At 59.5% G+C, this 56482-nt stretch carries 55 protein-coding genes, 1 tRNA gene and 1 pseudogene (2 of these 57 cut by a window edge); 17 read left to right on the forward strand and 40 right to left on the reverse strand.

Annotated features, from left to right (window positions below):
* The 7 genes from K3767_RS00835 to K3767_RS00865 form a co-directional block, all read left to right on the forward strand.
* A protein-coding gene (locus tag K3767_RS00835) for an ExeA family protein (protein ID WP_221171669.1) crosses the window boundary here: on the forward strand, positions 1-905 show its 3' portion. Its footprint begins 31 nt before the window's first position; the window shows 905 of its 936 coding nt (coding positions 32-936); the start codon falls outside the window, past its left edge; its stop codon occupies positions 903-905.
* Positions 883-2184, forward strand: a complete 1302-nt coding sequence (locus tag K3767_RS00840; protein WP_221171670.1) for a YbjN domain-containing protein — start codon at positions 883-885, stop codon at positions 2182-2184. Before K3767_RS00835 ends, K3767_RS00840 begins: the two co-directional genes overlap by 23 nt.
* Entirely contained in the window at positions 2181-2600 is a 420-nt protein-coding gene (locus K3767_RS00845) for a hypothetical protein (RefSeq protein WP_221171671.1), read from the forward strand. Before K3767_RS00840 ends, K3767_RS00845 begins: the two co-directional genes overlap by 4 nt.
* A gap of 3 nt (positions 2601-2603) precedes the next feature.
* A complete protein-coding gene (locus K3767_RS00850; protein WP_221171672.1) occupies positions 2604-3050 on the forward strand; it encodes a hypothetical protein in 447 nt (148 codons plus the stop codon).
* Positions 3031-4554 carry a hypothetical protein gene (locus tag K3767_RS00855; RefSeq protein ID WP_221171673.1) on the forward strand — a complete coding sequence of 508 codons (1524 nt, stop codon included), beginning with the start codon at positions 3031-3033 and terminating at the stop codon, positions 4552-4554. Before K3767_RS00850 ends, K3767_RS00855 begins: the two co-directional genes overlap by 20 nt.
* A gap of 344 nt (positions 4555-4898) precedes the next feature.
* Complete coding sequence (locus K3767_RS00860; protein WP_221171674.1) at positions 4899-5399, forward strand: hypothetical protein; 501 nt, start codon at positions 4899-4901, stop codon at positions 5397-5399.
* Positions 5396-6400 carry an NAD(P)H-dependent glycerol-3-phosphate dehydrogenase gene (locus K3767_RS00865; protein WP_221171675.1) on the forward strand — a complete coding sequence of 335 codons (1005 nt, stop codon included), beginning with the start codon at positions 5396-5398 and terminating at the stop codon, positions 6398-6400. The genes K3767_RS00860 and K3767_RS00865 overlap by 4 nt, the downstream gene beginning before the upstream one ends.
* Here K3767_RS00865 and K3767_RS00870 read toward each other — a convergent pair.
* The 4 genes from K3767_RS00870 to K3767_RS00885 are packed head-to-tail and all read right to left on the reverse strand — an operon-like array spanning position 6345 to position 8920.
* Positions 6345-6722 (reverse strand): polymer-forming cytoskeletal protein, encoded by a 378-nt coding sequence (locus K3767_RS00870; RefSeq protein WP_221171676.1) that lies wholly within the window; start codon positions 6720-6722, stop codon positions 6345-6347. The genes K3767_RS00865 and K3767_RS00870 overlap by 56 nt on opposite strands.
* Positions 6719-7627: a peptidoglycan DD-metalloendopeptidase family protein gene (locus K3767_RS00875; protein ID WP_221171677.1), complete on the reverse strand. Its 909-nt coding sequence runs from the start codon at positions 7625-7627 to the stop codon at positions 6719-6721. Before K3767_RS00875 ends, K3767_RS00870 begins: the two co-directional genes overlap by 4 nt.
* A complete protein-coding gene (amrA, locus tag K3767_RS00880; protein WP_221171678.1) occupies positions 7624-8187 on the reverse strand; it encodes an AmmeMemoRadiSam system protein A in 564 nt (187 codons plus the stop codon). Before amrA ends, K3767_RS00875 begins: the two co-directional genes overlap by 4 nt.
* A complete protein-coding gene (locus K3767_RS00885) occupies positions 8177-8920 on the reverse strand; it encodes a DsbC family protein (RefSeq protein WP_221171679.1) in 744 nt (247 codons plus the stop codon). The genes amrA and K3767_RS00885 overlap by 11 nt, the downstream gene beginning before the upstream one ends.
* Before the next feature lie 160 nt (positions 8921-9080).
* Here K3767_RS00885 and K3767_RS00890 point away from each other — a divergent pair, with 160 nt between their 5' ends.
* Genes K3767_RS00890 through rlmN form a run of 3 tightly spaced genes read left to right on the forward strand, consistent with a single transcriptional unit; the run spans position 9081 to position 12855 of the window.
* Positions 9081-10238, forward strand: coding sequence for an alanine--glyoxylate aminotransferase family protein (locus K3767_RS00890; RefSeq protein WP_221171680.1), 1158 nt, complete (start codon positions 9081-9083; stop codon positions 10236-10238).
* Positions 10235-11815 carry a phosphoglycerate dehydrogenase gene (gene serA, locus K3767_RS00895; RefSeq protein WP_221171681.1) on the forward strand — a complete coding sequence of 527 codons (1581 nt, stop codon included), beginning with the start codon at positions 10235-10237 and terminating at the stop codon, positions 11813-11815. Before K3767_RS00890 ends, serA begins: the two co-directional genes overlap by 4 nt.
* Positions 11812-12855 carry a 23S rRNA (adenine(2503)-C(2))-methyltransferase RlmN gene (gene rlmN, locus K3767_RS00900; protein WP_221171682.1) on the forward strand — a complete coding sequence of 348 codons (1044 nt, stop codon included), beginning with the start codon at positions 11812-11814 and terminating at the stop codon, positions 12853-12855. Before serA ends, rlmN begins: the two co-directional genes overlap by 4 nt.
* 7 nt (positions 12856-12862) lie before the next feature.
* Here the strand turns inward: rlmN and dnaB are convergent, their stop codons facing one another.
* The 9 genes from dnaB to purB form a co-directional block, all read right to left on the reverse strand.
* A complete protein-coding gene (gene dnaB, locus K3767_RS00905) occupies positions 12863-14218 on the reverse strand; it encodes a replicative DNA helicase (RefSeq protein WP_221171683.1) in 1356 nt (451 codons plus the stop codon).
* 1 nt (position 14219) lies between these two features.
* Positions 14220-14669, reverse strand: coding sequence for a 50S ribosomal protein L9 (gene rplI / locus K3767_RS00910; RefSeq protein ID WP_221171684.1), 450 nt, complete (start codon positions 14667-14669; stop codon positions 14220-14222).
* Between the two features lie 2 nt (positions 14670-14671).
* Positions 14672-14947 (reverse strand): 30S ribosomal protein S18, encoded by a 276-nt coding sequence (gene rpsR / locus K3767_RS00915; protein WP_221171685.1) that lies wholly within the window; start codon positions 14945-14947, stop codon positions 14672-14674.
* 21 nt (positions 14948-14968) lie between these two features.
* Complete coding sequence (gene rpsF / locus K3767_RS00920; protein WP_221171686.1) at positions 14969-15319, reverse strand: 30S ribosomal protein S6; 351 nt, start codon at positions 15317-15319, stop codon at positions 14969-14971.
* 69 nt (positions 15320-15388) lie between these two features.
* Positions 15389-15463: transfer RNA gene (locus K3767_RS00925), tRNA-Val, on the reverse strand.
* Between the two features lie 133 nt (positions 15464-15596).
* Positions 15597-16529 (reverse strand): hypothetical protein, encoded by a 933-nt coding sequence (locus K3767_RS00930; protein WP_221171687.1) that lies wholly within the window; start codon positions 16527-16529, stop codon positions 15597-15599.
* A gap of 53 nt (positions 16530-16582) precedes the next feature.
* Positions 16583-17173 (reverse strand): Yip1 family protein, encoded by a 591-nt coding sequence (locus K3767_RS00935; protein WP_221171688.1) that lies wholly within the window; start codon positions 17171-17173, stop codon positions 16583-16585.
* A 45-nt stretch (positions 17174-17218) separates the two neighbouring features.
* Positions 17219-17626, reverse strand: a complete 408-nt coding sequence (locus tag K3767_RS00940; protein ID WP_304941217.1) for a (deoxy)nucleoside triphosphate pyrophosphohydrolase — start codon at positions 17624-17626, stop codon at positions 17219-17221.
* A complete protein-coding gene (purB, locus tag K3767_RS00945) occupies positions 17613-18944 on the reverse strand; it encodes an adenylosuccinate lyase (protein ID WP_221171690.1) in 1332 nt (443 codons plus the stop codon). The genes K3767_RS00940 and purB overlap by 14 nt, the downstream gene beginning before the upstream one ends.
* A 203-nt stretch (positions 18945-19147) precedes the next feature.
* Here purB and K3767_RS00950 point away from each other — a divergent pair, with 203 nt between their 5' ends.
* Complete coding sequence (locus K3767_RS00950) at positions 19148-21313, forward strand: bifunctional (p)ppGpp synthetase/guanosine-3',5'-bis(diphosphate) 3'-pyrophosphohydrolase (RefSeq protein WP_221171691.1); 2166 nt, start codon at positions 19148-19150, stop codon at positions 21311-21313.
* Here K3767_RS00950 and rpmB read toward each other — a convergent pair.
* From rpmB to lysS, 5 genes are read right to left on the reverse strand one after another with little or no spacing between them, the layout of a single operon-like run.
* The gene (rpmB, locus tag K3767_RS00955; protein ID WP_221171692.1) at positions 21310-21507 is read right to left on the reverse strand and encodes a 50S ribosomal protein L28; all 198 of its coding nucleotides are present in this window, start codon (positions 21505-21507) and stop codon (positions 21310-21312) included. The genes K3767_RS00950 and rpmB overlap by 4 nt on opposite strands.
* 15 nt (positions 21508-21522) lie before the next feature.
* Positions 21523-24195, reverse strand: a complete 2673-nt coding sequence (gene bamA, locus K3767_RS00960; protein ID WP_221171693.1) for an outer membrane protein assembly factor BamA — start codon at positions 24193-24195, stop codon at positions 21523-21525.
* Positions 24192-24881 carry an ABC transporter ATP-binding protein gene (locus K3767_RS00965; RefSeq protein WP_221171694.1) on the reverse strand — a complete coding sequence of 230 codons (690 nt, stop codon included), beginning with the start codon at positions 24879-24881 and terminating at the stop codon, positions 24192-24194. Before K3767_RS00965 ends, bamA begins: the two co-directional genes overlap by 4 nt.
* Positions 24874-26100 carry an FtsX-like permease family protein gene (locus K3767_RS00970; RefSeq protein ID WP_221171695.1) on the reverse strand — a complete coding sequence of 409 codons (1227 nt, stop codon included), beginning with the start codon at positions 26098-26100 and terminating at the stop codon, positions 24874-24876. Before K3767_RS00970 ends, K3767_RS00965 begins: the two co-directional genes overlap by 8 nt.
* Positions 26100-27590: a lysine--tRNA ligase gene (lysS, locus tag K3767_RS00975; RefSeq protein WP_221171696.1), complete on the reverse strand. Its 1491-nt coding sequence runs from the start codon at positions 27588-27590 to the stop codon at positions 26100-26102. The genes K3767_RS00970 and lysS overlap by 1 nt, the downstream gene beginning before the upstream one ends.
* 173 nt (positions 27591-27763) lie before the next feature.
* On the opposite strand from lysS, the gene K3767_RS00980 reads away from it, so the two are divergent.
* Positions 27764-29284, forward strand: coding sequence for an ATP-binding protein (locus K3767_RS00980; RefSeq protein WP_221171697.1), 1521 nt, complete (start codon positions 27764-27766; stop codon positions 29282-29284).
* On the forward strand, positions 29277-29963 hold the full coding sequence (locus K3767_RS00985) for a response regulator transcription factor (RefSeq protein ID WP_221171698.1): 687 nt from the start codon (positions 29277-29279) through the stop codon (positions 29961-29963). The genes K3767_RS00980 and K3767_RS00985 overlap by 8 nt, the downstream gene beginning before the upstream one ends.
* Here K3767_RS00985 and K3767_RS00990 read toward each other — a convergent pair.
* The 17 genes and pseudogenes from K3767_RS00990 to K3767_RS01070 all read right to left on the reverse strand — a co-directional run bounded on the left by K3767_RS00990 (position 29926) and on the right by K3767_RS01070 (position 48014).
* On the reverse strand, positions 29926-30801 hold the full coding sequence (locus tag K3767_RS00990; protein ID WP_221171699.1) for a 4Fe-4S binding protein: 876 nt from the start codon (positions 30799-30801) through the stop codon (positions 29926-29928). The two genes, K3767_RS00985 and K3767_RS00990, sit on opposite strands and share 38 nt — an antisense overlap.
* On the reverse strand, positions 30798-31361 hold the full coding sequence (locus tag K3767_RS00995; RefSeq protein ID WP_221171700.1) for a 4Fe-4S dicluster domain-containing protein: 564 nt from the start codon (positions 31359-31361) through the stop codon (positions 30798-30800). The genes K3767_RS00990 and K3767_RS00995 overlap by 4 nt, the downstream gene beginning before the upstream one ends.
* Entirely contained in the window at positions 31358-31648 is a 291-nt protein-coding gene (locus tag K3767_RS01000; protein WP_221171701.1) for a chaperone NapD, read from the reverse strand. Before K3767_RS01000 ends, K3767_RS00995 begins: the two co-directional genes overlap by 4 nt.
* An 82-nt stretch (positions 31649-31730) precedes the next feature.
* Positions 31731-34151 (reverse strand): molybdopterin-dependent oxidoreductase, encoded by a 2421-nt coding sequence (locus tag K3767_RS01005; RefSeq protein ID WP_221171702.1) that lies wholly within the window; start codon positions 34149-34151, stop codon positions 31731-31733.
* Positions 34152-34169: 18 nt separating this feature from the next.
* On the reverse strand, positions 34170-34544 hold the full coding sequence (locus K3767_RS01010; protein ID WP_221171703.1) for a multiheme C-type cytochrome: 375 nt from the start codon (positions 34542-34544) through the stop codon (positions 34170-34172).
* 65 nt (positions 34545-34609) lie between these two features.
* The gene (locus K3767_RS01015) at positions 34610-36181 is read right to left on the reverse strand and encodes an alginate export family protein (protein ID WP_221171704.1); all 1572 of its coding nucleotides are present in this window, start codon (positions 36179-36181) and stop codon (positions 34610-34612) included.
* Between the two features lie 12 nt (positions 36182-36193).
* Positions 36194-36781, reverse strand: coding sequence for a hypothetical protein (locus K3767_RS01020; RefSeq protein ID WP_221171705.1), 588 nt, complete (start codon positions 36779-36781; stop codon positions 36194-36196).
* A 54-nt stretch (positions 36782-36835) separates the two neighbouring features.
* The gene (locus K3767_RS01025) at positions 36836-38467 is read right to left on the reverse strand and encodes a multiheme c-type cytochrome (protein WP_221171706.1); all 1632 of its coding nucleotides are present in this window, start codon (positions 38465-38467) and stop codon (positions 36836-36838) included.
* 25 nt (positions 38468-38492) lie between these two features.
* Positions 38493-39659, reverse strand: a complete 1167-nt coding sequence (gene nrfD, locus K3767_RS01030; protein ID WP_221171707.1) for an NrfD/PsrC family molybdoenzyme membrane anchor subunit — start codon at positions 39657-39659, stop codon at positions 38493-38495.
* Entirely contained in the window at positions 39659-40426 is a 768-nt protein-coding gene (locus K3767_RS01035; RefSeq protein WP_221171708.1) for a 4Fe-4S dicluster domain-containing protein, read from the reverse strand. Before K3767_RS01035 ends, nrfD begins: the two co-directional genes overlap by 1 nt.
* Complete coding sequence (locus K3767_RS01040) at positions 40419-40994, reverse strand: cytochrome c3 family protein (protein ID WP_221171709.1); 576 nt, start codon at positions 40992-40994, stop codon at positions 40419-40421. Before K3767_RS01040 ends, K3767_RS01035 begins: the two co-directional genes overlap by 8 nt.
* A gap of 103 nt (positions 40995-41097) precedes the next feature.
* The gene (locus K3767_RS01045; protein ID WP_221171710.1) at positions 41098-41793 is read right to left on the reverse strand and encodes an anaerobic ribonucleoside-triphosphate reductase activating protein; all 696 of its coding nucleotides are present in this window, start codon (positions 41791-41793) and stop codon (positions 41098-41100) included.
* Positions 41794-41934: pseudogene (gene nrdD / locus K3767_RS01050) on the reverse strand (anaerobic ribonucleoside-triphosphate reductase); the annotation flags it as partial.
* Positions 41935-41944: 10 nt separating this feature from the next.
* Positions 41945-44077 (reverse strand): ribonucleoside triphosphate reductase, encoded by a 2133-nt coding sequence (locus tag K3767_RS01055; RefSeq protein ID WP_221171712.1) that lies wholly within the window; start codon positions 44075-44077, stop codon positions 41945-41947.
* 169 nt (positions 44078-44246) lie between these two features.
* Positions 44247-45074, reverse strand: a complete 828-nt coding sequence (locus K3767_RS01060; RefSeq protein ID WP_221171713.1) for a 4Fe-4S dicluster domain-containing protein — start codon at positions 45072-45074, stop codon at positions 44247-44249.
* A gap of 23 nt (positions 45075-45097) precedes the next feature.
* On the reverse strand, positions 45098-47479 hold the full coding sequence (locus K3767_RS01065; protein ID WP_221171714.1) for a molybdopterin-dependent oxidoreductase: 2382 nt from the start codon (positions 47477-47479) through the stop codon (positions 45098-45100).
* A complete protein-coding gene (locus K3767_RS01070) occupies positions 47457-48014 on the reverse strand; it encodes a molecular chaperone (protein ID WP_221171715.1) in 558 nt (185 codons plus the stop codon). Before K3767_RS01070 ends, K3767_RS01065 begins: the two co-directional genes overlap by 23 nt.
* A 364-nt stretch (positions 48015-48378) precedes the next feature.
* Between K3767_RS01070 and K3767_RS01075 the strand changes: the two genes are divergently transcribed.
* From K3767_RS01075 to K3767_RS01085, 3 genes are read left to right on the forward strand one after another with little or no spacing between them, the layout of a single operon-like run.
* A complete protein-coding gene (locus K3767_RS01075) occupies positions 48379-49140 on the forward strand; it encodes an ABC transporter ATP-binding protein (RefSeq protein WP_221171716.1) in 762 nt (253 codons plus the stop codon).
* Complete coding sequence (locus tag K3767_RS01080; RefSeq protein ID WP_221172370.1) at positions 49140-49889, forward strand: ABC transporter ATP-binding protein; 750 nt, start codon at positions 49140-49142, stop codon at positions 49887-49889. Before K3767_RS01075 ends, K3767_RS01080 begins: the two co-directional genes overlap by 1 nt.
* Positions 49886-51109: a phenylacetate--CoA ligase family protein gene (locus tag K3767_RS01085; protein WP_221171717.1), complete on the forward strand. Its 1224-nt coding sequence runs from the start codon at positions 49886-49888 to the stop codon at positions 51107-51109. Before K3767_RS01080 ends, K3767_RS01085 begins: the two co-directional genes overlap by 4 nt.
* Here the strand turns inward: K3767_RS01085 and K3767_RS01090 are convergent.
* Positions 51106-52452, reverse strand: a complete 1347-nt coding sequence (locus tag K3767_RS01090) for a M23 family metallopeptidase (protein ID WP_221171718.1) — start codon at positions 52450-52452, stop codon at positions 51106-51108. The two genes, K3767_RS01085 and K3767_RS01090, sit on opposite strands and share 4 nt — an antisense overlap.
* Before the next feature lie 47 nt (positions 52453-52499).
* Between K3767_RS01090 and K3767_RS01095 the strand changes: the two genes are divergently transcribed.
* Positions 52500-53078 carry a hypothetical protein gene (locus K3767_RS01095; protein ID WP_221171719.1) on the forward strand — a complete coding sequence of 193 codons (579 nt, stop codon included), beginning with the start codon at positions 52500-52502 and terminating at the stop codon, positions 53076-53078.
* On the opposite strand, the gene selB is transcribed toward K3767_RS01095, so the two are convergent.
* The 4 genes in view from selB to K3767_RS01115 are tightly spaced (at most 9 nt apart) and all read right to left on the reverse strand, a layout consistent with a single transcriptional unit that may run on beyond the window.
* A complete protein-coding gene (selB, locus tag K3767_RS01100; RefSeq protein WP_221171720.1) occupies positions 53075-55000 on the reverse strand; it encodes a selenocysteine-specific translation elongation factor in 1926 nt (641 codons plus the stop codon). The genes K3767_RS01095 and selB overlap by 4 nt on opposite strands.
* On the reverse strand, positions 54997-55794 hold the full coding sequence (gene murI, locus K3767_RS01105) for a glutamate racemase (protein ID WP_221171721.1): 798 nt from the start codon (positions 55792-55794) through the stop codon (positions 54997-54999). Before murI ends, selB begins: the two co-directional genes overlap by 4 nt.
* Positions 55791-56345, reverse strand: a complete 555-nt coding sequence (locus K3767_RS01110; RefSeq protein ID WP_221171722.1) for an archaemetzincin — start codon at positions 56343-56345, stop codon at positions 55791-55793. The genes murI and K3767_RS01110 overlap by 4 nt, the downstream gene beginning before the upstream one ends.
* A gap of 9 nt (positions 56346-56354) precedes the next feature.
* On the reverse strand, positions 56355-56482 hold the end of the coding sequence (locus K3767_RS01115; RefSeq protein ID WP_221171723.1) for an adenosylcobinamide-GDP ribazoletransferase. Its footprint extends 595 nt past the window's final position; only the last 128 of its 723 coding nucleotides appear in the window; its start codon lies beyond the right edge, outside the window; it ends in the stop codon at positions 56355-56357.

Here is a 56482-nt window from a genome sequence, read left to right on the forward strand (position 1 = left end):
CCGATTATCTGGGCTTTTTCGGCCTGAGGGACCATCCCTTCCGTATTACGCCGGATACGGACTACTTTTATCCCTCGCGAGCCCACAAGGCCGCCCTCGAGGCCCTCAAGTACGGCATTTTGCGGCGGGAGGGATTCCTGGTGCTCACCGGCGAGCCGGGCACGGGCAAGACGCTTCTCATCCGGATGCTCTTTCGGGAGCTTCCCGAAGAGGTGGTTACGGCCATGGTGCTGACGCCGGCCCTGGGGCCGGAGGCCCTCTTCGAGGCCGTTCTGGAGGATCTGGAGATCCGGGCCTCGGGATCCAAAGAGGCCATGCTCAAGACCTTCAGGGATTACCTCTTTGAGCTTTCCCGGCGGGGGCGCACCCTTTTGCTGGTGATCGACGAGGCGCAGAATCTCCCCCCGGAAAGCCTGGAGGAGTTGCGGCTCCTTTCCAACTTTGAGACCGAGAAGGGTAAGCTCCTCCAGATTCTCCTTTCCGGACAGCCCGCCCTGGAGGAGAAGCTCCGCTCCCCGGAGCTGGCCCAGCTGGCCCAGAGGATTACGGTGTGGGAGAGGCTGTCTCCCTTTTCCCGGGAGGAGGTAGCGGACTATGTGCGTTTTCGGCTGGCCCGGGCCGGAGGGGCCGGGATAGTCTTTTCCCGGGGGGCCGAGGGGGAACTCACCCGTTTGAGCGGGGGGATCCCCAGAGTCATAAACAAGATCATGGATCGGGCTCTGCTCGTGGCCTTCGCCCGGGGTACCCATCGCCTGAGTCCGGGGCTTCTGCGGGAGGCGGCGGAGGCAGCGGCCCTGCCCTCCACCGCGATTCGAACCGGCGGGAAAAGGATCCGGTGGATGGCCGGATTGGTCTTATTGGTGCTTCTTCTGGGGCTGGCCTATGTCTACCTTGTGGGTCGTTAAACCCAAAGGGGAGGGCTTCGTAGGGCTTCGGGCCTCCGGTGGTCGCCGGGGCTGGACCTTTTCGGAGGTGCGGGAGCTCGAGCCCGGAGAACTCCGGAATCGTCCCGTTCTGGCCCTGGATACCCGGCCCCAGGTTTACTTTTCCCGTGAGACCCTGACCAAGGGCCCTCGCGAGATCCTGGCCATTCAGGCCGAGGACAAGGTCCGGGAGTCCGGCTTTTTTACCGGGACCTTCAGAGTGGTCTTTCACAAACTTTCGGAAGGGCCGGTCAACATTGAGGTCGGGCTTCTGGCCCTGGATCCCTCCGGAGCGGAGGGGCTGCTCAGGCGGCTCGGAGAGGTTCAGGCTCGCCTCAAGGGGATCTATCACGAGGTCCTGGGGCTGGCCTACCTGGTGGCCCGGGAGGACGGAGAACCGATCCTGACCGCCCGGTTGAACGAGGAGGGGCTCTGGCTGGTGGTCTCCGAAAGGGGACACCCCACCTACATGCGCTTTCAGGCCGTGGACGAGTTCCTGGGGGTGGAGGGACTCCCGGTGGAAGAAAACATCCTGGCGGTACTCGATTATTACGAGAGGTTTTTCGGGAAACCCATCCGCCGGCTCTTCCCCTGCGGTCCGCTAAGGGATCGCCTCCGTGAGGCCGGACACCTGGAGGTGTGGACCCCTTCCCTCGAAGGCTTTAAGGCCCGCGAGGAGGACATCCTTACCCATCCGGAGCTCTTCGGAGCCCCTTTCGTCCCCGGGGACTACAACCTCCTTCCCCCCTATCACCGAAGCTTCCTCCGGGGCCTGGAGTGGGTGCGTTACGCCGGAGCGGCCCTTTTCGCGATAACCATACTGAATTACGGTCTCTTTTTTCACCTTTATCGCAAGAATCGTCACCTGGATCGAGAGCTGAGGGGGCTCTCCCGGCAGTTACAGCGGAATATCGCCCGGCTGGAAAAAGACTATCCCCCGGATCAGGTGGAAAAACTCCGGATGTACCTCGAGTTGAAGAAAAAGTTCGAGGCTCAGCCCCGCATGGACGAATTTCTCTGGTGGCTGGCCCAGAAGTTGCCCGAGGGGGTGCGGGTCAAAGAAATACGGGTGCGCAGGGAGGCTCAGGGATACCGGCTGAGGCTTTCCTTCGCGTTTGAGGGGAGGCTCCGCCCGGCTCGACGGGCCTTTTACTCCTTTTTCGAGGCCTTCAAAGAGAGAGCCCGGGTGGAGAAGAGTCGTTTCGACTACGACGAACTGAACCAAAAGGCCTCCTTTTTCCTGGAGGTGCGTCTCCGATGAGGGAGCTTCTGCGCGTCTATCGCCGGGAGTGGCTGGGGCTGGTGGCTCTGCTCGCCGTCTTCACCCTGAGTTTCTACCTGGTGATGCGAGCCTACTCCCACTATCGGAAAGACCTTCACCTTGTCCGTCAGACCCGGAGCAGTCTGGCCCAGACCCGGGACCTTTTGACCCGCCTGGAAACCTACGGTAGATATCCATTCTGGCGCCGCCTCACCCCCCCGCAGGAAATCCAGATTCTGGAAAAGGTGGGACTCCGCCCCCTCGATGAGGCCATCCTTAAACTTTCCGAGCTTTACACCGAACGGGGCTTTTTCTTCCTGGAGGAATTTCGGCTTAACACCTGCGTGGAGACGGGAGGGCGACGCCGTGGTTGCGTGCCCCACCTCCTGGTAAGAGGAAAAAAGGCGGTTTTTTGAACCATGGGAAGGTACATAGGATATCTGGTCTGGTGGGGACCGGTGCTCGTGGCGCTTACGATCTGCGCCCTTATTTACTGGCACCTTCGCCCCGATCTTTCCCGCCTGAGGGTCCCGCGTCCTCCGGAGGTTTACCGGAATCTGCCCCGGGTCTCTCCGGAAGTCGTAAAGTATGTCCCGGTTAGCCCGGTGCCGATCAGGGGTTTTGAGGAACCCCCGCCTTCTGCCCCCGCATCCCCCCGTGCGCTCGTCTCTCCCAGGTCTTACTACGAACTGAAAGCCGTGTTACGGGTGGGAAGACGGGCGATCTGCAAGTTTGAGGATAGTCTCTTCACGGTGGGCGATTCTCTGGGGCCCTTTAAAATAGTAAAAATCGGAGAAAATTATGTGGTACTCAGGGGCAAGAGGAAAACGATCAGGGTTTTTGTGGGTGAAAAGCTGGCTTTTTAGCCTGTGTATCCTCCTTCTGTGGGGATGCGCAGCCCACACCCCTCCTCCCTCACCGGAGCCCTCCCCGAATCCGGTTCCAGGGGGCTCCCCCGCTTCCCCCAAAAAGGAAACTCCCGATGCGGCGGTTCCGGTCATCAAACCTGTTTTCAAAAAGATCTCACCTCTGGAGACGCACCGGCTGAGTCTCTCTCTCCACCGGGAGGACGCTCTGGAGGTATTTTATCTTCTGGCCCGGGAGGCCGGGTTGAACCTGGTGATTTCCAAGGAGGTTAACCAGTACCTTCCCCCGGAGGCCCGGCTGATTACCGCGGAGTTTCACGACTACACCATAAAAGAAATTCTGGACACCCTGTGTCGGATCCTGGACCTTCACTACGAGATAAAGGAAGGAGTGATTTATGTAGAGGCCTTTCAGGAGCGAATATTTGATCTTTCCTTCCTTCAGACCCTTCGGGGGGCCAAATTCAACATCGGGGGGGATGTCCTGGGAGGGGTGGGAGGATATTCCACCGGAGGCGGCGGTACCGCCGGTGGCACCGCCGGCACCAGCGGCACCACCGAGTTCGTCTCTCCCCTCCAGGGACGATACGAGGTCACCGGAGAGACGGCCCGGGAATCCACGGACATATACAAACAGCTCGAGGCCTCCCTCAAGGCCCTTCTCTCCAAGGAGGGCACCTTCACCCTCAATCGACTCACCGGGAACCTCTATGTGCGCGATCATCCTTCCCGGGTGCGCCGGGTGGCGGAATTCGTGGAACGGCTCAAGAAACGCTACAGCCGCCAGGTACTCATCGAAGCCAAGATCGTGGAGGTGGACCTCTCCCGGGGACACGACCTAGGTATCGACTGGGTGACCCTGCGCGACACCCGCCTGCCCACGGTCTCCAGCGCCAGTCTCGACCTTCGCTCCGGCATGCCCACCCTCACCTTTTCCTACCAGCACAAGCCCTCCTTCGAGGGCGTTCTCAAACTCCTAGAAAGGTACGGGAGGGTGCACATCCTTTCCAATCCCCGAATAAGGGTACTCCACGGCCAGCCCGCCCTGATCAGCGTGGGCCGCTCCGTGGGATATGTGCGGGAGATAACCCGGGAAGTCATCTCCTCGGAAAACATCTCGCAGACCCAGACCACCGTGGACACCAGCGCCATCTTCGACGGGCTTTTGCTGGGGGTCACCCCGCACATCACCGACTCCGGAGAAATCATCCTCCACATCGTTCCCATCAAGAGCGACCTGGTGGAGTTGCGCCGGGAGGAATTTGGCCAGAACACCGCCGTTACCCTTCCCCAGGTGAACCTGCGGGAGATGAGTACCGTTATCCGGGTTACCGATCACGACCTCATTGTCATCGGCGGACTGATCCTCAACAAGAAAAACACCGAGACCCGGAGCGTGTGGGGACTGGGTCGTCTTCCCGGCGTAGGGGCCCTTTTCCGGCATTCGGTAAGATCCTCGGACAAGGTGGAACTGGTAATCCTTCTCCGGGTATCTCTGGTCTAACGGTAATGAGCAAACTTTACGACATCCTCAAGGAAATAGAGAGGAAACCCGCGGACAAATCCCCTTCGGAAGGGGCCTCCACCGGGGGCCGGAACCGACTCCCGGGACGACCGCTGTGGCTTGCGGGATTGGTATTCCTCTTTTTCCTGGCGTCAGGGGGAAGTTTTTGGGTGTTTGAAAGGACGATCCTGCACAGGACTCAACCCCCGCGGAGGATCTCTTCGGGGATGAGGCCTCCTCCTTCTCCAAGGATCGGGGCTCCGACCAAAACCAAAGCGGTCACGAAAGTCGGCCCCGGGGAAAAGAAGTCGACCGCTCCTTCAGGGCTCCCGGAGAGGGTGGTTTTGCTCCGCACGGAAAAGTCCGAGCCGAAGGGAGGGAGAGCCTCACCGCCCCGCAAGAGTTCGCCGCGCCCCGAAACCCGGGCAGAGGTTCGCAAAAACCCGGCGGTACCCCCGCCCCTGGCCCCGGAGGAGAGGCTGCGAGGGCTTCTGGTGCGAGCCGAAGTCCTGCGGGCGGAGGGACGCTGTGAGGAGGCCCTTCCCCTTTATCAGGAGTATCTCCGGGCCCGGCGGGATCCGGGAGTGCTCAACAATTACGGGGCCTGCCTGTGGCTTGAGGGAAGGCTTTCCGAGGCCGATCGGGTCTTCCGGCAGGCCCTGAAACTCAAAAACGATCCCCTTATAAGACTCAACCTGGTACTTCTAGCCCTGGAAAGAGGGGACCTGGAGAACGCCTGTCGGCAATTCCGTTTCCTGACCGGGAATCTTTCGGATCCCTCGGCGCGAAGCCTCTACGAAGCCGCCCGAATACGCCTTAAGGGAAGGTGCGTCCGGAACCGATGAAGATCACCGTGGTGGGGGCCGGAAGCTGGGGCACGGCGCTCGGGAAGATCTGGGCCGAGGCGGGCCACCGGGTCACCCTTCTTGCACGCCGTAGTGCGGTGGCCGAAAACATAAATGTCCGGAGGGAAAATCCCGATTACCTTCCCGGGATCAAGCTTCCCCCGGGGTTGCGGGCGACAACCGACCCCGGAAAGGCCCTGAAAGGGGCCGACCTCGTGGTCTGGGCGGTCCCCTGCCAGAGGTTGCGGGAGGTGGTCTCCACCCTGCGAAATCACCTTCCGCCCGGAGGCCCTTTCCTTTCGGTAATCAAGGGGCTTGAGGTAGCCGGTCTCAGAACTCCCCTTGAAGTACTGCGGGAGGTCCTCGAAAGAGGCCTTTTCATGGTGCTTTCCGGACCCAGCTTCGCCCTGGAGGTGGCCCGGGGACTTCCCACGGCGGTGGTTCTGGCCGGAGAGGACGAGGGCACGGTTTCCCGCTGGCAGGAGGCCCTGGCCACGGAGAGATTCCGTATCTATCGCAGCCGGGATGTGCGGGGGGTGGAACTCTGCGGAGCCCTGAAGAATGTAGTGGCCATTGCCGCGGGGATCAGCGACGGACTCGGGCTGGGGCTGAACGCCCGGGCAGCCCTCATAACCAGGGGGCTTGCCGAGATCATGAGGCTGGGGATCAGGCTGGGCGCCGATCCCCTCACTTTCTCGGGACTCTCCGGCCTGGGGGATCTGGTGCTCACCTGCACCGGAAACCTCTCCCGAAACTACACCGTGGGCTATCGTCTGGCCAGAGGCGAAAGCCTTCAGACCGTTCTGCATTCCCTGGGGCAGGTGGCCGAGGGGGTGGAGACGGTGAAGGCGGTACGCAAACTGGCTCATGAACTTTCCATCGAAATGCCCATCACCGAGGCGGTATATCGCATCCTTTACGCCGGCGAGCCCCCCGAAGTCGCCCTCAAGGGGCTTCTGGAACGCCCCCTGAAACCGGAATTTGCCCCTCTTCGACCTTAATTGTGCCCTCTATGCGGGCCCCCTCCTCCACGGTAAGTCTCTCCGTAAATATCTCCCCCCGAACGAAACCCGAGCTTCTGAGGTCGAGATGGCGGACCCGAATGATCCCCTCCAGTTTCCCGAAACAGACCACTTCCTCGGCCTGAATCTCTCCCTTAAGCACCCCGGTGTCCCCCACCACGATGCTTTCACCCCGTATCCTGCCGCTCAACTCTCCCTCGAATCGTATCCTCCCGGAGAAGACGAGCTCACCTTCCAGCTTTAATCCCGCCCCGATGTAAGCACTTATTTCCGGAGGCTGTTTCTTGCGGGACAATCTCATTTAGAGACTTTTTCTCCACGGGAAAGCCTTATTCGAATGTAACGGTAGGGGTTGAGGTACCTTCCGTAGCGCCGGACCTCGTAGTGAAGGTGCGGGCCGGTGCTACGCCCCGTATTGCCGAGATAGCCTATGATCTGCCCCCGTTTGACTTTCTGTCCGGCGCGCACGGTTATCTTTTGAAGATGACCGTAAAGGGTGCTGTACCCGTAACCGTGACGGATAACCACCACCTTGCCGTATCCGCTGTGCCGCCCCGCGTAAACGACCTTTCCGTCCGCGGTGCTTCTCACGGGGGTGCCGGGATAGCTCACCAGATCGATCCCGGTGTGAAAGGCGGGTTTTCCGGTAAAGGGATCCCGGCGCCGACCGAAACCCGAAGATATATACCCCGGACAGGGACGACCTATGGGAACACGGGAAAGAACACCGAGATAGGCATCCACCGTGGTGATCAAATCCTGATAATTTTCCGAAAGCGGCACATAGATTCCTCCCTCGCCTTCGGGGAGTTTTCCCGGCCGCAGGGGACCACCGCGATAGTTCTTGCGTGCTTCAGGCAAATAGCGCTTGAGCCCCAGATCCGAAACCAGCTTCTCGATCACTTTCGAACGGGCCTTGAGCTCCCCCACCGCACCGGCCAGAAGCTCCTGCTTCTCCTTCTTGAGGGCCGCTATCTTCGTCTCCAGAATCCGGTTTTCCTTTTCCAGATCCCTGATCTTCGTCTCGAGGGCCAGCCGCTTCTCTCGGAGTTTTCGGATCTCGGGAACCGAAAAGAGGCCCACCAGACCGAGCACGAACCACAAAAGCCCCATTATCCCCATCAGCCTCAGGAGGGATACCGGGATGCTGATCCTTCGCGTTTGCTTTTCGTCGGAAAGGATAATCAGATGGAGATAGCGCTTCATGTCGTTCCTTCCCGGAAGTCCTTTTCGCTGAAGATCTCCGCGGTGAAGAGGTAAAGTTCGGTTTCCGGATCCTGCCAGCACCGGGGAGGAAGCCCGGCCTTGAGACACACATGATCCAGGAAGGTTTCCCGATCCCATCCGTGTTCCACGGCTACCTGAGGAAGAAGCACACCCCGGTACACTCCCTTAACCACATACACCCCGTGACGCCCCACCTCCACCTCCTCGGGCCGACCCCGCCGGAGAGGCGATAGAACGGAGATTTCTATTTCCACTTCGGGGAGCTCTTCCGCGGAAAGAGGGGGGAAGCGAGGATCGTTAAAGGCCGCGGCCAGGGCCATTTCCCGTACCACCTCGTAGAGGGGGGCCCTGGCCTCGAAGGTTCCGATGCATCCGCGGAGTTGCCCGTGCCTGTGCAGGGTCACGAAAGCCCCCCGGGGCTCCTTTAGCCCCTCAAAAGGTGGAACCCGGGGTTCCGCCTTACGGCCACTCAGGGCCGCGGCTATAGTATCCCGGGCCAGCTGCAAGAGATAGAGTCTCTCCCGAGGCTCAAGAGGCATTGCCCAGCAGTTCCAGGAGTTTCTCCCTGGAAAGCACCCCCGAGTGAGTGGCTCCGGAAGGCAGCACATAGGTGGGGGTCCCCCTTATGCCCAGAGCCTTCACGAATCGAGCCCCCTCCTCCACCTTCTTCTTTCCTTCCGCACACATCTTGTTTCCGTTGTAAGGAACCAGCAGGGCCTCGAAACCTTTACCCTCGCAGATCATGGAGATGGCCTTCTGTTTAGCCCTGGGATGCAGGCGTTCCAGAGGGAAAAACACCACATTTACCCGGACCTTATTCTCCCGAATGAGCTCCCACAGGATCCTTTCGGCCCTCTGACAGAAAGGACAGTCCGGATCGATAATAAAGAAAATTTCCGGCCCCTTCCCCGCGGAAAAGGCCACATATCGTCTGAGCTTGCGCATCTCCTCCGGGGAAAGCTTTATCCGGTTGAGTTCCGCCAGTTTTTCCCCGGTGAGATCCCGGACCTTTTCACCCAGTTCCACGATCCGTCCGGCAATGAGGTAGCGTCCGCTTTCGTCGAGGTAGGTGATCCCCTTTCGTCCTCCCCCGGCGGGCTGGATGATCACCTCGCAGAGTCCCTTTATGGGAGCAGGCGCCACCGAAAGCACCCTCAACGATTGCCTGGAAATCTTCCGCAGAATCTTTTCCGCCTCCTTGGAAGAGGGACAGGCCTGAACCCCTGCCCCCACAAGGAAAAAGGCCAGCCACACGAAGATAACCTTTTTCATGCTCTCCTCCCGTATGGATTCGGTTCGCTCAGAGGATACCATACACGGCTTGGAAAAGGAAGCGCACCAAAGAAACCTCCCCGCAAGAAGAGCCGGTCAGGGTGGTCATCCGGCGGAAGTGGGGTAAATTAGGCCCGATAAAAACCGAGGAGGCGGGCGAATGTTCAAAAAATGGCACTTATTCACTCCGGGTCCGGTTCCGGTTTCCTCGCGGGTGCTTCTGGCCGGTGCGGGGGAGATTCCGCACCATCGTCTTCCCGAATTTTCCCGTATCCTTGCCGAGGTGCGGGAGGACCTGCGTTATCTCTTTCAGACCGAGCGACCGGTCTTCTTCTTCGCGTCCTCCGGGACCGGGGCCATGGAAGCCGCGGTGGCCAACCTCTTTTCTCCGGGGGAAAGGGTCCTGGTGGTGCGCGGGGGAAAGTTCGGGGAACGCTGGGGAGAGATCGCCGAGGCCTACGGTCTCCGTCCCGCCTACCTGGATGTTCCCTGGGGTACGGCGGTCCGCCCGGAGGAGGTGGAGGAGGCTTTGATCAGGGATCCGGAGATCAGGGCCGTCCTGGTACAGGCCCACGAGACCTCCACGGGGGTTAAACACCCGGTGAGGGAACTGGCGGAGCTGAGCCGATCCCGGGAGGTCCTCCTGGTGGTGGATGCCATTTCCGCCCTCGGGGTGTACCCTTTACCCATGGATGAATGGGGACTGGATGTGGTGGTGGCCGGCTCCCAGAAGAGTCTTGCCCTTCCCCCCGGGCTTTCCTTTATCGCCCTTTCCGAGCGGGCCTGGGAACGGGTGGAAAGATCCGGCTCCCCGCGCTACTACTTCGACCTGCGCAGGGAGTGGAAGGCCTACCGGAAGGAGACCACCGCCTACACTCCGGCGGTATCTCTCCTCCTCTGTCTGCGCGAGTCGCTCAAAACGATTCGGGAGCTGGGGCTCGAAAGGCTCTTCGCCCACTATGCGCTGATTTCCCGGGCCTGTCGGGAAGGGGTTCGGGCCATGGGGCTCGAGGTCTTTTCCGATCCTCCCTGCGAGGCCCTTACCGTGGTGAAACTACCGGAGGATCTCGACGGCGGACGGCTCACCAAACTCCTGCGGCAGCGCTACGGGGTGGTGCTGGCCGGGGGACAGGGCCGGCTTAAGGGAAAGGTGGTGCGCATCACCCACATGGGCTACCAGAGCCCCCTCGAGGTGGTGCTGGCCCTTTCGGCCCTTGCGGTGGGGCTTTCGGAGCTGGGCCATCCCGTTAAAATGGAAGCCGGGGTCTTGCGAGCCCTGGAGATCATCAGGGAAGAAGGAAAGGAGGTTTACGCATGAAGGTCCTGGTAACGGATCCGCTTTTGCCGGAGGGGCTGGAGATCCTGAGGAAGGCCGGCCTGACCGTGGAGGAAAGGATCGGGCTTTCGCCGGAGGAACTGAGGGAGGCCATTCGCGAGGCGGAGGCCATCATCATCCGGAGCGGCACGAAGCTTACCGCGGACATCATCGAGGCCGCCGAAAGGCTCCGGGTCATCGCCCGGGCCGGAACCGGCCTCGACAATGTGGACCTCGAGGCGGCCAGTCGCCGGGGCATCGTGGTCATGAACTGCCCCGGGGGAAACACCAACTCCGCGGCGGAACACACCCTGGCCCTGATGTTTGCCCTGGCCCGCAACATCCCCCAGGCCATGGCTTCGCTTAAGGCCGGGCGCTGGGAGCGCAAGAAGTTCATGGGGCGCGAACTCATGGGCAAGACCCTGGGTATCGTGGGTCTGGGGAGGATCGGTTCGGTGGTGGCCGAGCGGGCCCAGGGGCTCAAAATGAAGGTCGTCGCCTACGATCCCTTCGTGACCCCGGAACGGGCCTCGGAAATGGGCGTGGAGCTGGTCTCCCTGGACGAACTATACGCCCGGGCGGACATCATCACCGTGCATGTGCCCCTCATGAAGGAGACCTACCACCTCATCAACGCGGAAAGTTTCGCCAAGATGAAAGACGGGGTGCTCTTCATAAACTGCGCCCGGGGAGGCATCGTGGACGAAATGGCCCTTTACGAGGCCATGAAGAGCGGGAAGGTGGCCGGGGCGGCCCTGGATGTCTTCGAGAAGGAGCCCCCGGATCCGGACCATCCCCTTCTTAAGATGGAAAACTTCGTGTGCACGCCCCACCTGGGGGCCTCCACCCTTGAAGCGCAGAAGAATGTGGCCGTGGCCGTGGCCACCCAGGTGGTGGATTTCCTGGTGCACGGGGTGGTCCGCAACGCGGTGAACATGCCCTCGGTCTCCGCCGAAGCCCTCAAGGTCCTTCAGCCCTACCTGGTACTGGCCGAGAAACTGGGAAGTCTCCAGGCCCAGCTTGCCGAGGGCCCGGTGGAGGAGGTTCACATCGAATACCAGGGGGAGGTGTCGAGACTCGACACCGCGCCCCTTACCCTCTCCCTGATGAAGGGACTCCTTTCCCGCGCCCTGAGGGAGGATGTTAATTATGTGAACGCCCTTTTCCGGGCCAAGGAACGGGGCATAAAGGTCAAGGAATCCAGAACCGAGACCGCCGAGGACTTCCTGAACCTCATCGGGGTGAGGGTCCGGTTTCGGGGCGGGGAAAACTATGTGGCCGGGACCCTCTTCGGCAAGAAGGAACCACGCATCGTAAGGATAAACGACTTCCGGCTGGACGCCCTTCCCGAAGGCCCCATGCTCTACATCCACAACGAGGATCGCCCCGGAGTGATCGGTCTCATCGGGGTTACTCTGGGCGAGGCCGACCTCAACATCTCCCGGATGTATGTGGGGCAGGAACCGGAGAAGCGGCGCAATGTGATCCTGCTTTCCCTGGATCGGCTACCCGAGGAAAAGGTCCTCTCCGCCCTGCGCAATCTCCCGCATGTGTTTTCGGTGAAACCGCTGGAGCTATGAAGGTGAACCTGCGGGATCTGACTCCGGAGGAACTGGAACACTTCATGACGGACCGGGGCGAGCCGGCCTACCGGGGGCGTCAGATCTTTCGGTGGCTGGCCCGACCGGAGGTGGAAGACTTTTCTCAGATGACCGATTTGCCCAGGGACCTCCGGGAAAGGCTTTCCCGGGAGGCTTCCCTGGAACTCCCCGAGACGGTGGAGCGGAAACTTTCCACGGACGGGACGGTTAAGCTGGCCCTCAGGCTCCGGGACGGGGAGGTGATCGAGTGCGTGCTCATCCCGGAGCGGGACCACTACACCCTGTGCGTGTCCACTCAGGTGGGTTGCGCCATGGGGTGTCGTTTCTGTCTCACCGGACGCATGGGGTTTCGGCGCAACCTTTCCCCCGGCGAGATCGTCTCCCAGGTGATTCTGGCCCGTCGCTTCATGGCCGAGGCCGGTCTTGAGGATCGCCCTCTCCGCAACCTGGTCTTCATGGGAATGGGGGAGCCGCTAGCCAACTACCGCCACCTGGTCAAGGCCCTTAAGATCCTCACCCATCCCAAGGGATTCCACTTCGCCCGCAAGCGCACTACGGTTTCCACGGTGGGGCTGGTCCCTCAGATCCGGGCTCTGGCCGAGGAATTTCCGGTGGCGCTAGCCATCTCCCTCCACGCCCCGGACAACTCCCTTCGCGAAAAACTCATCCCCGCCACCCGGCGCTATCCCCTGGAAGAGATCCTCGCCGCCTGTCGGGACTATCCCCTCCGGCGGGGGGCCAGGATCACCGTGGAATATGTGTTGCTGGCCGGAGTGAACGATCACCCCTGGCAGGCCCGGCGCCTGGTGGAGATTCTGCGGGGGATTCCCTCCAAGGTGAATCTGATCCCCTTCAACCCCCATCCGGAGCTACCCTTCCGACGCCCATCGGAGGAGCGCATCCGGCGTTTTCAGGAAATCATCCTCTCAGAAGGGCTGGTAGCCACGGTGCGCAAGAGCAAGGGGCTGGACATCGGCGCCGCCTGCGGACAGCTCAGGTCCGAATTGTCCCTTTCCTGAGGCGTCTTTACTCCTCCACCTCCGAGAGGTTGGCGAAGGTGGAATAGGGGGCCTGGAAGGCCAGTTTGACCACCCCGGTGGGGCCGTTTCTCTGCTTGCCGATGATAAGCTCCGCCACCCCCTTGTGGGGAGTATCCCGGTGATAAACCTCGTCCCGGTAAATGAAGACGATGAGGTCGGCGTCCTGCTCGATGGCCCCGGATTCCCGGAGGTCGGAAAGCTGGGGGCGTTTGTCCGGCCTCTCCTCCACCCGGCGGTTGAGCTGGGAGAGGGCCACCACCGGCACATTGAATTCCTTGGCCATGGCCTTGAGCGAAGAGGATATCTCGGAGATTTCCTGTTCCCGGCGCTCGCGCCGTTCCCGGCTCTGGAGGAGCTGGAGGTAGTCGATGATGATGAGTCCCAGGCCGTGTTCGCTCATGAGGCGCCGGGCCTTGGCCCGAAGATCCAGGATGGAAAGGGCCGGGGTGTCGTCCACATAGATGGGAGCCCGGGAAAGCTTGTTGGCGGCAAAGGTCAGCCTCTGCCATTCCGATTCCGAGAGACGCCCGGTACGCAGGCTCTGGAGGTTGACCCGGGCCTCGGCGCAGAGCATCCGGGCGGCCAGCTGCTCCCGGCTCATTTCCAGCGAAAATATCCCCACCGGAACACCCGCCTCCGCCGCGGCGTAACAGGCGATGTTAAGCGCAAAGGAGGTCTTCCCCATGCTCGGGCGCCCGGCCACAATGATGAGATCCCCGGGCTGGAGTCCCGCGGTCATGTGGTCGAATTCCGTAAACCCGGTGGGCACGCCGGTGATGAGTTCCGGACGCTGATGAAGCTTCTCCAGGTTGCGGATGGCCTCCTTTATGAGTTCCTTTATGTTGCGAAAACCGCCCCTTTCCGAATAGGACCGCAACTCGAAGACCGCCTTTTCCGCGGCCTCCAGGATGTCCTCCACCGGCTCGGCGGCCTCGTAGGCCCGGGCCGCGATGTCGGTGGCGGCCTGAATCAGACGGCGCAATAGGGCCTTTTCCCGAACGATCTGGGCGTAGTGCACCGCGTGAGCGGAGGTGGGAAGAAGCCCGGCCAGCTCGGCGAGATAGGCGGCCCCTCCCACCTCCTCAAGGGTGCCCCGGGAAAGCAACTCGTCGTGAACGGTGATGAGATCTATGGGTTCGTGACGCTCGAAGAGGGCCAGCATGGCCCGGTAAATCTCGGCGTGGGCGGACCGGTAAAAGTCCTCGGGGGAGAGGACCTCCACCACCTTGAGGATGACCGAGGGATCCAGGAAGATGCTCCCCAGAACCCCCCTTTCCGCCTCGAGGTTTTGAGGCGGGAGGCGATCCAGAAGAAGGGCCGGGGCCTCCCTGCGACGAGCCAAGCTACTCTTCCAGCGGCACCACTTTTATTCTGACCCTGGCGGTCACCTCCGGCGAAAGCCGGACGGGTACCTCGTATTCCCCCAGGGTCTTTATGGGAGAGTCGAGAAGGACCTGGCGCCGGGAAATCTCGATCCCCTCCTCGGCCAGTGCGTTTACGATGTCCTGGGCGGAAACGGAACCGTAGAGACGGTCCTCCTCGATGACCCTCTGGGCGATGGTAAGAGTCAGCGCCTCCAGCTTTTCGGCAAGGCTCATGTGTTTGCGGCGCTCCCTTTCCGCCTTGGCCAGGATGATCCGCCGCTCCTTCTCCATGGCCGCAAGGTTCTTGCGATTGGCCGGAATGGCCAGCCCTTTGGGAATGAGGTAGTTCCGGGCGTATCCGTCCTTTACCCGAACCACATCCCCGGGGCCCCCCAGCTTGGGCACATGGGTGCGCAGGATGACCTCCATGGTTAGCCTCCCATGCGGATGATCTCTTCGGGCTCGAGCTCGGCCACAAAGGGAAGCAGGGCCATGATCCGGGCGCGTTTTATGGCCGTGGTGAGCCGGCGCTGATGATAGGCGCAGGTCCCGGTCTGACGCCGGTGAATGATCTTGCCCCGCTCGGTGAGGAAGGGCTTCAAAACCTCGGGATCCTTGTAGTCGATCTTGAGATTGGGATCCGCGCAGAACTTGCACACCTTCTTGCGCGGGAAAAAGCGTCTTCTAACCGTGGGGTTCTCGGCCATGGATCCTCCTCCTTTCCGGATTTAGGCCGCCTCGGCCGCGGCCTCCTCTTCGGGCCGATAGCGATCCTCCAGCTTGACCACGATAAACCGGATGACCCTCTCGTCCACCCGGAAGAAGTACTCCAGCTTCGCCGGAAGCTCGGCGTTTCCGTAAAACTCCACCAGGATGTAATATCCCTGCCTTTTCTTCTCGATGGGATAGGCCAGCTTGCGCATCCCCCACTCGTCCACCTTAAGAACATCTCCATCGTTTTCCCGAACGATCTGAGAGAGCCTGTCCAGAACCTCCTGGCGTTCCTCCACCCGGTCGGGATGGATGATAAAGAGGGTCTCGTACTTACGGATGCGCTTCGGACGACGATATTCCAGCATCTCTTACCTCCCCTCGGTCTTTACGGCCCCCGGCCCGGGCCGGGAGCAAGGAGTTCAAATAAAAAAACCTGGTGGGCGGTGCTGGATTCGAACCAGCGACTTCCACCGTGTGAGGATGACGCTCTACCACTGAGCTAACCGCCCACCGGCTACAAATATAGCCCGCTTTTCCCGAAGCGCAAGCCCCTCTCCTTCCACCGTTAGACCCAAACTCCCGCGTTCCTGCGTAGTCGTGCCCCCGTGAGGAAATGATCCCGACCACCTCGCGCCGCTGCGCCTACGCTTTCACCACCTCAGGATTGAGGGGTTCCAGGTATTCCCCACCCATGCGAACGAGCAATATCCTTCTTTTGTTAGCCAAATTGACCAGGTCAGGAGGTATCCTAAAAGCAGCCAGAAGGGGAACGATCCTCTTGGAAGCAAATTCGGGTTTGAACCAGAGAAGATCCGCCACAAGGGACCTCAGTTGCTCAAAATCTTCACTTCTGGCCTGACTTTTCACCTCGGCCACAAAAAGCACCTCCCTCCGGACCTCGTCTTCGGCTATAACCAGAGCGTCGTACTGTCGGCGCCGGCCATCCTTCTCGTATTCCACATCCAGCATGCGCTCTTTTACCCTGTAGCCCAACCTTTCGATCAAATAGGGGATCCCGGGAGCGAAAATGTCCTCGGTAAGAGTGCCCAGTCTCTGGGCCATCTCCCCCCACTTCCTGCGCATCCATTCCCGATCCCTCTCCGCCTTTTCCTCAAGTTCTCTCAACCATTTCCGATCCTCCTCCCTCCCCTCCGCAAGTCTCCTCACCATCTCCCTGTCCTTCTCCGCCTCCTCCGCAAGCCTTATCAAAAATTTACGATCCTCTCTCACCTCCTCCGCCAGCTTCTTCAAAAACTCCCGGTCCCTCAAAAACTCCTCCGCCAACCTCCTCAAAAACTCCCGATCCTCTTGCCTACCCTCCGCCAAACTCCTCAATACCTCCCGGTCCCTCAAAAACTCCTCCGCCAACCTCCTCAAAAACTCCCGATCCTCCTGCCTACCCTCCGCCAGCAATTTTACGGAATCCTTCAGGTTGACCACGCTCAGGAGAATGGATGAGGCCAGGTCCTTGAGCAATTCGATCTCTCTTTCCAGGCTCCCCAGCCGGGGATCCACCTCTTTCAACCTTTTAAGGATCTCCTGCAGGTCAACCTCCGTACGATCCAGGGGTTCCATAGGATACTCCTCAAACAGAAACCCTTTTTATTTTTAAAAACTTTAGCACGATTCTAGTAGTGTCTCATGCCCATGGACATCATGTGGAAGGGGGCGGTGACGAGGCCGATAAAAAAGAACAGCAGAAAGGTGGCGGCCAGCACCACCAGGGTAAAGAGACCGGCCTTCTCCCGCGGGATCTTCTTAAGGGTCGGGGCCCCCGCGTAGAAGAGGTAGATTCCGTAGAGCCCGAAAAGGGCCCCCAGAACCCCCAGCGGGGGTATGATCCCCAGAAGTCCGCCCACCCACCCCGGCGTGGCGGAATAAACCACCAGCTTGTGCGAGGCCAGGAGATCCCGCTCCCCGTCGAAACGCTGGGCCAGATAGTCCACCAGGTAGGCCATGACCATGAGACTCAGGAAGGTCACGACGATCTCGAACACCGCTCCGGCCAGTGCGGCCCCGCCGGAGTAGGTCCCGTGAAGGTGAGGCATACCCCAGCCGAAGAGCATCCGCCCCACCACCCCGGCCAGGGTGGAGGCCACGGTGAGCACCAGAACATACCGAAGATACAGCTCTCCCACCGTGGTCTCCTCCCGGGCAATCGTCTCCCACTCCTGCCCCGGAGCCAGAATAAGGTTTTTGACCCTATTGATCAGATCCATGAATTCACCCCCCTCCTGTGGATGAGCCTTTACCCGTCCTTTATATCACGGATGGCTAATTACCGAAAGAACGGCTTCCCACAGCCTGCGGTCAGCCGGGCACAGAGGCAGTCCGGATATTTTTTCCGGGAGAAACCAGCCCAGCTCCTGGTTTTCCAGGGCCCGGGGTGTGCCGAGGGGGCGGGCTTCGTAGAGGACGAGCTCGATGGAAATTTCCGGATAATCGTGCCGGAGGCGCCCCACCTCCGCCAGCACCTGTACCTCCAGCGCGAGCTCCTCCCGCAGCTCCCGGCGCAGGGCCTCTTCCGGACTTTCCCCGGGGCGCACCTTGCCCCCGGGAAACTCCCACAGACCGGCCCGGGCCTTCCCGGGGGGACGGCGGGCCAGCAGAACGCGGCCGGCCTCGTCCCGAAGGAGACCGGCCACCACCAGAAGCGGTCTATCCCTCCTCACCGAACACCCTCTCAAAGAGGGTATCCACATGACGGAGATAGCGCCTGAGGTCGAAGAGGTCCTCGATCTCCTCCCGGGAGAGGTGTTTCAGGATTTCCCCGTCCGAGAGGACCTGGTCCCGGAAATTCCGGTTCGGGTCCTGCCACACCTCCATGGCGTTGCGCTGGACCAGACGGTAGGCCTCCTGCCGGGGAAGTCCCTTTTCGGTGAGGGCGAGAAGCAGGGGCTGCGAGTAGATCAATCCCCGTAGCAGCTCCAGGTTTCGCCTCATTCGTTCGGGGTAGACCACCAGGCGGGAAAGGAGCCCCTCAAGGCGCCGGAGCATGAAGTCCGCGGCGGTGGTGGCGTCGGGCACGATGACCCGTTCCACCGAGGAGTGGCTTATGTCCCTTTCGTGCCAGAGGACCATGTTTTCGAGGGCCGGGGTGAGGTAACCCCGCACCAGTCGGGCCAGCCCGCAGAGGTTTTCCGAAAGGATGGGATTACGCTTGTGGGGCATGGCCGAGGAGCCCTTCTGACCCTTGGCGAAGTATTCCTCGGCCTCCAGCACCTCGGTGCGCTGGAGGTGACGGATCTCGGTGGCGATCTTTTCCACGGTTCCGGCCAGGATGGCCAGCGCCGCCATGTATTCCGCGTAACGATCCCGCTGAATGATCTGGTTGGAGATGGGGGCGGGTTTCAGGCCGAGTCTTTCGCACACATAGGCCTCCACCTGGGGTTCCACATGGGCGAAGGTCCCCACGGCTCCGGAGATCTTGCCGTAGGAGATGGTCTCGAGAGCCGCCGAAAGGCGCCTCAGGTTGCGCCGCATTTCCTCGTACCACAGGGCCAGTTTGAGCCCGAAAGTGATGGGTTCGGCGTGGATGCCGTGGGTGCGGCCGATCATCACCGTGTCTTTGTGTTCGAAGGCCCGCCGTCTCAGGACCTCGAGCACCCCCTTCACATCCTCGATGATGATCTCCATAGCCCTTTTCATGAGCCAGGCCATGGCCGTGTCCAGCATGTCCGAAGAGGTCATACCCAGGTGAAGCCACCGCCCCTCGGGCCCGATGATCCTTTCCATGTAGGTGAGAAAGGCGATGACATCGTGGCGGGTTTCCCGTTCGATCTCCTCCACCCGGGACACATCCTCCGGGCCGAATCCCTTCTCCAGGAAGGGAGCGGTCTTCTCCTTGATGACCCTGAGGGCCTCCTCGGGCACGCGTCCCAGCCGGGCCCAGGCCTCGCAGGCCAGAACCTCCACCAGGAGCCAGGCCCGCAACTTCTCCTCCGGGCTCCAGAGTCGGGCCATTTCCGGACGGGTGTAACGGGGAATCATGCCGAACCTCCTGATCACTTTGTTCGCTCCCCAAAAATAAACGGAAACCCCTGTTCTTACTACCCCCTTCCGAAGGGCCCTCAAAGGCTAAGGGATTTTGAAGAGATGATCCCCCGGTGAATCACCTGGGAGGCCCGAAAGATTATTATCCGGGGGGCGCGAACCCGGTTTCTATCTCCGCAAAGGAGGTTTAAATTAAAGATATGAACCCGGTGCGGCGGGACATCGTCCGCCTGAGTGATATCCTGGATCAGATCCAGAGCTACCTTCCCGGGGCCAACACCTACCTGGTGGAAAAGGCCTATGTGTTCGCGGCCAAGGCCCACGCCGGCCAGATCCGCAAGTCCGGCGAGCCCTATCTTTCCCATCCCCTGGCCGTGGCCTACATCCTGGCCCAGATGAAACTCGATCTTCCCACCATCGCCGCCGGAATGCTTCACGACACCGTGGAGGATTCCTCTCTCACCCTGGATGACCTACGCAAACATTTCGGTGAGGAGGTGGCCCTGATCGTTGACGGGGTGACCAAGCTTTCGGCCCTCCCCACCTCGAGCCGTCTGCACCAGCAGGCCGAAAACTTCCGCAAGATGTTACTGGCCATGGCCAAGGACCTGCGGGTCATCCTGGTCAAGCTCGCCGACCGTCTCCACAACATGCGCACCCTTCAGTATCAGCCCGAACCCAAGCGACGGCGCATCGCCCGCGAAACCCTGGACATCTACGCCCCTCTGGCCAGCCGTCTGGGCATAGACTGGATCAAACAGGAACTGGAAGACCTTTCCTTCCGGTATCTCTATCCCGAGGAGTACGCCCGGCTCAGGGCCGAGGTGGAAAAACGGGTGGAGGAAGCCCAGGAATATGTGGAGGAGGTCAAGGAACTCATACGAAAGACGCTTTCGAAACACGGAATTTCCGCCCGCGTCCTGGGGCGCACCAAGCATCTCTGGAGCGTGTACCGGAAGCTCGAACGCTACGGACTCACCGTGGATCAGCTGGATCAGATTTACGACCTCATCGGTTTCCGGGTAATCGTGAAAACGGTTAAGGAATGTTACGAGGTGCTGGGTATCATCCACGCCCTCTGGCCTCCCATCCCCGGACGGTTCAAGGACTACATAAGTCTTCCGAAACCCAATCTCTATCAGAGTCTGCACACCACCGTTATGGGGCCGAAGGGTAAACGCATCGAGATACAGATCCGCACCGAGGAGATGGACCGCATCGCCAACGAGGGAATTGCGGCCCACTGGCTCTACAAGGAAGGGGCCATCCTTTCCCCCTCGGAAAGCAAAAAGTTCGAATGGCTGGAACGCCTGGTGGAGCTTCAGAAGGAACTCAAAAACCCCCGGGAGTTTCTGGAGTCCCTGCGCATGGACCTCTTTCCCGAGGAGGTTTATGTGTTCACTCCTCAGGGGGACATCAAGGTTCTTCCCCGGGGGGCCACGCCGGTGGACTTTGCCTACGCCATTCACACCGAGGTGGGGCATCACTGTGCCCGGGCCTGGGTGAACGGGCGTCTGGTCCCGCTCGACTACCGACTCGAGACCGGAGATGTGGTGAAGATCGACACCTCTCCTCAGCACCGCCCCAGCCGGGACTGGCTCAAGTTCGTCAAGACCAGCCGGGCGAGGAGCCGCATCCGTCAGTGGCTGCGCCAGGAGGAGAGGGAACGCGTTGTGGCCGCCGGCCGGGAGATCCTGGCCCGGGAATTCCGCAAACATCGCCGCAATGTCACCGAGTTTCTGGAATCGCAACGGGCCCTGGAGATAGCTCAAAAGTTCAACCTGAAAAGCGTGGAGGATCTCCTGGCCGCGGTGGGCTACGGAAAGATCACTCCCGCCCAGGTGGTGCGGAGGGCCCTGGGCGAGGAGAAACCCGCCCGGACGGTCTGCGAGAGGGTGCCGGAGACCGGGGAAGTGCAGTGCCCCGGGGAGGTTCTCCTGATGGACGGCACCCGGGATGTCCTTTTTCACCTGAGTCGTTGCTGCAATCCGGTGCCCGGGGACGAGGTGGTGGGATACATTACCCGGGGCCGGGGGATATCCGTGCACCGGGTCAACTGCCCCAATGTGGCCATCCTGGACGACGAACGCAAGATCGAGGTGCGCTGGGAAAAATCCGACGGGAGCGTCCATCCGGTCCGGCTCTCGGTGATCACCCAGGACCGCAAGGGAATGCTCGCCGCGGTCTCAAGTGCCATTTCCACCGCTGAGGCGAACATCCTCAAGGCCGAGGTTCAGACCACCCCGGACCGTCGCGCCGTCTTCGACATCGTGGTGGAGGTCACGGACCGCCGACACCTGGATAAGATAATGGCCAATGTGCGGTCCGTGGACGGGGTGCTAAAGGTGGAAAGGCGACTGACCTAACGAACGGCCTTCTGGATCTTGCCGGCCTTGATGCAGCGGGTGCACACCCGCATGCGTTTTACCTGCCCGTTGGGAAGCCGCACCCGCACCCGCTGAAGATTGGGATACCACCAGCGCCCCGAGCGTTTGGCCGAATGGCTGATCTTGTGTCCGGTGTGAGGGCGTTTCCCGCAGATCTGACAGATCCGGGCCATCCTTTGCCTCCTTACCTAAAAGTTTCCTCCCAGCTGGAAGTTCCAGTTGCTGCTGTCCTCGCCGGGCTTCTTATCTATATTCCATCCGAACTCGATGCGCAAGGGCCCCATGGGAGAGAGCCACCGTATCCCGAATCCCACGCTCTTGCGAAGCTCCGAGCTGTCGAAACCGTGGGCCTTGTCCCAGACGGTCCCGGTATCAAAGAAAAGGACTCCCTTGAGGTTGATGCTTTTGATAAGGGTAAAGATGGTCTCGGCCTGGAGAAAGGCCATGCGGGTGCCCCCGATGCGCTCGCCGGTCTCGGGATCGATGGGACTCACATCTCCATAGCGATAACCCCGAATGGAATTGAGCCCCCCCAGGAAAAACCTCTCGTAAACCGGAACTTTCTTCCCGGAACCTTCGGTAATGTATCCGGCTCCCACATGGAGGTGGGCCACAAACTCCCGGGGCAGTCTGGGGATGGGGAAGTAGACATGGCCCTGATAGATGGTCTTGAGATACTCACTGTCGCCTCCCAGGAACTGACCGGCCAGCTCAAAGTCCAGCTTCTGAAGGGTGCCCCGGGTGGGCACGAACCAGCGATTGCGCGTGTCGTAGGCCATGCCGAACTCGATGGCGCTGGTTATCTCGATGTTTTTGGATTCCTGGATGATCCTGGAAACATAGGGGTTGAGGTCGGTAAGATTGGTATCATCGTAACGATACCCTCCGTAAACCCGGAGGTCCGGGGTGAGGGGATAGCCCACGCGAACGCTCCCCCCCGAGGATTCCCGGGTGAAGTCCTCGTATTCCCGGCTCCAGTTGTAGAGACTGAATCCCAGGGAGAACTTGGAGTCCCGGAAGTAAGGCTCCAGAAAACTCAGGGCGTAACGGTTGGAACGCGTTCCCAGGATGCCCTGGAAGGAAAGGGTCTGCCCCTTGCCCAGGAAATTGCGCTGGGAGATCTGGCCCATGAAGATGAGCTTGTCCACGGAGCTGTATCCCGCTCCTATACTGAAGGTGCCGGTGGGTTGTTCCTTGACCTTAACGGTGATGTCCATGAGGTTTTCCTGCACGCCCTTCTCTTTCTCGAAGCTCACATCTTCGAAGTACCCCAGGCGCCGGAGACGGGCCTCGCTTTTCCGGAGGCGTCCGGCGCTGAAAGGTCTTTGCTCCACCACCAGAAGCTCCCGCCGGATGACTTTGTCCCGGGTCTTGGTATTGCCCACGATCTCGATGCGGTTCACATAGACCAGAGGACCCCGGTCCACCCTGAAGGTCACATCCACGGTGTGGGTATCGGGATGACGTTTCAGCTCGGGTTTGACCTGGGCGTAGGCGTAGCCCTTGTCGGCGAAGAGATCGGCAATGTGCATCTGGTCCCGCCGCAGGGCCTCCCGGCTGAAGTACTTCTCCCTGGGAAGGGTGAGCTCGCGAAAAATCTTATCCCGGGGAAAGAGATCCTGAACCACCTCCACCCTGCCCACCCGGTAACGGGGGCCCTCTTCGATGGGGATGGTGATGTACACCCAGCCCTTTTCCTCACGGATCTTGGGCTCCCCCACCCGGGCCTCTATGTATCCGTGGTTCTGGTAGAAGGTCTCGATCTTTTCGAGATCCCGGTAAAGGAAGGCCAGGCTGTAAACGCCGGGTTCGGCCGCAGGCTCCGGTGAGACGAACCCCTTGACCGTGCGGGCCACCTTTTTCACCCAGGAGAAGGAGGTCTTCTCACTTACGGAAAGAAGTTTCTTCAATCTCCTGTCCGAAAAGGCTCTGTTCCCCACGAATTCAATCTTTTTAATGTAAAGCTTGCGCCCCTCCTTGATCCGGAAGATCACCCTGACCCGCCGACCGGCCAGCGTCTTTATCTCCGGAACCACCCGGGTATGATAGTATCCCCGCGATTGGTAGAGGGCCTTTATGGTCTCGGCGGCCTTGTCCACCTCCTTGAGGTTAAGGATGGAAAGCGGTTTGATCTCGATAACCTTCTTGAGATCCGCATCTTTGATGGCCTTGTTTCCCTTAAAGACGATCTTCTGAATAACGGGTTTCTCAAGCACCTCGTAGGTAAGAATCAGACCACCCTGTCCCTTTTCCACCTCCGCCCGAACATCCTCGAAGTATCCCAGTTTGTAAATGGCCTTAATGTCCCTGCGGACCTTGAGGGGATCGAGGTACTCTCCGGCCTTCACGGAGACCTTGGCCAGGATCACCTCATCGTCCACCCGGAGGTTGCCCTTCACCCTTACCTGAACGACCTTCTGCTTTTCCAGGATCCCTGCGGAAAGGGCCTCGGCGGCCTGATTTTCCAGCTCGGGCCAGTCCGAGAGGACCCCGGAAATGTAAGTATGCCTTGGAGTCTCCCAGTCCCGCCGCAGAAAGGAGAAGTCCAGACTCACCCGGCCTCCCAGTTCCGTGATCGAACCCCAGGCCGCGGCGAAAAACCCCTCCTCCTCAAGGAGACGGCGCAGCCTTTCTCCGGCCGGAGGTGGACCCTCCCGAATCTCCACCCGAAATCCCTCCTCCCGGAGTCTTTCCGCAACGGCTTCCACCAGGCGCTTTACCAGAAGGGGTCTTTTTTCGGGACCGTAATACACGGGGCGATAAAGCACCAGCGGGAGATGAATCTTTAGCTGGGCCCGGGTGGTCCCGGCAAGTAGAGCCCAGAATATTACGACGGCCAATCCCAGGGCGCGCTTTCTCAAGAGGAAACCTCCCGCAGTCTTCCGTTTTCCAGCCGCAGAACCCGGTCCATTCTTTCGGCGAGTTCGAGATTGTGGGTCACCACCACCAGGGTAGTATCATACTTCCGGTTCAATTGCAAAAGGAGATCCGCGACCTCCCGGGCATTTTCGGCATCGAGGTTACCGGTGGGCTCGTCGGCGAAAAGGATCCGTGGTCGAAGGAGGAGGGCCCGGGCCAGGGCCGCCCGCTGACGCTCCCCCCCGGAAAGCTGGGTAAGGCGGTGATGGATGCGTCCGGAGAGCCCCAGTCGATCCAGCCATTCCTCGGCCCTCCGGCGGACCTCCCTCCGGGGAACCCCGGCCAGAAGGCCCGGCAACATCACATTTTCCAGAGTGTCGAACTCCGGTAGCAGGTAGTGGAACTGAAAGACGAAACCCAGGTAGCGGTTGCGGTAGGCCGAGAGGGCCTCATCGGAAAGTCCGGAGAGGTCTTCTCCGAAATGAAGCACCCGTCCCTTCGTGGGGCGATCGAGTCCTCCGAGGATGTGAAGGAGGGTGGTTTTTCCCACCCCGGACGGCCCCACGATGGCCACCGCTTCCCCGGATCGCACGACGAGATCCACGCCCTTCAGGATCTCCAGTTCTCCCTCGGCGGAGGGGAAGATCTTGCGGATTCCCTCGGCCCGGAGGGCTTCCTCCCTAGCCATGGCGCAGCACCTCCGCCGGGGGGAGCTTGGCGGCCTGCCGGGCCGGGAAAAGGGCCGCAAGAAGGGTCAGCACCAGGGCCGAGATCACGATAATACTCACATCCAGCGCCTCCACCCGCACCGGAAGATAATCCACCGGATAGACATCGCTGGGAAGTTTTATGACCGGATAACGGGCCAGCACCGCGCAGAGGAGAAGACCCAGGGTGAGCCCGATCCCCGTGCCGAGGGCCCCCAGAAGCGTTCCCGAAAGAAGAAACACCCGCATGATGGTGCGCTCCGTGGCCCCCAGGACCTTGAGAAGGGCGATGTCCGGTCGTTTTTCGGAAACCAGCATCACCAGGGCGGCTACGATGTTAAAGGCCGCTACCACCACGATGAGGGTAAGTACCACGAACATTCCGGTTTTTTCAAGCTTAAGGGCCGAAAAAAGACTCCGGTTAAGGGTCTGCCAGTCCACCACATAATAGGGATACCCCAAGGTGGTGGCGAGATGTCGGGCCAGCCGGTGGGCCTCAAAAGGATCTCGAAGCTTGACCTCGATTCCGGTCACCGCGGCTCCGAGTCCACCGATCCTCCGGGCCACCGAAAGGGAGGTGAGGGCCAGGGATAAATCGTAGTCGTAAAGCCCGGTCTCAAAGATACCCACCACCTCCAGGGTGCTGAAGCGGGGCATGAGCCCGAGGGGGGTAACCCGCCCCCGGGGGAGAAGAAAGCGCACCCGATCCCCCACCGAAACCCCCAGTCTCTCCGCGAGACGCCTTCCCAGAAGCACTCCGGAATCCCTGCCCGGAGGGAGGCTTCCGGAAACCAGTCTCAGGACCCGCATGCGTCGAAGGGCCTCCGGGGGGATTCCCTTGAGGATAACCCCGGCCTGCCCGGTGGAAGAGATCATGAGCCCCTGCTCCGAAACGAAAGGATAGACATCCTCGATCCGGATTCCGGTCTTCCGGCTCTCGGTGCGAAGGCGCCTCTCCACGCCGGCGAACTCCACAAAAGGGCCCTCCAGGCGTTCCACCACCAGATGGGGATTGGCGGAGAGGATCTTGTCCCGGAGGATGTCCTGGAAGCCGGTCATGACCGCGATGACCACGATGAGGGCCGCCACGCCGATGGCGATTCCGGCCACCGAAATGTTGGCGATCACCCCGGTTAACCGGTTGCGTTTGCGGGAAAACACATACCTCCGGGCCACGAACCATTCAAAGGCAAGCCCCATCACTCCTCCGGACGCAGGTGAGGAAAGAGGATGACCTCCCGGATGGAGGGGGAATCGGTAAAGAGCATCACCACTCGATCCACCCCGATGCCCTCCCCGGCCGCCGGGGGCATGCCGTACTCCAGGGCCCGGATGAAATCCTCGTCTATTTCGGGGTGGATCTCCGGATCGTCGGCCAGCCGTTTACGAATCTGTTCCTCGAACCGGGCCCGCTGATCCCGGGGATCGTTCAGCTCGGAAAAGGCATTGGCCACCTCGCGTCCGGCCACGATGAGTTCGAAGCGGTCGGTGATGGAGGGGTCGCGATCGTTGCGCCGGGCCAGCGGCGAGAGTTCCACCGGAAATTCGGTCACGAAGGTGGGCTGAATGAGTTTGGGTTCCACCAGGGCGTCGAAGAGTTTGGCCCAGAGCTTCTGGAGCACCGGTTCCCGGGGGTCCACCTTGATCCCCCGTTCGGCGGCGAACTCGAGCACCTTTTCCCTCGAGGCCAGCACCTCCTCCGGCACACCGCCTATTTTGACCAGGGCCTCCCGATAGGGAATTCTCGGCCAGGGTGGGGTGAAGTCTATCTCCTGCCCCTGATAGGTGATCTTCTTTTTACCGAAGAGTTCTTCGGCCAGACCCGAAAAGATCTCCTCGGTCCGCCGCATCAGATCCTCGTGGGTGGCGTAGGCCTCGTAAAACTCGAGCATGGTAAATTCCGGATTGTGCTGGGTGGAGATGCCCTCGTTGCGGAAGTTTCGGTTGAGCTCAAAGACCCGTTCGAAGCCTCCTACGAGGAGTCTTTTCAGGTAAAGCTCCGGGGCGATGCGCAGGTAGAGCTCCATGTCCAGGGCGTGGTGATGGGTCTTGAAGGGGCGGGCCGTGGCCCCTCCGGGGATGGGCTGCATCATGGGGGTCTCCACCTCCAGAAAGCCGTTCGAAATGAAGTAATCCCGCAGGTACTGCACTATCCGGGTGCGGGTACGGAAGATCTCGCGCACCCGGGGATTCACGATGAGGTCCACATAGCGCATCCGGTAACGGAGCTCGGTGTCCCGCAGGCCGTGGAACTTTTCCGGTAGAGGCCGGAAGGCCTTGGTTACGAGACGAATGTCCCGCGCGAGCACCGTAAGCTCGCCGGTCTTGGTGCGGAAAAGCGGCCCTTCCACCCCGATGATGTCCCCTATGTCGAAGTACTTCTTGAAAAGCCGGAATTTTTCCTCGCCGAGTTCGTCCCTTTTTACGAAGACCTGAATGCGGCCGGTCTCGTCCTGGATGTGAGTGAAAACGGCTTTGCCGAAGTCCCGCCGGGCCATCATGCGTCCGGCCAGCCGAAAACTTTTCCCCAGCCTCTCCAGGGACTCGTTGTCGTAATCCCGAAAGATCTCCTGAAGAACCCCGGCCCGATCCGTGGGCCGAAAGTCGTTGGGGAAGAGGGAATAGCCCTGTTTTTCCAGCTCCTCGGCCTTCCGGCGTCTGGCCTCAAGAATCGCACTTTCCTCCTTCACCGTGATCCCTCCCGGGAAAAAGATGTCCCTGAAACCATATTTCCTTCTCGCGGAATCTTCAAGCCATTCCGATCAACGCCCCGGAGCCATCAATTGCCATTGACAGTTTTTCAGATACTTGCTTACAATTTATATGGAGAATCGATGTATTCCGGTAAGGAGAGCGGAAAATTATGAGATCGAGGAGGGTTCCTTTTCCCTGCAAAGGCCTGGCCGGGAAGATTATCTGTGGAAGTACGCTGGCTATACTTCTTCCCTTTATAATTTTTTACCTCCTTCTCGGATACTACGACGAGAAATGGCTGGAGCACGAGCTCCGCTCCCAGGCCCGGGCCATCTATCACCTCATTACCGTAACCCGGCACTGGATCGCCTGGCACGGAGGAATTTACATCAAAAAAGAGGATCAATTTCACCTACTTACTCCATCTCACTTCGTACGCGACCTTTCCCTCTTTTCCCGGGGTAGCCTGCCCTACACCATAAAGATCGCCGTGGAACATCCCAAAAATCCCCTCCACGCACCGGATCCCTTTGAAAAGGAGGCCATCCGTCAGTTCAAGACCGGCAAAAAGGAATACTGGAAACTTAAGGGAACCCTTTACCGCTACGCCGCCCCCTTAACCTTTCGAAGCGAATGTCTGAACTGTCACCGCTGGTCCGCCGAAAAGACCGTGGCGGGATGCATTAGCATCGCTCTGGACACCACGCGCATGAAGGAACACCTTTCCCGCAGACGAGAACTCATCAACGCCTTTTTCGTCCTGACCTTTCTCCTCATGATGGTCAGTCTGTCCGTCCTCATCCGTCGCTGGATCCTTCATCCCATGGACAGGTTCAAGACCGCCACCCAGAGAATCAGGGAGGGAAAATACACCCGGGTGGACCTGAACAGCCGGGACGAATGGCAGGAACTCGCCGAAACCTTCAACTCCATGGTAAACCGGATCAAAAATCACCAGGAGGAGCTTGAGGCCAAAATCGCCGAGGCCACCGAGAAGCTGCGCACCGCCTACGAGGAACTCAAGAAGACCGATCAGTTCAAGAGCGAATTCTTTTCCCACATCTCCCACGACCTCAAGACCCCCCTCAGCGCCATAAAGGGCACCATCGACTTCCTCCTGAGGAAGAATCCGGGGGATCAACACCTCCTGATCGCTCAAAAGAACGCTCACAAGCTCCTCCAGATGATCAACACCATCCTGGACATAACCCGACTGGAACACGGCCAGCTGGAGCTCACCAAAGATCTGGTCGATCTGCGGGAACTGGTGGAGGAGGTCTGTGAGGCCCATCAACCCCTGGCCTGGGAAAAAGAGGTAAGGATCTCCTGGCATCCGCCGGAGGAGCCCCTTTGGGTGGAAGCGGATGCGGAACGCATGTACGGCGTTCTTTCGAACATCCTCGACAACGCCATTCGCTTTTCCCCCCGGGGGTCCGAGGTGATCGTAAGGGCCTCCAAAAACGGGAATCGGGTGCTTCTTGAGATAGAGGATTACGGACCGGGTATCCAGTCCGAGGAAAAAAGACGCATCTTCGAAAAGTTTTACCACCGGAATTCCGGAGGCCTGGGGTTGGGGCTGGCCATAAGTTATGGTATCATTAAGGCACATAAGGGAGAAATCTGGGTTAAAGACCCGGAGGGACATCAAGGAAGCGTTTTCGTCATTGCCCTGCCGTTGAAGGATGCCTAGGGAGAGACTGCTTCTCATAGAGGACGATCCGGATCTTCAAAAGGTCTTGCGGTCCCAGTTTGAGCTGGACAATTACACCGTGGAGACGGCCGAAAGCGGCGAGGAAGCCCTGGCCAAGGTAAAGGGCTTCCAGCCCGAACTCATCATCCTTGACCTCAATCTGCCCGATACGGACGGACTGAAACTGTGCAAGAGCCTTCGCTCCCTCACCAAGGCCCCCATCATCATCCTCACCGTGAGGGACAACCTCTCGGACAAGCTCAAGGGTTTTGAGATGGGGGCGGACGACTATCTCACCAAGCCCTTCGAGTATCTGGAACTTGAGGCCCGGGTGCGGGCCTGTCTGCGTCGGGCCCGGCTCATCAGCCCGGAAAAGGAGGAACTGGACTTCGGTCACTTCAAGGTCATACCGGCCAAAAGGGAGGTGTGGGTGCGGGGCCAGCGGGTTCACCTCACCCGCAAGGAGTACGACCTCCTGGAACTCTTCATCTCCCATCCCGGAGAGGTCCTGAGCCGGGACTTCATCAAACAGGAGATCTGGCCCAACAAGGAGATCTATCCCTGGAGTCGCACGCTGGATGTCCACATAAAACGACTGCGCGAAAAAATCGAACCCGACCCCGAAAACCCCCGCTACATCATCACCCATCCCGGGGTGGGTTATCGTTTTGAACCCTAGGGGCTATTCCCGCCGCGGGTTTCAGGTAATAGGATCTCTTCCAGTAAAACCCCAGGGCTCCGGTGGGACAGAAGTCCACGCATTCTCCGCAGTTCCAGCAATAGGGGCTGTAGGACCCGCCCCGATTGACCGGTAATCCCAGAGGGCAAACCTTCTCACAGATCCCGCAACCGGTACACTTCCGACTTTTGAGACGGACCTTTAGCCTTCTTTTCTGTCCCAAAAAGGCCAGCAGGCCCCCCAGGGGACAGAAATAACGACAATAAAACCGGCGCGTAAAAAGATGAAGGACCAGAATCACGAAAACGATGACTCCCTCCAGGGCGAAAGCGTGAAAGATTATCCCCAGCATTAGTTCCCGGCCTACGAGCCCCGGGGGAGACACGAACACGAAGATGGGGAAACCCAGCACCATGGAAAGAAGAAATTCCCCGATCAGGGCCACCCACAGGACCCGCAAACTCAGCACCAGTCTGTCCCGCCAGGTGAGTGGATTGTATCCGAAAAGCCTTTTTCGGATACGATCGAGGGTTTCCTGTAAAAAGCTGATCGGACAGATCCAGGAACAAAACACCCTTCCAAGATAAAGGGCCACCAGCACCGGAATGAGCATCCCTATGAGGGAGGGAAGGTAAACATACTTGGAAATGAGAAGGCTTTCGAGTCCCTCAAGAGGGGATACGATCCAGAGCCTCCCGATCCCGAGAGACTGGTACCAACCCTGAACGAAGGTGAAGTGGAGGTAAAGGTTGAGTATGGGAGGGATCAGAATAAGCAAAAAGGCGGCGCTCAGGGTGAGGTATCGCCAGCGTCGGTAATAGATCTTTCTTTTACTCATCGGGAGATCCTGAAGGCGTAAATGGGTTCCACCACGATGGCCCTGGGGATTACCGGACAGGCGTAAGTGCACAGTCCGCAACCCACGCAAAACTCCGGTACGACCACCGGTCGCAATCTGTCGAGCCTGATGGCTTTCTCCCTGAAGGGACAGGCATTGTAGCAGGAGCGACATATCCCCTGCCCCTTCCAGGTCACGCAGAGGCGTCGGTTTACCCGGGCCAGGCCCATACGGACCTCTTTCTGGGAGATCTTGCGCAGGGTACCGGTGGGACAGACCTTCACGCAGCGCATGCACAGGTAACAGGGAATCTTTTCCACATAGATAACCGGGGTGCCGGCGTAAAATCCGTGGCGAATGTCCAGGATTTTTATGCTGCGATAGGGACAACTTTCGGCGCAGCGCCCGCAGCGAATGCAACGGGAGGCGAAGAAATCCTCCGGTATGGCTCCGGGAGGACGCAACACATTGGTCTTAATGGGAGAGGAGGTCAGTTCCCCCGGAGCGCAGGCGGTCAAAACCCCGACCAGAAGTCCCTTCAGGAAGAAACGCCTCTTCATTTCTCCTTCCAGGGTCTCTCCGGAACATACTCCCCTTTTTCCATCCTCTCGATCTCGTCCTCCACATGGAAGTAGGCCACATTTACCGAAAGAATTCCCTCGTTCCGCCTGGGCCATTCCTTTATCTCTTTTTCCATCTTTTCCACGGTCTCGTCTTCGTAGACCACCACCATCTCTCCCCGATCGTTCCAGCCGTGCACCTCCACGCCGGGGAGGGCCTCCAGAAAGGCCCTAACCTCTTCCAGCTTTTCCGGCAGGAAACAGACCACTAAACCGGAAATAGGCATTTCCACTTACTCCCCAAAAAAACCGGGCCTTCGGCCCGGCGGTATAAAGTTCGGGGCGGGTTGTTCCCCGCCCCGGAGATACTTAAATCCTGTGTCCCACCACATAGGGTTTCAAGGGTCTGGGACCGGAAACCTTACGGATCCGGCAGGCACAGATCTTGAATTCCGGCTCCTTGGAGCCGGGGTCAAAGGCGTCCTTGGTGACCCGGTTGGCCATGCGCGATTCCTCCATGTCGTACCAGTACACGAACACCATTCCCTCAATGGGCCCCTCGTACACCTTGGCCGGCAGAACGATCTTCCCGCGCCGGGTCTCTATCTCCACCATGTCGTTGGGTTTGATCCCGAGCTTGCGGGCATCCCTGGGATTGATCTCCACATAGGCGTAGGGATTGGCCCGCAAAAGCTCAGGAATACGCCCGGTCATGCTCGAGGTGTGCCAGTGATCGATCACCCGACCGGTGGAAAGGTAGAAGGGATACTCGGCGTCGGGTTCCTCGGCCGCACCCTGATAAGGACGGAGCCAGATGTAAAGCTTGTGATCCCTGTGCGCCGGACCGTAAAAGACATAGGGATCGGTGCCCGGGTGTTTGTCCGCCAGGGGATCGATACCCCGCACGAACTTGGTGGGGGTGCCTCCGCGCAACGCAATCTCCTCGGTGGGAGCGGGCCACTGGACCCCGTCCGGGCGCTTTCTGAGCACCTCGTAGGTGGCCCCGGAAAGGTCGTTGTCCCGTCCCTTGGTGAGCTTCTGGGTGTACTCTTCCCAGATAGCCTTGGGAAGCTCGTAACCCTCCTCCTTGCCGAGGAAAGGCTTCACGCAGATGCGGAGATTCCGGGCCCGGCGCCTGTCTCCGAGCCTCTCGAAGTGCTCGGCCATCCTGAGGGCCCACTCCCGAACGATCCACACCTCGGGCTTGGCCTCTCCGGGCGGATCCACCACCTTGACCGTGAGCTGACTGCGCCGCTCGGTGCATCCGTAAACCCCGGTCTTCTCGAAGTGGAAGGCCGTGGGAAGCACCAGGTTGGCCAGCTCCGTGGTCTTGGTGGGAAAGATGTCCGTCACCACCACGAACACATCGTCTCTGCGCAACCCCTTGCGGTAATAATCACAGTTGGGAAGGCTCTGGGCCGGACTGGTGCAGTTGATCCAGATGGCCTTGATCTTGCCCTGGTTGACCGCCCGGAACATGGCGATGGTGTGATAACCGGGCTTGGGGGGAATCGTTCCCCGGGGCACCCCCCACAGATCCTCCACCTGGTGACGGAGCTTGTCGATCTTTACCGGACGGTGGGCCGGAAGGATGTGACAGAGTCCTCCCCCTTCACGCACCCCGCCGCAGGCGTTGGGCTGACCGGTGAGCGAGAAACTGTCCGCTCCGGGTTTACAGAGCTGACCGGTGAGGAGGTGAAGGTTGTGTATCAGGTTGTTGGCCCACACGCCCCGGATGCGCTGGTTGATGCCCATGGTCCAGAGGGACATGGTGGCCTTGGACCTGGCAAACCAGCGGGCCGCGGTCCGGATCTTTTCCGGCGTGATGTTCCCGCCGCAGATCTCGGCCGCTTTTTCGGGAGTATACTGCTTGAGGAATTCCTTATACTCCTCGAAGCTCACATCCTTCGGCGGCTTACCTATTTTGAACTTGCAGTACTTGCGGATGAATTCCTCGTCGTAGAGCCCCTCCTCAACGATCACATAGGCCATGGCGTTAAGCAGGGCCAGATCCGTGCCAGGCTTAAACTGGAGATGGAGATCCGCGATACGGGAGGTGGGCGACACCCGAGGATCGGCGTTGATCACCTTGACCTCGTCCGGGCGGGAAAGCTTGCGATTCATCACCCGCCGGAAAAGTACCGGATGGCACTCCGCCATGTTGCTCCCGATAATGAAGAAACAGTAAGCCTTTTCGATGTTGGCGTAGGAACCGATGGGTTCGTCCGCCCCGAAAGAGGTGAGGTACCCGCCCACGGCGCTAGCCATGCATAACCGGGGATTTCCCTCCACATTGTTGGTGCCCAGGCCACCGCGCATGATCTTCTGAAAGAGATAGGTCTCCTCGGTCAGGGCCTGACCCGATCCGTAATAGGCGGTGGCGTCAGGGCCATACCGGGCTACCGTTTCCGCGAACTTACGGGCCGCTATGTCCAGGGCCTCCTCCCAGGAGATCTCCCGAAAGGGCTGATCCTTGCGTTCGCGGTAAAGGGGTTTCTTCAATCTTTCCGGATGATGGATGATCCGGTAAAAGAGCATACCCTTCATGCACACATAACCCTTGTTGGTGGCCGACTCCGTGATACCCTTAATGGCCACGGGTTTCCCGTTCTTGAGGCCCAGGTAGACCCGGCAACCCACCCCGCAGAATCGACACACGCCGGGTTCCCAGCGGTCCACATCCGCGGCCTGGGCCACCTCCCTCATCCCCCGGGGCAACTCGATGCCCACCAGGGAAGCCGCCGTCAGGGCTGCGGTTCTTTTAATGAACTGTCTTCTGGTAAGTCCCATGGGACACCTCCTCCCGAATTATTCGTGTTTTTTGAAGAGATGCGGAGTGTGACATTCCCAGCAGGCCCTGTCCTTCGGGCAATTGTCGTAGGCCTTCGCGTGACAGGTGCGACAGGTCTCCCGCGTGGGTTCGTGGAAGGTCTCAAAGGTCCCGTGGCATTGAAAGCACTTGACCATGGCCAGTCCGTGCCGGGACTTGTGCCATTCCTCGTAAATTTCGGGGGTCTCCGTCCGATGACATTCGCTACAGGCGATCCACTTCTCCTGCTCGGAAAGCTCCGGATGGGTGACCGCGGGTTTCTTGGCCACCTCAGGGGACGGAGCCTTCTGGGGAGCACAGGCAAAAAGCAGAGCGGTCAAACCGACTATCAGAGTGCCCAGTTTTACTCTCATAACCTCCCTCCTTTTAAGCCCGAAAATTAAAGGGGGAGGCTACCGCCTCCCCCAATTGACCGTCCCTAGAAAGTGAAACGAAGCTCCGCGTAGAAGAAGGTCAAATCGTCGTCGGCCTGAAAGGCATCCTCCACCACATCACCGCCCCAGATGTGGCTGAGGTAGAGGTCGAGCCCCACCTTAACGCCGTTGTACTGATAGAGGTTCTTGATGAACACCGAGAGGTCCCACATGGTAAGAAGATCGTCATCTTTCTTGGCAATGTGATTCATCACCGGGGCGTAGCTGAGAGCATCCGGGCGCATCATGCCGGAGCCGAGATACCAGATGTCCCGGTCTTCGGTGAGATTGACGAAGTGAACATCAGAACGGACGACGACATTCTTGCGAGGTTTAAGGATCACCTGGGCCATCCAGTAGTTGGTATTCATGAAGGTGTAGGAAGGAGTCATGGAGTACACCCGCAGGGTGGGGATCATCATGAAGAAGGTCTCGTGGTCGCCGTCGTTGGGGTCGTCGTCCCCGGTGCCGTAGAAGTAGCCCACCCGGAACCAGGGCTGCCAGGGAAGGTCCTTGAACTTGTAGCCGGCCTCGACAGCGATGGCCCAGGCCTTATGGTCAAGGGTGCGATCGTGTCCAGCCACGCCCCGTCCCCAGGTTCCCCACTGATAGCCGCCCCAGAGGAGGAAGTCCGCCACTCCGGAGCCCATGTCGCGGGCGTAAACGAGATGCCCACCGAGCATGTGCACCTCGCAATCTCCCAGTCCGGTCAGCTCAGCCGTGTAGTCGTAGGTCTTGGTCCCCACCGTAACGGTCTTTACCTTGGAAAGCCTGCGCTCATCGTTGTAGTAATAGTAGAAGAGCTGCGCATCGAGGTTGGGCACATAGGGATTGGTGTCCTTGAGGCTTAAAACCGCGGTCACGATGTCGATGTCGTGGGTGGACTCCCCGTTCATCTCCGGATCGTCCCGCCGGAGATAGAAACCACCCGGGGTGGGATGCATGTAGGAGAGGGTGAAATTCCAGGGATTGAAGTCGTAGGAGAGCACGCCACCGTCAAAGGCCCTTCCCACGCGAGACCAGTCGAAGGGACCGATCATGCGCTGGGAGATGCGCACCTTCTTCACCCACTTGAGCGTGGCATTCTTGGGAAGGCCGCCTTCAAGCCCGGAAAGATAGAAAAACCGGCCGAGCTTCACGCTCAGACCCGGCACCATCGGGGGTTTCACCCGCACCCAGGCCTGAGAGATGGCCCCGTAACCTATGTTCGTGGCCTTGTCCGGATGCGCGGTAGGCCCTCCAAAAGGCCCGTTGAACTTGTAATAGAGCGCCCCTAATCCGAACTCTCCGTCATCAGGAAGGCCGAAAAACTGCGTCCAGTGGAGCTGGGCGTAGGCGTCCACCACCGGGGAAGAAAAGCCGGCCCCGAAACGCATCTTGCTGGAGACGAAGGAATACGAGTCATCGTAATCAAAGTTGTCCTGAGCGTACTTTTTGTCAAAGGTGTTCCAGTATTCGTAACGGATCTCCTCCTTAAAATCCAGCCGGCCCTTGACCTTCCCCTCTACCGTATAGGCCAGGGCCCCGGAAACCCACATCAAAATCCCAAAAAATGCCAACCATACCCAGCGTTTCATGTTACCACCTCCTTAATTTATTTTTTGTTTATGTATCGTTTCTATGCGTACGAATCTTTTGATTAATGCCGGAGAATAGACGGTAAAGTAGGCTTTGGCCTTATCGTCTCGTCTCTTCTTATCCGCGAAATCTATTATGTTTTGATTGCAGTAAAACTTGGCTACCGCCAGCAATTCCGGGACTTTCCCGCTCTCGCGCAGGCGTTCGAATTCCTCGGAAGAAACCTTGCCCTTGGAGGTGAAGTACCAGAAGAGCATTCGGTCGTGGGCCTCGAAGGTGGGTTCACCGAACCTGGCCACCAGGGTTCCCACCAGTTTTCTCAGGTCTTCCGGCGAAAGAGCGGGATATTCCTCAAAAAGAGCTATAATCCGTTGCGTGCGAGCCTCCACCGCCACCACGAGAGAGTTCCTGCGATACCTTCGAGTCCCCGGCCAGGCCTCCCTTTCGGGAACGAAGTCCCCGGAGTCCACGAACTTCGCTCCCAGCAGGAGATTCCCGTGGGTTAAACCGAGTTGCTGAACCTTGTCGAACTCGGAGGAGGCAAAGCCCGAGACGGACACGAAAAACCAGGCCATCATTACGATCAGGGTCTTCTTCATCTTTTCGCCTCAAAACGCGGGGGGAGGGGTGGCCCCTCCCCCTCTCGTTCTCGTTTACTGTTCCTTTCCGTAGCGCTCCTTGTACTCCTGCTCGATGGCCTTCATCATCTTGCCGAAGCCCTTGAGCTTCCACTCGTGCTCGGGGGTGTTCAGGATCTGCGCGATGAGCTTCTGATACTTGGCCAGCTTGCCGTGCTCCTTGGCCACCTTGAGGACTTCGGGGATGTACTCGTAGTAAAAGTGGCGAGCTACCTCATACAGCCCGTGCCAGTGCGTGTAGTCCGGCCCCAGCATGGCCGCTCCGTGACGGGCACGGCGTCCCTCGTGGTGCCAGATCTCGAACCAAATCCAGCCCACCTTGGACATGAAGGGCGACTTAGGCACCAGACCGTCCTTGACCATCTCCTGGAAGATCCGCTTGGCCGGCTTGGCGAACTTCTCGTTGTAGGTCACCACCAGAGCGTCGAACTGCTTGTAGAAGTTCTCCACCTGCTGCATACCGTGACAGCTCTTGCACACCTCCATCATGGCCGCCCGGCGCTCCTTCCAGCTAATGACCTTCTGGACCTGCTTCTTGGTTCTGACCTTCACCAGCTTGTCGCCCTTGCGCACATAGTCGTAGACCTCCACATACTGACCCGGAAGCGGCGGAATGTCCCCGGGCACATCGTAGACCTTGCCGTCGGTGGTGATCACCCGGTTGAGGTGCACGGAGATGGGCGGACGCAGGTTCCAGGAGATACGATCACCCACATTGTGGGTGTTGCGGGCGATGGAGCCGTTGGGCTTCACATAGGCTCCCATGTGGCAGGTGGAACAGGTGGGGGCAAAGTAGTAGTCCTTACCCAGCACCCAGGATCCGGTCTTGAGGATGTTCATCCCCATGAGCCCCTTCTCCCGCACGGCCGAAAGATAGGCGATCCCGTGCTTGGACTCCTCGTAAACCTCCTTCTGGGGATGATCCGGTCCCAGGTGGCACTTTCCGCAGGCGAAGGGCTGCCGCGCCACGCTGGCCCGGAAGGCGTGCTTGGAATGGCAGGCGTTACAGGCCCCCTTGGAGCCGTCGGGATTGATCCGCCCCATTCCGCTGTTGGGCCAGGTGGAAGGATCGAACTGCGGTGCCCCCTCCTTGTTGCGCAGAATCTTTCCGTTCTTGTCCCTGAGGACCTTCACCACCGATCCGTGGCACTGCCAGCAGGCGTTCTGGGCGTCGGCCTTGGCCGCCGTGGGCGGAAGCCCCCACTTGGTCACCGACTCCACCGGCGCGCTGCAGACCACCTCCCCCAGAAGGTTATCCAGAGAGGCCATGATCTGGCCGGCCGTGGCGTGATGAGAATTCTCGTACTCCCTGTACTCCCGCGGGTGGCAGTAAGAGCAATCCCGGGGCGTGATGAGGGTCTTGATGAAGGCCCCCTCGTGATTGTAGCCCAGGGGATCCCCCTTGTCCGCCGCGTGACAGGTATAACAACCCACCGGGCCCTCCTTGGCCGCGGCGTGCGGGGATTCCTGCCACTGAAAGACCAGCGACTTGTTCTCCTTCAGGTGACACATCATGCACTTCTTGTTGAGCTCGCGCACCTTGGGGTTGGTGACATCCTTTGAAAATTGCGTCACCGCCAACCCCGATCCTCCCCAGCCCAGAAGGGCCAGGCCCACCAGAAACGACCAAAACACCTTCCATCTCATACCCGACACCTCCTCAAAATATTTTTTAGGTATGGTTTTGGGCCTCCTCGGTAACCCACAGGGGAAAGATCTTGGAAAGCAGGTAAAGGATGACCACCGGGGCCATTAGGATAAGGATGGTGGGAAGAATGCCCTCCTTCTCAAAAAATCCGGGGTGATAGAAGGTGAAACCCCGACCGCTTTTCGAGACCATCTGCCCCCCGATCACCACATTCCACCGCATGCAGTAGACCTGGATAAGCAGCATCACCGAACACAAGGCCGCCAGATACTGCAAGGCTTTCCCTCGAATATTGGCCAGAGAGAGCACTCCGAGGATCACGAGCGGAATAAAGGAAAAAATAAAGATCTGCATCACGATAAAGCTCGTAAAAAGCGGTCCCGAAATGAGCTTCTCCAGCACATGCCAGCTCTCCACGCGCAGGTAGGCGTGCACTCCGAGATCCAGCATCTCCAGGACCACATCCAGAATGAGAAATCCCCACAGGTACTTCACCAGAGCGGAAAGACACTCCTCGTCCACGGGGCGCTTCTTCACCCACTGCACCAGGAGATATCCCAGGATGATGCCGGCGATACCCGAGACGCAGGCCGAAAGCAGAAAGATCACCGGCATGAGGGGCGTAAGCCACCAGTGCACCGCCTTGACCCCTCCGAAGATGAACCCCACATATCCGTGAAGCACGCAGGCCATGGGGATTCCGATGAGGGCCAGCCAGCCGGTCACCTTGTGGTCGAACTGAAGCGTGGCCGGAGAAAGATCAGTGTTCCCGAAGGTGAGAAACCGATAAACGGCGGCCTTAAGGCCGGTGGTCTGAGGAAGCAGGCGGGCAAAGACCGCCCGATAGATGAAGACGATCTCCAGGAGAAGAACCACCATGTAGGAGCTATACACATACCCGAAACCGGCCATGGCCGAGGTGGGGTGCGGGGTGAGCATGATGTTAAAGCAGCGCTCCGGACGCCCCAGGTGATTCAGAAGCGGCCAGGTGCAGCAGATTCCGAAGGCCAGGGCGAAGATCAACGCGAAACGCGAGACCGGACGCAGAGCCTTCACATGGAACACATGGTAAAGGGAGGACACGATGAAGGCCCCGGCGATAATTCCGGTGATGTAAGGATAGGTAACGATCATAAGACTCCAGTGGATGTGATGCTCGTTGGGAAATACATACCCTACGATGTCGGCCATCAGATGACCTCCTGCCGCAGATGGAGATATTTGAGACGGGGAAAGGTCCCCATGTCCGGCTTGAGCACGAAAAGCGGCTCACTGCTCTTCACTATCCGGGCCACCTCGGAGTTCTCGTCCCTAAGGTCCCCGAACTTGCGCGCCCCGGTGGGACAGGCGTTCACACAGGCCGGAAGCAACCCCCTCCGGACCCGGTGATAGCACCAGGTACACTTGTCCGCGGTACGCTTCTTCTTGTGGATGTAACGCACCCCGTAGGGACAGGCCTGCACGCAATAGGCACACCCTATACAACGCTTGTAATCTATGAGCACGAAGCCGTCGTCGGTCTTAAAGGTGGCCCCCACCGGACAGACCTGAACGCAGGAAGGCTCCTCGCACATGTTGCAGAGCTTGGGCACGAAAAAGGCGTCCCTGATGGGCTCGTCCACTTTTCGGGGCTCGGGATACCCCTCAAGGGCCCCCTTGGGGGAATCCACCAGCACCTTCCCGTCCTGAGTTATGATGTAGCGCTCCACCCAGGTGCGGTACTGCCCGTCAGGCACTCGATATTCCCGCTTGTCCGCCACGCAGCAGCTCCCGCAACCGATGCAGCGATTGATGTCCACCAGAAAAACGAACTCGTGCTTTTCCGGATCGTACTTTCCCTCTCCGCCCAGGCCGGGGATCTGGAGAGGCACCTTCACCGGCATGGGAAGCATCCAGTAAAGGGACCCCGCCGCCCCCTTAAGCAGACATCCCAGAAACCTTCGACGATCCTTATTCACGAGCCCCTCCCTTTCCGAGACTGGACCAGAATTCTTTGACCTGATTGATGTAGTAAAGCGGTGCGTGAACCAGATGACACTGATCGCAGGCGTGATCCTCCCGCACATGCTGCTTGCGCAGGTGGTCCGGAAAGAGCACGGTCTTTATGACTTTGGGATCCCTGGGACGGGCCTGAATGGCCCCGTTGTGACACCTCAGGCACAGCGCCCGAATGGCCTCCTTCCCCCTGGGATCCGGAAGGTGGCCGATCAGCTCGCCCCTCGCGTTCACATGATCGGCCCAGGGCCCGTGACAGAACTCGCAGGAAAGGCTCCGATGCTTGCTGGCGCTCTGAAGGGTGTACTCCCAGGGATGACAGCTCTTGCAGGAGGCATTGGTCATGTGGCGGGGCATACGAGCCAGCTCGTCGTCTATGGCCCCCTTCCGGTAGTACTTGTAAAAAATACTTCCGTGATTGCCGAAGTCCCGGGGAACCAAAAGGGTCCTCACTATCCCACCCAGCACCACCAAAACCACCAGCCCTATCAGGATTCTCTTCACATGGGTGCGATTGGGTTTCTCCGACACCTTACACTCCCCGTAAACGAAGTAGCGATTCTGGGTATATCAGGAGGAAATAAGCGCTACAAGAGAAAAAAGGTTTAAATTTGTTAAATTCCGGTTAAAAAGGTTAACTTCTGAGCACAATCTTTGCGGAGAGGTGTCTTTCGAGAAGGCTCTGAAGGGAAAGGAGATCCTCCTCGGCGGGCGGCGTTTTCGGAAAGGAGGGATCCAGGGTTTCGGCCCGGGGAAAGAACCTCTGGAGGGCTATTTGCCTGACCCCTTCCAGGTAGGGAAGCATCTCCTTTATTTCCGGTTCTCCCACCAGGGAAGGAACCACGGTGATGCGGACCTCGGCCTTTCCGTTAAGGCTTTTTACGCACTCCAGAGTCCGGGCTACGGGAGCGAAGTCTCCGCCCAGTTCCCCGTAACGGGAGGGAGCCGTCTTAAAATCCAGAGCCAGGTAGTCCACCAGCCCCTCCTCCACCAGAGAGAAGACCACCTCCGGATGGGAACCGTTGGTGTCGAGTTTCACCGGAAGACCCACCTCGTGCCGGACGCGTTCGAGAAAGGCTCGCAGGCGCCGTCCCCACAGGGTGGGCTCTCCCCCGGTAATCACCACCCCTTTGATGAAACCCTTTCGCCGGGAGAGCTCGGACAGAACCTCCTCTTCCGGCAGGTCCGGGATTTCCCGGAGTCTTTCCGGGAGCACCAGGTCCAGGTTGTAACAGTAGGGACAGCGCCAGTTACAACCCCCGAGGAAGACCACCGCCGCGATCTTCCCCGGGTAATCCACCAGGCTCGTACCCCGAAAGCCCTTGATCATCTAGCCGCAGCAGGCCCGGCGGGCAAACTTCCGGAAAGACTCCAGCCTCACCGTCTTGCGTTCGGAAAACTCCTGCTGTTTTCCGGCATTCCAGTTCTGAACCGGACGAAAGTAACCCACCACCCGACTGTAAATCTCGCAGGGTACCGCCTTAACCTTGACTCTTTCCATGGCCGACCTCCTCCTTAGTTTTATCTTTTACCGATTCGGGGTTTTCCAGCACGCGATAGGCCCCGGAGGGGAGCTCCCGCAGCCTCTCCCGGGGAAGCTCCACCTCCCGACCGTACCGGGCCAGATCCTCCTCGCTGTGAGGATAGGGACAGAATTCGTGTTTCCCGGGAATGTATCCGTGCACGGGACACACGGAAAAGGTGGGGGTGATGGAGAAGTAAGGAAGCCTGAAGTTTTCCACCACCGCCCGCACCAGCTCCCGAACCATCCGCGTGTCCGGGATCTCCTCGCCCACGAAAAGGTGCACCACCGTGCCTCCGGTAAAGAGGACCTGAAGATCGTCCTGGTGGGAGAGGATCTCGAAGATGTCGTCGGTGTAGCCCACCGGAAGGTGCACGGAGTTGGTGTAATAAGGCACCCGGTCCGTTCCGGCGGTCTTAATGCGCGGAAACTTCTTCTTGTCCAGGCGGGCCAGACGATAGCTGGCCCCTTCGGCCGGCGTGGCCTCGAGGTTGTAAAGGTTCCCGGTCTCCTCCTGAAAGTCCGCGAGCTTCTCCCGCATGAAACGCAGGACCTTTATGGCCCACTCCTTCCCCTCCGGGTGATAAATGGGCACCCCGAGGAAGTTGAGACAGGCCTCGTTCATGCCGATGATCCCGATGGTGGAAAAGTGGTTGCGCCAGTACTGCCCGGAGCACTCCTTGACCGGCTGAAGATAGACCCGGGAATAGGGATAAAGTCCCCGTTCGGTGAAGTCCTCGATGACCTTGCGCTTGATCTCGAGAGAGGTCTTGGCGAGCTCCATGAGATCGCTCAGGCGCTCGAAAAATTCCTCTTCACAGGTAGAGAGATAAGCGATGCGCGGCAGGTTGATGGTGACCACCCCGATAGAGCCCGTAAGCGGCGAGGCCCCAAAGAGCCCTCCGCCCCGTCTCTCAAGCTCCCGGTTGTCGAGTCTCAGGCGACAGCACATGGAACGGGCGTCCTCCGGACGCATGTCCGAGTTCACGAAATTGGCAAAGTAGGGAATGCCGTAACGCCGGGTCATCTCCCAGAGGGGCTCCAGGTTGGGATTCTCGTAGTCGAAATCCCGGGTGAGGTTGTAGGTGGGGATGGGGAAGGTAAAGATCCGGCCCTTGGCGTCGCCGGCAATCATTAGCTCGCAAAAGGCCCGGTTGATCATGTCCATTTCCTTCTGGAACTCGGCGTAGGTCTCCTCCTGCTCGCGGCCACCGATGATCACCGGAAGATCCTTTAGGGTCTCGGGGCACCTGAGGTCAAAGGTGAGGTTCGTGAAAGGGGTTTGGAAGCCTACCCTGGTGGGCACATTCACATTGAAGATGAATTCCTGGAGGCACTGCTTGACCTCCTCGTAGGAGAGCCGGTCGTAGCGCACGAAGGGGGCCAGCAGGGTATCGAAGTTGGAGAAGGCCTGGGCTCCGGCGGCCTCGCCCTGAAGGGTGTAAAAGAAGTTTACCACCTGGCCGAGGGCGCTCCGGAAGTGTTTGGGCGGAGCGCTTTCCACCTTTCCGGGGACTCCCCCGAAGCCCCGCTTGAGCAGATCGTAAAGATCCCACCCCACGCAGTATGGCCCAAGTATTCCTAAATCATGCACATGGAAGTCTCCCTCGAAGTGGGCCTCGCCCACCCTGGCCGGATAAAGCTTGTTCAGCCAGTAGCGAGCCACCACCGAGGAGGAAATGTGGAAGTTGAGCCCCTGGAGGCTGTAATTCATGTTGGAGTTTTCCTGAACCCGCCAGTCCTCCCGGGTGAGGTACTCCTCGATGAGGTTTACGCCGTCCACCAGGGCCTTGCCGAGCTCCCGGGCCTCCCGGCGCTTTTCCCGGTAGAGAATGTAGGCCTTGGCCGCCTCGGTAAAGCCCAGCTCCATCAGGGTCTTTTCCACCAGATCCTGGATCTGCTCCACATGAGGGACCCCGCCGTGCTTGAAGAACTGGCGATAGAGCTTTACCGCCACCGCATCCGCCACCTTCTCGGCCGCGGCCTTGTCCTTCTGCCCCACCGCCCGCAGGGCCTTGAAGACCGCCCGCACGATGCGATGCCGATTAAAAGGCTGAAACTTCCCGTCCCGCTTCCTGACCAAAGGCTCCATGACGCCTCCCCTCTCCCTGCATCCGTTTTTCTGCGATTATACCTACAGCATATAGGGTGTCAAGGTCAATAATATTACAACATATTGGTTAGTTACGAACCGTCCCCGGAAAGAAAAAAGGGGGCCGCACAGGCCCCCTGAGGAAGGCAGCGAAAGAAGGGGTGGCGTATTATCCCAGGGTGGGAAGCTTCCGCAGAGCCATCTTGATGAGCCCCCGGCGGGTGCGGGCCCGGACCTCCACATCCTCCCAGGTCCGCTTGCGCGGAGCAAAGTGTTTGAAGAGGAGCTCCAGGTTCTTCTCCTTGCCCATGAAGTAAACATTGGGGCCGATCTTCACCTTGTCGGACTCAAGCCTCCGGGCCTTGCCGCTGCGCACCAGTTTCGCCACCTCGGAGTTGGGGTCGGAGAGGTCACCGAAGATACGGGCGTCGGCGATGCAGGTCTTCACGCAGGCCGGAAGCTCACCCCGGGTCACCCGCTCGTAACAGAAGGTGCACTTGTCCGCCTTGGGCTCGTCCAAGGTATCGTTGAGATAACGGGCCCGATAAGGACAGGCCTCCACGCAGTTGCCGCAACCGATGCAGCGCTCCTTGTCGATGAGAACCGCACCGGTAAAGGGCTCCTTGTAGGTGGCCTTGATCTCCATGGTGACGGTCTTTCCGGTCTTGTAACACTTAAAGGTGCGCTTTTCGGGCTCCACCGGGCACACATCCACGCACACCGGATGGTCGCAGTGATTACAGAGCCCGGGGAAGAAGGTGAAGGCGATCTCCCCCTTGGAGGTGCGCTCAGGGCCCAGACGAAGCACCCAGTTTCGGCGATAGTCCCCGCCTTCCGCCGAAACCACCCCCAGCCACTGATCGTAATCGCCGATAAAAGAATATCCGTCGTAGTCCGGATTTACCGGAACCTGCCACTCCGCGCGACAGGCCACCGCGCAGGCGTGGCACCCCACACATCTATCTAAATCTATTACCATGGCCCACTGATGTTTCATTTTCGCCCTCCTTCATAAACTTTTTAGCAGCCCTCGATGGTCATCCTCTTGTGATGCTTCTTCTTTTTCATCATCTTTTCGCACTGGCCTCCCATCATCCCCGCGGCGGCCAGTTTAAAACGGGGAATCTCCGGGGGCAGCGGACGAAGTTCGGGGATGTCGAGCACCTTGCCGTCCTTGACTATCCGCACGAAGCTCGTGCGGTGACTGGAGGCCCCCATGAAGGGGTCCTGCACATAGTGAGTGATGAGGAACTGATCGCTAGCCCCTTTCCTGTAGGCCCGGCGAAGTTTCTGGGAAAGGCTTCCGAAGCCGTGAGGTAGGAAAATACAGTCAGGCCGGATACCCGGAGTGACCTTGGCCTTCACCGGGAGGGAACGCTTGCCGTCCTGATTCTCGAACACGATCTCGTCACCGTCCTTAATGCCCAGCTTGGCCGCCACCTCGTCGTTGATCCAGGCGTGGTTCTCGGGCCACTCGTGATGGAGCCACTCGTTGTTCATGGTGCGGCTGAAGGTGTGCACCGGCACGCGTCCGTAAATGAGCCGGGCAAACCCCTTGGGCGGAGCCGGCGTGGGCTCGAATACCGGCACCGGAGAGAAGTCCTCGTCCTCGAAGTCCTCAACGGCCAGATTAACCTTGAAACCCTTTTCTCCGAAAACATTCCGGAAGTTCTCTCGATCATAGGCCCCTTTCGCCGGAAGGGTTATTATCCCACCTTGCTCCTGAAGATCCTTAAGGGTAACATTCAGCGCTCTCAGTTTATCATTGATAATATCGGTCTCGTTTTCCGTGAAAAATATTTCGAACCCGAGCCGATGAGCCAGTTGCTTGGCTACCCACAGCGGAGTCCTAGCCTCCCCAAGAGGCTCTACTGCGGGCTGTCTGACCGTGACATAGCATTCCGGCAACCCGTCATATACATATACATCGTCATAGCGTTCCAGATAAACGGTATCCGGGAGGACGATATCCGACCAGAGAGCGGTCTCCGTGGGAAGAATTTCAAAGGAGAAGATAAAGTCCAGCTTCTTTATCGCTTCCATGGTCTGATAAGGATTAGGAATGGTTTGGAGGATATTTACCCCGCAGATACCCCAGGCCTTAATGGGATAGGGTTTGCCGGTAAGGGTGGCCTTAATGATCTCGTGGGTGGGACTTCCGGGAATGGGCCCAGAAAAGGGATACTTTTCCTTAAGAGGAGTATCCGAACTGCGGGGCTTGATCTCTCGCACGCAGCTTACCGGAGCCAAAGGCACATGGGTGGGGAAGTAAAGACCGCCGGGAGTCCCTACACTTCCAAAAAGGGCGGCCAGGATGGCCAGGGCCTGGTGGCGATACACATCGCCCTTGCCGTACCAGGCGGAATGCCGCCCCGGATGAATGAGGACATGCGGACGGGCCGCCGCCAGGATCTTTATGGCCTCCTCGATCTTGTCCTTGGGGAGATCGCAGATACGGGCGGCTTTCTCCAGCGTCCAGCCCTTGACCTTCTTCTTGAGAATCTCAAATCCCTCGCAGTACTTGGAGACGAATTCCTTATCGTAAAGATCGTGCTCAATGACATAGTTGATCCAGGCCAGAAGGAGGGCCGTATCCGTCCCGGGACGGATGGGAAGCCAGAGGTCCGCCTTGCCCGCCGCCACGGAAAAACGCGGATCCACTACTACCAGTTTGGCCCCCTTGGAAAGCCCGTCCACAAAGGACATCACATGGGAAACATGCACATTCTCTCCGATGTGGGAACCCACGAGAAGCATGGCCTTGGCGTTGGCCATGTCGGTGTACTGCATGGTACCGGAGGTGAGATACCCGAGAGAGGAGATGTAGGCCACGGCCACCGGCCCCACGCACTGGAAGAAGGCCGGCTCGTTGGAGTAGTTTTCCGTGCCCAGGGCCTTAAAGACCTCCCGCAAGGCCTCCGCCGAGGCACCGTGATCGAAGTAGGCGATGGCGTGAGGACCGTATTTCTCCTTAACCTTCTTGAGGTTGTACGCCACCTCGTCCAGGGCCTCGTCCCAGGAGATCTTCACGAACTTGCCCTCACCCCGCTCTCCCACTCTCTTGAGGGGATGGAGCACCCGGTCGGGATCGTAAAGGAGCTTCACCCCGGAATTGCCCCGGGCGCAGACCCGGGCCTTGTCCCCCCGACCGTTGGTGGGACTTTTGGGATTGCCCTCGATCTTGACCACCTTGCCGTGCTTCACCTTGGCCACGATGGGGCAGCGCCAGAAACACATCTCGCAGACCGAGGGAACCTCCTTGGCCCCCAGGCTTCCGGGAAGCTCCTCTCCGCCGGCCTCCGCGGCGTACGCCTTACGGAAAAGTCCCTCGGAACGGAGCCGAAGCCCGGCCAGAGCCAGCGAGGCCCCCGCCGAAAGTTTAAGAAAGTCCCTTCTTTTCATGAGCAACCTCCTCCCGCAATCTATTTGTGAGAAACAAAACCAGATCTCCCAGGGCCCTGTAAAAGGGCCGGGGTTGCGCCTGTCTCAGGGCCCCGAGAAATCGGGGATACCACTTCAAAAAGTGCTCGGTCAGGAACCTGGCCAGAAGGTCTCTCCTTCCCTCTTCAAGGAGAAGGGCCATAAAGGCCAGCTCGTAGGCCACATGATCGGCTAGATCCCCCTCCTCCACCGGCTGATAGCCGGCCTCCCGATAAAAGGCCAGGGCCTGATCGTAACCCTCCCCCTTGAGGCGCCGATCCCCGGAGAGATATACCGAGGCATAGGGAGGAGCCGGAGTGCGATAAGGTGAAGTAATAAAAAGGCGTGTGTATTCCACCCGGAGATCCTCCAGGTTCTCCCCCCCAAAATCTCCGTTCAGATAGAGCCCCAGCCTACGCCCCAAGGACACCAGATAAGGAATCAATTCGAGGAAAGAGGAATCCTCCGGATACAGAAAGGCCTCCGCCACCACACGCAAATCTTCGGACTTAAACATCAATCCTCCTACTACTCCGATATTAGAAATTTTTCAAGTCCAATTATAGCCATTTTCAGATACTTTTGAGGATGTTATGTCAATTTTATGTTTATATTTCAATAGCTTAGGTTTTAAAATTGTTAAAATGCATATGGCTAAAAATTGGAAGTAATTCTTTCCTATTTTTATCAGGAACACGATCAATCGAATTTCATTAATTTGATCCGAATATGTAAATATAAGAAAATTTTAACGATGAATTTGCAATTCGTCCTTAGGATGAAGCCTTTCAAAAAAATTAACATATTTTCTAAAAAATGAAAAATTACTTCCTCATTAAAACATCTTGTAAAAATATCCATTTTCTGGTTTGTATAGGCCCATGGCTTATATTCTTGAGGTACGGCGGCTCAGCAAGAGATTCGGAGCCCTCAGGGCGGTGGAGGATCTTTCCTTTACCGTGAGGAAGGGAACCATATCCGCCCTCATCGGCCCCAACGGCTCGGGAAAATCCACCACCTTTAACCTCATCACCGGACACCTCAAACCGGACGCCGGAGAGATTCTCTTCGAGGGACACCACCTGGAGGGGCTTCCCGCGGAAGCCGTGGCCCGCCTGGGAATAGCCCGCACCTTTCAAACCCCGCAGGTCTTCTCTCACCTTACCGTGCTCGAAAATGTGTTACTTGCCGTTTATCAGCACCTTCGGCCCGGAAGGCTTTCCGCCCTCCTGCGCACCCCGAGTTTTTTTCGTAAGGAAAAGGGGGCCCGGGAGGAAGCCCTTTACTGGCTGGAAAGATTCTTTCTGGCCGACGAGGCCGCGCGCAGGGCCTCGGAACTTCCCCTGGGCAAACTCCGCTACCTGGAACTGGCCCGGGCCCTGGCCCTGCGGCCCAAACTCCTCCTCCTCGACGAGGCCGCCTCCGGACTCGACCCCCGGGAAAAAGAGGACCTGGCCCGAATCCTTTCGCAACTTCCCCGAGAGGGACTCACCCTCTTCTGGGTGGAGCACGACCTGAACCTCCTTATGGAGCTGGCCGAAGAGGTGATCGTGCTCGATCAGGGGCGTAAGATCGCCCAGGGACCTCCGGCGGAGATCCAGAAGGATCCCAGGGTAATTCAGGTATACCTGGGAGAGGAATGATGCTTGAGGTGCGCAATCTTCACCTTTCCTACGGGAAACTGAATGTACTGCGCGGGATCTCCCTGCATGTGGAGGAGGGAGAGATCGTGTGTCTTCTGGGGAGCAACGGGGCCGGAAAGAGCAGTCTTCTTCTCACTCTCATTGGAATCAATCGTCCCCGAAAGGGACGGATCTTCTTCGAGGGCCGGGACATCACCGGCTGGCCCCCTCAAAAGCTGGTGGGCATGGGCCTGAGCCTGGTGCCGGAGGGAAGACAGATCTTTTATCCCCTCACGGTGGAGGAAAACCTGATTCTGGGGGCCTATCATCGCTTCGTAAGAGAGGGAAAGCGGGCGGTCATGGCGGATCTGGAGCGGGTTTACGAGCTCTTTCCCAGGTTGCGGGAGCGACGCAAACAGAAAGCCGGCACTCTTTCCGGAGGAGAGCAACAAATGCTGGCCCTGGGGCGGGCCTTCATGGCCCGTCCCAGACTCCTTCTTCTCGATGAACCCTCTCTGGGACTTGCGCCGAAGGTGGTGGACCTCATCATGCACACCATAGTGGAACTCAACAGGGAAGGCCTCACCGTTCTACTGGTGGAACAAAACGCCCGCAAGGCCCTGTCCATAGCTCACCGGGCCTATGTGCTGGAGACCGGACGCATCACCCTCCAGGGACCGGCCCGGGAACTCCTTCACGACGAGGAGGTAAAAAGGGCCTATCTGGGCAAGGACTACCGGGAATTCACCGAGGGGAGGGGAAGCCCATGAGCATCGAAAATCCGGAATACCTGAGCCCGGAGGAATGGCGCCAGTGGCACACCGAGCTCCTCCAGAGCACCCTGAACCGGATCTATCAGAGGGTTCCCTTCTACCGGGAGCGCCTGGAGGAAAGCGGACTTCTGCCCGAGGACCTGCGTGCTCCGGAGGACCTGATCCGCTTTCCCGTCACCACCCGGGAGGATCTATCCGCCCACTACCCCTACGAACTCTTCGCGGTACCCCTGCGCGACATCGTACGCCTTCGGGCCTTCCCCTGGTGGCCCAACCCCATAGTAAAGGGGTACACCCTGCAGGATGTGGAAAACCTGCGGCAGCTCTGCGTAAGATTCCTCAAAGCCTGCGGGCTGCGCCCGGAGGACATCGTTTTCATCTCCTTTGAGCCAGGCATGGCCGCCTGGACGGAGGACCTTCGCGAGGCTGCCGAGGCCGTGGGAGCCGCGGTCATCCCCCCGGCTCCCCGAACCCCTGAGGTGAGCCTCCGCATTCTCCGGGACTTCCGGGCCTCGGTGGTGATCACCACCCCCTCGCTCGCCCTGCGTTATCTCAGGGTTTGCGAAAGGCGGGGCTTGAGGCCCCCGGAAAGTCTCAGGCTCCTCATTCTGGTGGGGGAAGAACTTAAAGGACGGGATCGGGCCCTCCTGGAAGAGTTCTTCGGGGCCGAATCCCGGCTGGGTTACGGTATCTCCGAGGTCCTGGGGCCCGGCCTGGCCTACGAATGTGAGGCCCGAAGGGGACTGCACCTGGCCTCGGATCATGTGTTTGCCGAGGTCATTCACCCCGAAAAGGGGACGCCCGCCGAGGAGGGGGAACTGGTGCTCACCACCCTTCGGGTAAGGGCCAATCCGCTCCTGCGTTTCCTCACCGGAGACCGGGTCCGGATAACCCACGAACCGTGTCCCTGCGGAAGAACCACGCCGCGGTTTCTCTCCATCGAGGCCGGAAGCGGCCGGGTGCTTTCCTTCAGGGGCATAAAGGTGCCCCGGAAGGTGCTCGAGGGACTGCTGGAGGAGGTGTACGGCCGAAAACCACGCTACCGGCTAAGGATCGTGGGGGAGGAACCGGAAAGCGAACTTCTCGTGGAACTGGTGATGGAGGAATCCCTCTTTCGGCCGAGCATCGTGGAACTCCACGAGGAGGCCCATCGCCTGGAGCGGGCCTTTTTCGAGTTCCTCGGACTGCCCTGCAGGGTCAGGTGGGTGGAGGGTTAACGATAATCCTTTAAGGGGTCCAGGATCCGGGTCCTCACCCAGCGGGGATCCAGCCATTCTATAGGGGTCACGAACACCCCCTGCACCAGGACGGAGAAGTGGAGGTGATCGCCTCCGGCCAGTCCGGTGGTGTCGGTGTGGCCGATGGTCTGGCCCGCGGAGACCTCCTCCCCCACCTGCACCTCAATCCCGGCCAGGTGGGCGTAAAGGGTATAAAGCCCCAGCCCGTGATCCAGGATCACGGTGTTTCCGTAAATGCCCAGGTAGTCCGCAAACACCACCCGGCCGGGCGCGGCGGCGGGTACCGGGCTTCGGGCCACCGAGGCCAGATCCAGCCCCAGGTGCCAGGCCCGGGAGACCTTCCGCCCCCGGTAATAATAGGTGCGAAACTCCCCGAAGTCGGCTCTCTTGGCCGCGTGAGGCAGGGCTCGAAGGGCTCCCGAAATCCGAAAGGGGGCCTCCGAGGGACGGGAGGTGATCTCCGCAATGGTTTTATTGTTCCGACGGCGCAGGGTTTCGTTAACCCAGATAAAGGTCCCGAGCAGGTCGTTTTTCTGGGCCTCGGGATAGCGGGAGATAAACTCCGGCATCTTAAAGTTGAGGAACCGATCACTGAGACGCATGCGCACCCTGGGGAAACGGCGCCTCTTCAGGTAATAACTCACCGGGAGCTCCAGTCGATTGCCGGCCCCGTCCTCGGCCAGCACCACGAACTTCCGCACCACCTTTTCCGTCACCGGGAGGGCCACCAGAGCGGCGTACGCCCCCTGCTTCAGGGGATAGCCCCGGAAAAAACGGTCGTTGAGGAGGACCCCCGTGCGAGCGGGCTTCTCCCCCACCCGATAGAGCACCAGGGCCGAGCCCCCCGGAGCCAGGTAAACCGTGCGGGAAAGGACGGTCACCCGAGGAGGAGTGAGATCCAGGGTAAAGGGAACCCGTTTCACGGAAAGGTTTCCCCGAAGACGGTTACGCCAGGAGGCATCCGCTGCGGAAACCACGAGCACCGCCGGCCCCTCGGAAAGGCCCTTTTCCACCGGAGAGACGGAAAAGGAGATCTCCCGGCTGTGAACCCGCGACCCCCGGAGAAAGGAAACCGGCCAGCCGAGTTCCTTTAGGAGGATCTTCTTCCTTCCCTGAACCAGATAAACCGAAAGCTCGCGCAATCCGGAATGTCGGTCCTCGGCCCGCACGGTAAAAGTGAGCTTCCGTCCGGCCAATTTCGGAAGCCCCTTCACCTCTATCACCGGAGGGTGGCTCTCCAGCTTTACGAAGAAGACGAAGACCGCAGCCCCGCACAGGGCCAGAAGCAGCAAAAGAAGCATCCCCTTCAGTACGGACTTCATGGCCTCACTCCTACCCTTTTCAGGATTTTTCTACTATAACAGAAGGGATGAAACCCAGAAAGCACGGGCTTGCGGTCCTCGTGATGCTGATCTTCGTCTGGGGGAGCGCCTTTTCCCTTCCGGAAATCCACCGTCCGGAACTTTCCCCCTACGCCCGTTATCGTCTCTCCCGAATTCCCCTTATCCGGCGATTCGTCAAGCCTCCCACCCCTCCGGAAAAGGCCTATCAGGAAACGCGCAGGCTGGTGGAGAAACTTAGGGAGGAGGGGGCCGATATTTATGCGCCGGATCTGTTTTCCCGGGTGGAAAAAAAGTGGGAAAGGGCCCGAACCTATTACCGAACCGGGCACTACGACTGGGCCGAGACCTACTTCAGGGAGATCGCGGAGCTCGGGAGGAAGGCCCTGGAGGAAACGCGTCGGCGCCGGGAGGCCAGGAAGAGAGCCGCCGAGGAGGTACTGAAGAAACTCCGTCGCAGTTTCGAGGCCCGGCGCGAAAGGCTTTCTCCGGAAAAGAGGCTCCGGATCGCGCTGGCCCTCTGGCGCCTGGAACTCCTCATCCAGCTCGAACAGTTCGAGGACTTTCGTCGGGAGGCCCGGCGCATAAGCCAAACCTACGGTCTTTAACCCTTCAGACGGCCTCCCTTGCGCAAAATCCGCTTATCTCCCACCCGGATGGTGACCTTCTCCCGATCAAGGTATTCCAGGAGGGGAATGAGATACTTGCGGGAGGCCCCGCCGGTTAGCCTGCGGAAGTCCCCCACCCCCATCTCCCCGTGCTTCCTGAGATAATCCACCGCCAGCTTCCGGGCCCTCTCGAGAGCCTCCCGATGGAAATAGAGCTTCTCGGAAAGCCGCACCAGGACCCCATCCTGCACCAGCACCTCGAAGAGATCCAGGGCCAGACGGGGACGATCACGGAAACGGGAAAGGGCCTCCTCCGGGTCCGGCGGGGTGAAACCGGCCTTCCTGAAGATCTCTTCGATCTCTCTTTTCAGGGCCTCGGCCTCCTCCGGAAGCACCGGACGATGGGTGGAAAGACGCAGAAATTCCCTCTCGGCGGAGATGCGTCCCGCGGCAAGGAGTTCCGAGAGCGCAGCCTCAAAGATCCTGGAGGAGGCTCGATCCGAAACCCGGGCCCGGAGTTCCTCCTTGGTCAGGCCGGGTTTCAGGGGAAAACGCTCGTGAAATCCGGCCAGGGCCCGGAGTATTTCCTCCTTGAATTCCTCGAAGGCCCGGCGTGAAATCAGCACGGATTCCTCCTCGCCGGGAACCCGCACCACCTCGTCCCCGAGCTCCGCCAGGAGCCGATCCCAGGAATCCCCGAACACCGAGACCTTAAAACGCAGGAGGGATTCCCTGAGCCCGGCCTCCCGGGCCTTTTCCAGGTGATACAGAAGGACCTCCCGATCCCCTCCCCGCCGGAGCCGTTCGAGTTCCTCCCTTTCCCACGGCTTGGTGCGCTTTCTCCGGCGGGCGAGAGGATTGAGCACCCGCCCTCCCCCCACCGTCACCAGCGGGCTTCCGGACCGGATGACGAAACGGTCGCCCCGCAGGCACACCACCGGTTCCGAAAGCCTGACCTGTACCACATCCCTTTCCCCGGGCTCAAGCCGGTCTTTCCCGAAAAGGACCATCTCTCCCATGATCTCGGCGGTTCCGAGATGGAAGTGAACCTTCTCCAGGTTCCTGAGGGGCCGGGGAGCACTCTTGAGGTATAAAAGTTCGAGGTCAAGGATCTGCGAAGGCCGGAGCACCCCCGGTTCCGCCACCACATCCCCCCGGGAGACCTCCTCCTTCTCCACTCCCTGAAGGTTAAGCGCCGTGCGCATGCCGGCCAGGGCCTCCTCCCTCTCCTCTCCGTGGCTCTGAATGCGCCGCACCCTGGCCAGGACCCCTTTGGGATAGACCTCCACCTCCTGGCCCACCTCAAGACGGCCGGAAAGGGCCGTGCCCGTAACCACCGTGCCGAAGCCCTTCACGGTAAAGACCCGATCCACCGGGAGCCGAAAGGGGCCCTCGAGCGATCGATCCGGAACCTTCCGAACCAGCTCGTCCAGAATCTCTACCAGCCGGTCGAGCCCCTCACCGGTCACCGCGGAGACCGCCACCATGGGGGCCGCCTCCAGGAAAGTCCCTTTAAGGGCCTCGCGGACCTCTTCCCTGACCAGCTCCAGCCACTCCTCGTCCACCAGGTCCTTCTTGGTGAGGACCACCAGCCCGGCCTTTACCCCCAGAAGTTCGCAGATCTCCAGGTGTTCGCGGGTCTGGGGACGCACCCCCTCGTCCGCGGCCACCACCAGGGCCACCAGGTCCACCCCCGCGGCCCCGGCCACCATGGTGCGCACGAACCGTTCGTGACCCGGCACATCCACGATGCCCACGCGCACCCCGGAGGGCAAATCCAGACGGGCAAATCCCAGCTCTATGGTGATACCCCGCTCCTTCTCCTCCTTCAGGCGATCGGTGTCCACCCCGGTCAGGGCCTTGACCAGGGTGGTCTTTCCGTGATCCACATGCCCGGCGGTCCCCAGAACGACCCGCTTCATGAGGGCGCGTCTCCGGCCTTTACGAGATTTACCTTCCGACCCAGGAAGATCTGGGCTATGCGGCTGAAATTCGGCGTGAGATCGGATACCAGAATAAGGGGTTCCCCGTCTTTTTCAAGCTCCAGGGCCAGTCGGGGATGGGTCTCGAGATAGGCCCTTACCTCCTCGGCCAGCTCCTCCGCAGGATCCACTAGGGTCACGCGCTTTCCGGCCTTGGCCTGGATGACCTTCTTAAGTACCGGATAATGGGTGCAGCCCAGGACGAGGGTGTCTATACCGCGCATCTTGAGGGGGAGGAGACACTTCTTCACGATCATACGGGTCTCGGGCTTTTTTATCCAGCCCTCCTCCACCAGGGGCACCAGGAGGGGGCAGGGATTTCCGTAAACCTTCACCTCCGGATCGCGGGCGGTAAGGAGCCGCTGATAGATCCCGCTTTCTATGGTGGCCCGGGTGCCGATCACCCCTATGACCTTCCGGCGCGTCACGGAGAGGGCCTTTTTCACCGACGGGGTAACCACCTCAAAGATGGGAAGGTCCGGGAACCTTTCCCGGAGGGCCTCCGTAGCCACGGAGGAGGCCGAATGACAGGCCACCACTATCATCCTGGCCCCGTGGCGCAACAGGAATTCGGTATCCTCGATGGCGTAGCGAACGATGGTCTCGGGACTTTTGGTTCCGTAGGGGGTGCGGGCCGTGTCTCCGAAATAGACAAAACGATATCCGGGAAGCCGGCGCACCAGCTCCCGCAACACGGTCAGCCCACCTATACCGGAATCGAAGACCCCGATCAAAGGATCAGCCTGACCTCCCCGCGTCGAACCTGCGCCAGCCGAAGCCGGGTCTGACATTCGGGGCAGAAGTCCGTCCCCTTAAGATCCAGTTCCATGAGGGATGAGGGGGGATGCATGACACAACGGGGATTGGGGCAGGAGGGAAGCCCCAGGAGATGTCCCAGGGCCCGAATGGCCTCCTTGCGCAGCCTTTCCACGAAGAGACTCTCCGGCTCGGGACCAAAAAGGAATTCCTGGAGCTGACGGGCCGAAACCAGGGCCGCCCGGGCCGAGAAACTCACCTCCGTAAACACGAGAGGGGTCCTCGGGGAATAGACCTCCTCACCGCAAACCCCCAGGACGAAGTCCACCTCCGGAGAAAGGGAACGCAGAAAGTCGGCCAGGTAGGGAGCAAAGAACTTGCGCAGCCGGGGATGAAAGGCCGCAGCCGGTGGGGGAACCGGACGGGTCAGTTCCACCTGCACGCGCCAGAAATCCGAAAGCTCCTGAAGCAACCGTTCAAGCCAGGGGCCGAAGACCCGTCCGATGGGCACCACCAGAATGCGCCGCATGTCTTTAGTTTAGATCAGAATCAGAAAAAGGAAAAGAAACTCCGTCACCTCACAGAGGGCCCCCAGGAGATCACCGGTAAGTCCCCCGAAGACCCTCCGGAAGTAGGCATTAAGGGCGAGAAGCACGAAAAACAGCA

The sequence above is a fragment of the Thermosulfurimonas sp. F29 genome (assembly GCF_019688735.1).
Classification (GTDB): Bacteria; Desulfobacterota; Thermodesulfobacteria; order Thermodesulfobacteriales; family Thermodesulfobacteriaceae; genus Thermosulfurimonas_A.

Bases quoted from the DNA above. Each gene is read 5' to 3' on its own strand.
- K3767_RS00930 (WP_221171687.1), bottom strand. From the start codon at position 16,529: ATGGAACCCCTGGATCGTACGGAGGTTGACCTGCAGGAGATCCTTAAA.
- selB (WP_221171720.1), bottom strand. From the start codon at position 55,000: ATGAAGCGGGTCGTTCTGGGGACCGCCGGGCATGTGGATCACGGAAAG.
- K3767_RS00980 (WP_221171697.1), top strand. From the start codon at position 27,764: ATGAGATCGAGGAGGGTTCCTTTTCCCTGCAAAGGCCTGGCCGGGAAG.
- K3767_RS01000 (WP_221171701.1), bottom strand. From the start codon at position 31,648: ATGCCTATTTCCGGTTTAGTGGTCTGTTTCCTGCCGGAAAAGCTGGAA.
- K3767_RS00865 (WP_221171675.1), top strand. From the start codon at position 5,396: ATGAAGATCACCGTGGTGGGGGCCGGAAGCTGGGGCACGGCGCTCGGG.
- K3767_RS01085 (WP_221171717.1), top strand. From the start codon at position 49,886: ATGAGCATCGAAAATCCGGAATACCTGAGCCCGGAGGAATGGCGCCAG.
- K3767_RS01110 (WP_221171722.1), bottom strand. From the start codon at position 56,345: ATGCGGCGCATTCTGGTGGTGCCCATCGGACGGGTCTTCGGCCCCTGG.
- K3767_RS01055 (WP_221171712.1), bottom strand. From the start codon at position 44,077: ATGGAGCCTTTGGTCAGGAAGCGGGACGGGAAGTTTCAGCCTTTTAAT.
- K3767_RS01005 (WP_221171702.1), bottom strand. From the start codon at position 34,151: ATGGGACTTACCAGAAGACAGTTCATTAAAAGAACCGCAGCCCTGACG.
- K3767_RS00870 (WP_221171676.1), bottom strand. From the start codon at position 6,722: ATGAGATTGTCCCGCAAGAAACAGCCTCCGGAAATAAGTGCTTACATC.
- K3767_RS01025 (WP_221171706.1), bottom strand. From the start codon at position 38,467: ATGAGATGGAAGGTGTTTTGGTCGTTTCTGGTGGGCCTGGCCCTTCTG.
- K3767_RS00850 (WP_221171672.1), top strand. From the start codon at position 2,604: ATGGGAAGGTACATAGGATATCTGGTCTGGTGGGGACCGGTGCTCGTG.
- K3767_RS01010 (WP_221171703.1), bottom strand. From the start codon at position 34,544: ATGAGAGTAAAACTGGGCACTCTGATAGTCGGTTTGACCGCTCTGCTT.
- serA (WP_221171681.1), top strand. From the start codon at position 10,235: ATGAAGGTCCTGGTAACGGATCCGCTTTTGCCGGAGGGGCTGGAGATC.
- K3767_RS01015 (WP_221171704.1), bottom strand. From the start codon at position 36,181: ATGAAACGCTGGGTATGGTTGGCATTTTTTGGGATTTTGATGTGGGTT.
- K3767_RS01075 (WP_221171716.1), top strand. From the start codon at position 48,379: ATGGCTTATATTCTTGAGGTACGGCGGCTCAGCAAGAGATTCGGAGCC.
- K3767_RS00990 (WP_221171699.1), bottom strand. From the start codon at position 30,801: ATGAGTAAAAGAAAGATCTATTACCGACGCTGGCGATACCTCACCCTG.
- rplI (WP_221171684.1), bottom strand. From the start codon at position 14,669: ATGGAGGTCATCCTGCGCACCCATGTGCCCAAGCTGGGGGGCCCCGGG.
- K3767_RS01095 (WP_221171719.1), top strand. From the start codon at position 52,500: ATGAAACCCAGAAAGCACGGGCTTGCGGTCCTCGTGATGCTGATCTTC.
- K3767_RS01080 (WP_221172370.1), top strand. From the start codon at position 49,140: ATGCTTGAGGTGCGCAATCTTCACCTTTCCTACGGGAAACTGAATGTA.
- K3767_RS00985 (WP_221171698.1), top strand. From the start codon at position 29,277: ATGCCTAGGGAGAGACTGCTTCTCATAGAGGACGATCCGGATCTTCAA.
- rpsR (WP_221171685.1), bottom strand. From the start codon at position 14,947: ATGGCCGAGAACCCCACGGTTAGAAGACGCTTTTTCCCGCGCAAGAAG.
- rlmN (WP_221171682.1), top strand. From the start codon at position 11,812: ATGAAGGTGAACCTGCGGGATCTGACTCCGGAGGAACTGGAACACTTC.
- K3767_RS00950 (WP_221171691.1), top strand. From the start codon at position 19,148: ATGAACCCGGTGCGGCGGGACATCGTCCGCCTGAGTGATATCCTGGAT.
- K3767_RS00885 (WP_221171679.1), bottom strand. From the start codon at position 8,920: ATGAAAAAGGTTATCTTCGTGTGGCTGGCCTTTTTCCTTGTGGGGGCA.
- nrfD (WP_221171707.1), bottom strand. From the start codon at position 39,659: ATGGCCGACATCGTAGGGTATGTATTTCCCAACGAGCATCACATCCAC.
- rpsF (WP_221171686.1), bottom strand. From the start codon at position 15,319: ATGCTGGAATATCGTCGTCCGAAGCGCATCCGTAAGTACGAGACCCTC.
- K3767_RS00995 (WP_221171700.1), bottom strand. From the start codon at position 31,361: ATGAAGAGGCGTTTCTTCCTGAAGGGACTTCTGGTCGGGGTTTTGACC.
- K3767_RS00840 (WP_221171670.1), top strand. From the start codon at position 883: ATGTCTACCTTGTGGGTCGTTAAACCCAAAGGGGAGGGCTTCGTAGGG.
- K3767_RS00965 (WP_221171694.1), bottom strand. From the start codon at position 24,881: ATGGCTAGGGAGGAAGCCCTCCGGGCCGAGGGAATCCGCAAGATCTTC.
- K3767_RS00970 (WP_221171695.1), bottom strand. From the start codon at position 26,100: ATGGGGCTTGCCTTTGAATGGTTCGTGGCCCGGAGGTATGTGTTTTCC.
- K3767_RS01060 (WP_221171713.1), bottom strand. From the start codon at position 45,074: ATGAAACATCAGTGGGCCATGGTAATAGATTTAGATAGATGTGTGGGG.
- K3767_RS01070 (WP_221171715.1), bottom strand. From the start codon at position 48,014: ATGTTTAAGTCCGAAGATTTGCGTGTGGTGGCGGAGGCCTTTCTGTAT.
- K3767_RS00890 (WP_221171680.1), top strand. From the start codon at position 9,081: ATGTTCAAAAAATGGCACTTATTCACTCCGGGTCCGGTTCCGGTTTCC.
- purB (WP_221171690.1), bottom strand. From the start codon at position 18,944: ATGATTCCCCGTTACACCCGTCCGGAAATGGCCCGACTCTGGAGCCCG.
- K3767_RS01045 (WP_221171710.1), bottom strand. From the start codon at position 41,793: ATGATCAAGGGCTTTCGGGGTACGAGCCTGGTGGATTACCCGGGGAAG.
- K3767_RS01020 (WP_221171705.1), bottom strand. From the start codon at position 36,781: ATGAAGAAGACCCTGATCGTAATGATGGCCTGGTTTTTCGTGTCCGTC.
- K3767_RS01065 (WP_221171714.1), bottom strand. From the start codon at position 47,479: ATGAAAAGAAGGGACTTTCTTAAACTTTCGGCGGGGGCCTCGCTGGCT.
- K3767_RS00845 (WP_221171671.1), top strand. From the start codon at position 2,181: ATGAGGGAGCTTCTGCGCGTCTATCGCCGGGAGTGGCTGGGGCTGGTG.
- amrA (WP_221171678.1), bottom strand. From the start codon at position 8,187: ATGCCTCTTGAGCCTCGGGAGAGACTCTATCTCTTGCAGCTGGCCCGG.
- K3767_RS00935 (WP_221171688.1), bottom strand. From the start codon at position 17,173: ATGGATCTGATCAATAGGGTCAAAAACCTTATTCTGGCTCCGGGGCAG.
- K3767_RS01090 (WP_221171718.1), bottom strand. From the start codon at position 52,452: ATGAAGTCCGTACTGAAGGGGATGCTTCTTTTGCTGCTTCTGGCCCTG.
- K3767_RS00875 (WP_221171677.1), bottom strand. From the start codon at position 7,627: ATGAAGCGCTATCTCCATCTGATTATCCTTTCCGACGAAAAGCAAACG.
- rpmB (WP_221171692.1), bottom strand. From the start codon at position 21,507: ATGGCCCGGATCTGTCAGATCTGCGGGAAACGCCCTCACACCGGACAC.